Annotated in this window: 53 protein-coding genes, 1 other RNA gene and 1 riboswitch (2 of these 55 only partly in view); of the genes, 22 read left to right on the top strand and 32 right to left on the bottom strand. The window is 64.9% G+C overall.

All coding sequences use genetic code 11. The features are described 5' to 3' along the window. Nucleotides 1-186, bottom strand: the beginning of a protein-coding gene (locus tag ASC83_RS13930) for a putative Ig domain-containing protein (protein WP_235509378.1). The gene continues 2058 nt to the left of window position 1, outside the view; the window shows 186 of its 2244 coding nt (coding positions 1-186); it begins with the start codon at nt 184-186; its stop codon lies beyond the left edge, outside the window. Between the two features lie 248 nt (nt 187-434). After that, nucleotides 435-524: riboswitch (cyclic di-GMP riboswitch) on the bottom strand. A gap of 179 nt (nt 525-703) precedes the next feature. Here ASC83_RS13930 and asd point away from each other — a divergent pair. After that, entirely contained in the window at nt 704-1555 is an 852-nt protein-coding gene (gene asd / locus ASC83_RS13935; protein ID WP_056063574.1) for an archaetidylserine decarboxylase, read from the top strand. A gap of 45 nt (nt 1556-1600) precedes the next feature. Here the strand turns inward: asd and ASC83_RS13940 are convergent, their stop codons facing one another. The 24 genes from ASC83_RS13940 to ompA form a co-directional block, all read right to left on the bottom strand. After that, nucleotides 1601-1810 (bottom strand): hypothetical protein, encoded by a 210-nt coding sequence (locus ASC83_RS13940; RefSeq protein ID WP_056063577.1) that lies wholly within the window; start codon nt 1808-1810, stop codon nt 1601-1603. A 118-nt stretch (nt 1811-1928) separates the two neighbouring features. After that, on the bottom strand, nt 1929-2744 hold the full coding sequence (gene hutG, locus ASC83_RS13945) for an N-formylglutamate deformylase (protein WP_056063581.1): 816 nt from the start codon (nt 2742-2744) through the stop codon (nt 1929-1931). 34 nt (nt 2745-2778) lie between these two features. After that, a complete protein-coding gene (locus ASC83_RS13950) occupies nt 2779-4161 on the bottom strand; it encodes a formimidoylglutamate deiminase (protein WP_056063584.1) in 1383 nt (460 codons plus the stop codon). Next, a complete protein-coding gene (hutI, locus tag ASC83_RS13955) occupies nt 4158-5453 on the bottom strand; it encodes an imidazolonepropionase (protein WP_056063587.1) in 1296 nt (431 codons plus the stop codon). Before hutI ends, ASC83_RS13950 begins: the two co-directional genes overlap by 4 nt. Nucleotides 5454-5525: 72 nt before the next feature. Further along, nucleotides 5526-6155, bottom strand: coding sequence for a HutD family protein (locus tag ASC83_RS13960; protein ID WP_056063590.1), 630 nt, complete (start codon nt 6153-6155; stop codon nt 5526-5528). Then, nucleotides 6152-7045, bottom strand: a complete 894-nt coding sequence (locus tag ASC83_RS13965) for a phytanoyl-CoA dioxygenase family protein (RefSeq protein WP_056063593.1) — start codon at nt 7043-7045, stop codon at nt 6152-6154. The genes ASC83_RS13960 and ASC83_RS13965 overlap by 4 nt, the downstream gene beginning before the upstream one ends. Before the next feature lie 56 nt (nt 7046-7101). Next, the gene (locus ASC83_RS13970; protein ID WP_040328237.1) at nt 7102-7878 is read right to left on the bottom strand and encodes an amino acid ABC transporter ATP-binding protein; all 777 of its coding nucleotides are present in this window, start codon (nt 7876-7878) and stop codon (nt 7102-7104) included. A gap of 14 nt (nt 7879-7892) precedes the next feature. Then, complete coding sequence (locus ASC83_RS13975) at nt 7893-8561, bottom strand: amino acid ABC transporter permease (protein ID WP_010465675.1); 669 nt, start codon at nt 8559-8561, stop codon at nt 7893-7895. Between the two features lie 29 nt (nt 8562-8590). Continuing rightward, nucleotides 8591-9340 carry a transporter substrate-binding domain-containing protein gene (locus tag ASC83_RS13980; protein WP_056063596.1) on the bottom strand — a complete coding sequence of 250 codons (750 nt, stop codon included), beginning with the start codon at nt 9338-9340 and terminating at the stop codon, nt 8591-8593. 32 nt (nt 9341-9372) lie between these two features. Next, nucleotides 9373-10119, bottom strand: a complete 747-nt coding sequence (locus ASC83_RS13985) for an IclR family transcriptional regulator (RefSeq protein ID WP_235509379.1) — start codon at nt 10117-10119, stop codon at nt 9373-9375. A 105-nt stretch (nt 10120-10224) separates the two neighbouring features. Continuing rightward, nucleotides 10225-11949, bottom strand: a complete 1725-nt coding sequence (gene hutU / locus ASC83_RS13990; protein ID WP_056063602.1) for a urocanate hydratase — start codon at nt 11947-11949, stop codon at nt 10225-10227. Nucleotides 11950-11988: 39 nt separating this feature from the next. Then, the gene (gene hutH, locus ASC83_RS13995) at nt 11989-13527 is read right to left on the bottom strand and encodes a histidine ammonia-lyase (protein ID WP_056063605.1); all 1539 of its coding nucleotides are present in this window, start codon (nt 13525-13527) and stop codon (nt 11989-11991) included. Between the two features lie 200 nt (nt 13528-13727). Then, the gene (hutC, locus tag ASC83_RS14000) at nt 13728-14540 is read right to left on the bottom strand and encodes a histidine utilization repressor (RefSeq protein WP_056063609.1); all 813 of its coding nucleotides are present in this window, start codon (nt 14538-14540) and stop codon (nt 13728-13730) included. A 30-nt stretch (nt 14541-14570) separates the two neighbouring features. Continuing rightward, nucleotides 14571-15350 carry an ABC transporter ATP-binding protein gene (locus ASC83_RS14005; protein WP_056063613.1) on the bottom strand — a complete coding sequence of 260 codons (780 nt, stop codon included), beginning with the start codon at nt 15348-15350 and terminating at the stop codon, nt 14571-14573. Next, a complete protein-coding gene (locus ASC83_RS14010) occupies nt 15347-16207 on the bottom strand; it encodes an ABC transporter permease (RefSeq protein ID WP_056063616.1) in 861 nt (286 codons plus the stop codon). The genes ASC83_RS14005 and ASC83_RS14010 overlap by 4 nt, the downstream gene beginning before the upstream one ends. A 22-nt stretch (nt 16208-16229) precedes the next feature. Continuing rightward, nucleotides 16230-17195: an ABC transporter substrate-binding protein gene (locus tag ASC83_RS14015; RefSeq protein ID WP_056065066.1), complete on the bottom strand. Its 966-nt coding sequence runs from the start codon at nt 17193-17195 to the stop codon at nt 16230-16232. Between the two features lie 406 nt (nt 17196-17601). Then, nucleotides 17602-18984 (bottom strand): cell wall metabolism sensor histidine kinase WalK, encoded by a 1383-nt coding sequence (locus ASC83_RS14020; protein ID WP_056063619.1) that lies wholly within the window; start codon nt 18982-18984, stop codon nt 17602-17604. Next, on the bottom strand, nt 18981-19667 hold the full coding sequence (locus tag ASC83_RS14025; protein WP_056063622.1) for a response regulator transcription factor: 687 nt from the start codon (nt 19665-19667) through the stop codon (nt 18981-18983). The genes ASC83_RS14020 and ASC83_RS14025 overlap by 4 nt, the downstream gene beginning before the upstream one ends. A gap of 17 nt (nt 19668-19684) precedes the next feature. Beyond that, complete coding sequence (locus tag ASC83_RS14030) at nt 19685-20011, bottom strand: hypothetical protein (RefSeq protein WP_056065068.1); 327 nt, start codon at nt 20009-20011, stop codon at nt 19685-19687. Between the two features lie 17 nt (nt 20012-20028). Further along, entirely contained in the window at nt 20029-20496 is a 468-nt protein-coding gene (locus ASC83_RS14035) for a Spy/CpxP family protein refolding chaperone (protein ID WP_056063625.1), read from the bottom strand. 377 nt (nt 20497-20873) lie between these two features. Continuing rightward, nucleotides 20874-21260, bottom strand: a transfer-messenger RNA (tmRNA) gene (gene ssrA / locus ASC83_RS23600). A 13-nt stretch (nt 21261-21273) separates the two neighbouring features. After that, nucleotides 21274-21948 (bottom strand): HAD family hydrolase, encoded by a 675-nt coding sequence (locus tag ASC83_RS14040; protein WP_056063628.1) that lies wholly within the window; start codon nt 21946-21948, stop codon nt 21274-21276. A 1-nt stretch (nt 21949) separates the two neighbouring features. After that, nucleotides 21950-22660, bottom strand: a complete 711-nt coding sequence (ubiG, locus tag ASC83_RS14045; protein WP_056063631.1) for a bifunctional 2-polyprenyl-6-hydroxyphenol methylase/3-demethylubiquinol 3-O-methyltransferase UbiG — start codon at nt 22658-22660, stop codon at nt 21950-21952. 90 nt (nt 22661-22750) lie between these two features. Then, a complete protein-coding gene (gene ompA, locus ASC83_RS14050; RefSeq protein ID WP_015014428.1) occupies nt 22751-23395 on the bottom strand; it encodes an outer membrane protein OmpA in 645 nt (214 codons plus the stop codon). Between the two features lie 223 nt (nt 23396-23618). Here ompA and gyrA point away from each other — a divergent pair, with 223 nt between their 5' ends. The 16 genes from gyrA to mnhG all read left to right on the top strand — a co-directional run bounded on the left by gyrA (nt 23619) and on the right by mnhG (nt 42756). After that, nucleotides 23619-26282 (top strand): DNA gyrase subunit A, encoded by a 2664-nt coding sequence (gene gyrA / locus ASC83_RS14055; RefSeq protein WP_056063635.1) that lies wholly within the window; start codon nt 23619-23621, stop codon nt 26280-26282. A 95-nt stretch (nt 26283-26377) separates the two neighbouring features. After that, the gene (gene serC, locus ASC83_RS14060; protein ID WP_056063638.1) at nt 26378-27487 is read left to right on the top strand and encodes a 3-phosphoserine/phosphohydroxythreonine transaminase; all 1110 of its coding nucleotides are present in this window, start codon (nt 26378-26380) and stop codon (nt 27485-27487) included. 65 nt (nt 27488-27552) lie between these two features. Next, nucleotides 27553-28650, top strand: coding sequence for a prephenate dehydratase (gene pheA, locus ASC83_RS14065; protein ID WP_056063641.1), 1098 nt, complete (start codon nt 27553-27555; stop codon nt 28648-28650). A gap of 12 nt (nt 28651-28662) precedes the next feature. After that, a complete protein-coding gene (locus ASC83_RS14070) occupies nt 28663-29535 on the top strand; it encodes a prephenate dehydrogenase (RefSeq protein ID WP_015014432.1) in 873 nt (290 codons plus the stop codon). A 156-nt stretch (nt 29536-29691) separates the two neighbouring features. Then, the gene (locus tag ASC83_RS14075; RefSeq protein WP_056063644.1) at nt 29692-31722 is read left to right on the top strand and encodes a bifunctional 3-phosphoshikimate 1-carboxyvinyltransferase/cytidylate kinase; all 2031 of its coding nucleotides are present in this window, start codon (nt 29692-29694) and stop codon (nt 31720-31722) included. A 195-nt stretch (nt 31723-31917) separates the two neighbouring features. Further along, nucleotides 31918-33603 carry a 30S ribosomal protein S1 gene (gene rpsA, locus ASC83_RS14080; protein ID WP_056063647.1) on the top strand — a complete coding sequence of 562 codons (1686 nt, stop codon included), beginning with the start codon at nt 31918-31920 and terminating at the stop codon, nt 33601-33603. An 85-nt stretch (nt 33604-33688) separates the two neighbouring features. Further along, the gene (locus tag ASC83_RS14085; RefSeq protein WP_056065071.1) at nt 33689-34021 is read left to right on the top strand and encodes an integration host factor subunit beta; all 333 of its coding nucleotides are present in this window, start codon (nt 33689-33691) and stop codon (nt 34019-34021) included. A 132-nt stretch (nt 34022-34153) separates the two neighbouring features. Further along, complete coding sequence (locus ASC83_RS14090; RefSeq protein ID WP_056063651.1) at nt 34154-34483, top strand: lipopolysaccharide assembly LapA domain-containing protein; 330 nt, start codon at nt 34154-34156, stop codon at nt 34481-34483. Next, entirely contained in the window at nt 34473-35630 is a 1158-nt protein-coding gene (gene lapB / locus ASC83_RS14095; RefSeq protein WP_056063654.1) for a lipopolysaccharide assembly protein LapB, read from the top strand. The genes ASC83_RS14090 and lapB overlap by 11 nt, the downstream gene beginning before the upstream one ends. A 37-nt stretch (nt 35631-35667) precedes the next feature. Further along, the gene (locus tag ASC83_RS14100; protein ID WP_056063657.1) at nt 35668-36123 is read left to right on the top strand and encodes a helix-hairpin-helix domain-containing protein; all 456 of its coding nucleotides are present in this window, start codon (nt 35668-35670) and stop codon (nt 36121-36123) included. Between the two features lie 383 nt (nt 36124-36506). Beyond that, on the top strand, nt 36507-39452 hold the full coding sequence (locus ASC83_RS14105) for a monovalent cation/H+ antiporter subunit A (RefSeq protein ID WP_056063660.1): 2946 nt from the start codon (nt 36507-36509) through the stop codon (nt 39450-39452). Continuing rightward, nucleotides 39443-39808, top strand: a complete 366-nt coding sequence (locus tag ASC83_RS14110) for a Na+/H+ antiporter subunit C (RefSeq protein ID WP_015014440.1) — start codon at nt 39443-39445, stop codon at nt 39806-39808. Before ASC83_RS14105 ends, ASC83_RS14110 begins: the two co-directional genes overlap by 10 nt. Next, nucleotides 39805-41538 (top strand): monovalent cation/H+ antiporter subunit D, encoded by a 1734-nt coding sequence (locus ASC83_RS14115; protein WP_056063662.1) that lies wholly within the window; start codon nt 39805-39807, stop codon nt 41536-41538. The genes ASC83_RS14110 and ASC83_RS14115 overlap by 4 nt, the downstream gene beginning before the upstream one ends. A gap of 38 nt (nt 41539-41576) precedes the next feature. Further along, nucleotides 41577-42086, top strand: coding sequence for a Na+/H+ antiporter subunit E (locus ASC83_RS14120; RefSeq protein WP_056065072.1), 510 nt, complete (start codon nt 41577-41579; stop codon nt 42084-42086). Beyond that, the gene (locus ASC83_RS14125; protein WP_056063664.1) at nt 42083-42361 is read left to right on the top strand and encodes a K+/H+ antiporter subunit F; all 279 of its coding nucleotides are present in this window, start codon (nt 42083-42085) and stop codon (nt 42359-42361) included. The genes ASC83_RS14120 and ASC83_RS14125 overlap by 4 nt, the downstream gene beginning before the upstream one ends. Next, the gene (gene mnhG / locus ASC83_RS14130) at nt 42358-42756 is read left to right on the top strand and encodes a monovalent cation/H(+) antiporter subunit G (protein WP_056063667.1); all 399 of its coding nucleotides are present in this window, start codon (nt 42358-42360) and stop codon (nt 42754-42756) included. Before ASC83_RS14125 ends, mnhG begins: the two co-directional genes overlap by 4 nt. A 65-nt stretch (nt 42757-42821) precedes the next feature. Here mnhG and ASC83_RS14135 read toward each other — a convergent pair whose 3' ends face one another. Then, nucleotides 42822-46472, bottom strand: coding sequence for a hydantoinase B/oxoprolinase family protein (locus ASC83_RS14135; protein ID WP_056063670.1), 3651 nt, complete (start codon nt 46470-46472; stop codon nt 42822-42824). A gap of 92 nt (nt 46473-46564) precedes the next feature. Next, nucleotides 46565-47101, bottom strand: a complete 537-nt coding sequence (locus tag ASC83_RS14140) for a winged helix DNA-binding protein (RefSeq protein ID WP_056063673.1) — start codon at nt 47099-47101, stop codon at nt 46565-46567. A gap of 187 nt (nt 47102-47288) precedes the next feature. Between ASC83_RS14140 and ASC83_RS14145 the strand changes: the two genes are divergently transcribed. The 5 genes from ASC83_RS14145 (at nt 47289) to ASC83_RS14165 (ending at nt 51611) form a co-directional block, all read left to right on the top strand. Further along, nucleotides 47289-48272: a TRAP transporter substrate-binding protein gene (locus ASC83_RS14145; protein ID WP_056063676.1), complete on the top strand. Its 984-nt coding sequence runs from the start codon at nt 47289-47291 to the stop codon at nt 48270-48272. 18 nt (nt 48273-48290) lie between these two features. Then, nucleotides 48291-48800: a TRAP transporter small permease gene (locus tag ASC83_RS14150; protein ID WP_056063680.1), complete on the top strand. Its 510-nt coding sequence runs from the start codon at nt 48291-48293 to the stop codon at nt 48798-48800. 17 nt (nt 48801-48817) lie between these two features. Next, nucleotides 48818-50122, top strand: coding sequence for a TRAP transporter large permease (locus ASC83_RS14155; protein ID WP_056063683.1), 1305 nt, complete (start codon nt 48818-48820; stop codon nt 50120-50122). 122 nt (nt 50123-50244) lie between these two features. Beyond that, nucleotides 50245-50628 carry a fluoride efflux transporter CrcB gene (crcB, locus tag ASC83_RS14160; RefSeq protein ID WP_056063686.1) on the top strand — a complete coding sequence of 128 codons (384 nt, stop codon included), beginning with the start codon at nt 50245-50247 and terminating at the stop codon, nt 50626-50628. Nucleotides 50629-50747: 119 nt separating this feature from the next. Then, nucleotides 50748-51611, top strand: a complete 864-nt coding sequence (locus ASC83_RS14165) for a TIGR00730 family Rossman fold protein (protein ID WP_056063689.1) — start codon at nt 50748-50750, stop codon at nt 51609-51611. 57 nt (nt 51612-51668) lie between these two features. On the opposite strand, the gene ASC83_RS14170 is transcribed toward ASC83_RS14165, so the two are convergent. From ASC83_RS14170 to ASC83_RS14190, 5 genes are all read right to left on the bottom strand, one after another. Then, nucleotides 51669-52643, bottom strand: a complete 975-nt coding sequence (locus ASC83_RS14170) for a FecR domain-containing protein (protein ID WP_056063690.1) — start codon at nt 52641-52643, stop codon at nt 51669-51671. A gap of 47 nt (nt 52644-52690) precedes the next feature. Continuing rightward, nucleotides 52691-53920: a surface lipoprotein assembly modifier gene (locus ASC83_RS14175; RefSeq protein ID WP_235509380.1), complete on the bottom strand. Its 1230-nt coding sequence runs from the start codon at nt 53918-53920 to the stop codon at nt 52691-52693. Nucleotides 53921-54078: 158 nt separating this feature from the next. Further along, the gene (locus tag ASC83_RS14180) at nt 54079-55269 is read right to left on the bottom strand and encodes an MFS transporter (RefSeq protein WP_056063696.1); all 1191 of its coding nucleotides are present in this window, start codon (nt 55267-55269) and stop codon (nt 54079-54081) included. Then, on the bottom strand, nt 55266-56813 hold the full coding sequence (gene rmuC / locus ASC83_RS14185; RefSeq protein ID WP_056063699.1) for a DNA recombination protein RmuC: 1548 nt from the start codon (nt 56811-56813) through the stop codon (nt 55266-55268). Before rmuC ends, ASC83_RS14180 begins: the two co-directional genes overlap by 4 nt. A 75-nt stretch (nt 56814-56888) precedes the next feature. Then, on the bottom strand, nt 56889-57147 hold the end of the coding sequence (locus ASC83_RS14190; protein WP_056063702.1) for a D-glycerate dehydrogenase. 725 nt of this gene lie beyond the right edge of the window; the window shows 259 of its 984 coding nt (coding positions 726-984); its start codon lies beyond the right edge, outside the window — the gene reads right to left on this strand; the stop codon is at nt 56889-56891.

Genomic DNA, 57147 nt, shown 5'->3' on the forward strand with positions numbered 1-57147 from the left:
CATCTCCGGCACCGGCTGCGACTTGGGCGCACTCCGCGCGGACTGGTTGGCATCCTGCACGTCCATGTCGTCAGGAGCCTCCAGCACCACTGGCGCGATGTGGAACGTGGGCTGCGCCCCCAAGCTCTCCACCTCTGGCGGCAACATCTCGGCAGACGCTTCTAGCGTCGTGGTGGTGGAGGCCACGTCGCTAAGTCCTTCCGTGTCGGCAGATCCGCCGCACCCCAAGACAACCAACGGAACGACAGAGAGCAACGCCCAGCGAGCATACTGGGGCTTGCGAGTGAAAAGGTGACGGCGAGTCTGCGTTGGCATTCTGTTCTCCATGACATGCGGGAATCACACCGCACACACCGAAGAAAGCTGGGATGCAAACACCTGTGAGGATTGCCGACGCGCCCTGGAGCACCCCCCAAGCAAACACCCTGGAGAACCGTGGCAACCCCGCTGCCATGCCCATTCAAAAGGGGTTAGACCGGTGGCTTTGCGACCCCGACTTTCGTGCGGGTGTGCCTTGATGGAGCAAATGTAATTGTTTGAAACGGAAAAATCAATAAATTTGATAATAATTTCAAATTTATCACCTGACTACCAGGAGTGCCAGACTCCATCCACCGCATGCACACGCACCCTTGATAACCCGGGTCGCCAGCAGCCCCCCCGTCGTTAGAATCATTCGCTCTATCGACTCAGGAAGAACGTTTTGTCCGATCGCCTCGCCGTACTGCCCCAATACGCTCTTCCCAAACGCGCACTGACCACCCTGGCGGGCAAGTTCGCATCGGCCCGGCTGGGCGGCCTCACCACCTCGGTGATCCGCTGGTTTGTGGGCCGCTACAACGTCAACATGGCCGAGGCGGCCAACCCCGACATTGCCAGCTACACGTCGTTCAATGACTTCTTCACGCGGGCGCTCAAGCCCGGCGCCCGCCCGCTGGCCCAGGCCGATTTGATCTGCCCTGTGGACGGTGCGATCAGCCAGTTTGGCGCCATCGCCAAGGACCAGGTTTTCCAGGCCAAGGGGCACACCTACTCCACCACCGCCCTGGTGGGTGGCGATGCGGCCGCCGCAGCCCGTTTTGACAACGGCCACTTCGCCACGCTGTACCTGAGCCCGCGCGACTACCACCGCATCCACATGCCTTGCGCGGGCGAGCTCACGCGCATGGTGCATGTGCCGGGCGACCTGTTTTCGGTGAATCCCACCACGGCACGCGGCGTGCCCGGCCTGTTCGCCCGCAATGAGCGCGTGGTGTGCTTTTTTGAATCGGCCCAGGGCCCGTTCGTGCTGGTACTCGTGGGCGCCACCATCGTGGGCAGCATGGCCACCGTGTGGCATGGGCAGGTGAACCCGCCGCGCACCGGCACGCTGCGGCAGTGGGACTACGCCAAGGGCCAGGTGAGCCTGCAGCAAGGTGAGGAAATGGGCCGCTTCTTGCTCGGCTCCACTGTGGTGATGCTGTTCCCACAGGGGCCGCTGCAGTTCAACCCGCAGTGGTCGCCCACGCGCCCCATCCAGCTGGGCGAGTCGATGGCGCAGTGCACTGGCGGCTGACCTTCAGCCTATCAGCCCAGTAGCCCTTCAGCCGGGGCGCCGCGCTCACAAACGGTCTGGCGCGCGCGTGAGCCGGAAGGCGGTGGGTGCCAGGTGCAGCGCTTCAGGGTGAACGGGGGATTCGTGCCCCACCAGATACACCATGAGAGAGTTGCGGCGCACCACCACATGGCTCACGGTTTCGCGCTGGTGGTTCCATTGCACAAACGCGCCGGGCTTGAACAGGGGCATGTAGTAGTAAGCGGTGGGGTCCATGGGGCGCGGCTCCTCCCGCTACAACGGGCCCTTGCGTGAATGCGGGCCCTGACGGCGGTCCATGGTGGACCGACCAGTTCATACTAGCACCGATCCCTCCCGCCGCGGGGTGCCCATTTCAAACTGATTGCGTTGCCGCAAAGGCCAGCGTGGCCTGCAGCATGCGGCGCAGGTGCGGCTGCACGCCTGCCGCCACATCGGGCAGATAGTCAAACGGCAAGGCTTCTTGCATGTAGCTGCACTGCGTCATCTCCAGCTGCACCGCGTGGATGTTCTGCGCGGGCTGCCCATAGTGGCGCGTGATGTGGCCGCCCTTGAAGCGACCGTTGAGCACTGCGGTGTAGCCCTGGGCCTCTTTGGCGATGGACAGCAGCTCCTGCGCCAGCGCCGGATCGCAGCTTTCGCCGTTGGCCGTCCCCAGGTTCAGGTCGGGCAGCTTGCCTTCAAAGAAGCGCGGCAGCACCGAGCGGATGGAGTGTGCGTCCCACAGCACCGCCACACCATGCTGCGCGCGGATGCGGTCCAGCTCGGCACGTAGTTGCGCGTGGTACGGCGCCCAGACGGCATCGCGGCGCGCGGCCACCTCGGCATCATCGGGCACATCGCCCCGGGCATAGATGGGCGTGTCGTCAAACGTATCGACCGGGCACAGGCCGGTGACGCTTTGGCCAGGGTAGAGGCTGGTCCCATCGGGCGGGCGGTTCAGATCGACCACATAGCGCGAGTGCGTGGCCACGAGGATGGACGCGCCCAGGTCCTTGGCGAACGCATAGAGGCGCTCCATGTGCCAGTCGGTGTCGGGCACCTGGCGGGCCTCATCGGTGAAGCGCGCAGCCAGCGCTGGCGGCACGTAGGTGCCCGCATGGGGCATCGACACCAGCAGCGGCGCGGTGCCGGGGTAAAGGACAAAAGGAGGTGGAGAGGTATCTGTCATCACAAGCTCAGGGGTAGGAATTCAATCGGACGCGTCAATCGGGTGCAATGGTGGCCGAGCGCGCGGCCACGAACGCATGGGCCGCTGCGTCATGCAGCGTGTGTCGGCCGCTGGCGATGCGCCGCTGCCCCGCCACCCACACGCTGTCGATGGCCGAGGTGCGGTGGCTGCCAAACACGTGGGCCGACAGCATGCTGTGCGCAGGCAAATCGCGCAGCGCCACATGCTGCGCATCCAGCGCCACGAGGTCGGCCTGCTGGCCCACGGCGAGGCCACCAATGGCGCGGCCCGCGGCCTGCGCCCCGCCCTGAACGGCCTGCAAGGTCATGGCCGTGGCCACCTCGGGTTGCACAGCGGTGGCCAGCACATTGCGCTGGCGCAGCGACAGGCGCTGGCCGTATTCGAGCATCAGCAATTCCTCTGCCGCATTCACGCAGGCATGGCTGTCCGAGCCCACGCCCCAGCGCCCGCCGTGCTGCAGCCACAGCGGCATGTCGAAGATGCCATCGCCCAGGTTGGCCTCGGTGGTGGGACAGATGCCCGCCACGGCGCCCGTGCGCGCTGCGTCCTGGTACTCCTGCGGCGTCATGTGCGTGGCATGCACCAGGCACCAGCGCTCGTCCACAGGTGCGTGCTCCAGCAGCCACTGCACCGGGCGCTGGCCGCTCCAGGCCACGCAGTCGTCCACTTCCTGCGTCTGCTCGGCAATATGGATATGAATGGGCGCCTGCGCATTGAGTGCCGTGAGGCCCTGCACGGCAGTTGCCAGACTGTCGGGCGGCACTGCACGCAATGAATGCGGTGCCAGGCCCAAAACGGCCCCTTGCGCTTGTGCCGCGGGCGCAAGGCGCTCCAATAAGGAGAGCATGTTGTCCGTGCTGCGAATGAAGCGGGCCTGGTCCGCACGCGGTGGCTTGGCACCAAAACCACTCGTCTGGTACAGCACCGGCAACAGCGTGATGCCGATGCCCGCATTCTGCGCCGCACGCAGCAGAGCCAGCGAGAGCGTGGCGTCATCGGCATAGGGCGTGCCGTCCTGGTCGTGGTGCACGTAGTGGAACTCGCACACGCTGCTGTAGCCCGCCTCCAGCATCTCCACGTACAGCCAGGTCGCAATGGCCTCCAGCGACTCGGGTGTGATGCGTGCCGCAAAGCGGTACATCAGGTTGCGCCAGCTCCAGAAGCTGTCCTGGCTTTCGCCCCGGTATTCGGTCAGGCCCACAAACGCGCGCTGAAAGGCATGCGAGTGCAGGTTGGGCATGCCGGGCAGCACGGGGCCCGAGGCCACAGAGGTGCCGTTTGGCTGGGCGTTGGGCGTGACGGCAGTGATGCGCCCTGCCCCATCCCATGTGATCAGCACGTTGCGCGCCCAGCCCGTGGGCAGCAGTGCATCGGCGGCGAACAGTTGTTGCGTCATGGCATGACTCCGTGAATGCGCCCTTGCCGCACGATGGTGCAGGCAGGCTTTTGGCCCAGCCAGTAGGCCAGTTCGGCCGCCTCGCCCACCGGCCACAGCACAAAGTGGGCGGGCCTGCCGGATGCGATGAGGCCGTGGGTGTCTTGCAGGCCGAGCGCGCGTGCGGCGTGGGTGGTGATGCCCGTCAGCGCCTCGGGCACTGTCAGACGGAACAGCGTGCAGGCCATGTTGGCCATGAGCAGCAGGCTCAGCGCGGGCGAGGTACCCGGGTTGTGGTCGGTGGAGACAGCCATGGGCACACCCGCTGCGCGCAGTGCCGCGATGGGCGGCAGGTGCGTGTCGCGCAGCGTGTAGTAGGCGCCGGGCAGCAGCACGGCCACAGTGCCTGCAGCTTTCATCGCAGCGATGCCGTCGGCCGACAGGTGCTCGATGTGGTCACACGACAGCGCGCCGTAGCGCGCAGCGAGTGCCGAGCCGCCCATGTCGGACAGTTGCTCCGCATGCAGCTTGACGGGGATGCCGAGCTTGCGCGCGGCCTGGAAGACCTGCTCGGTCTCGGCCAGCGTGAAGGCGATGCGTTCGCAGAACACATCCACGGCATCCACCAGGCCTTCGGCGGCCAGGGCGGGCAGCATGTCGTTGCAGACGAGGTCGGTGTAGTCCTGGCTACCTCCAGGTTGGCCTGCATATTCGGGCGGCAGTGCATGCGCGCCGAGGAAGGTGGTGCGCACCGTGACGCCAAAGGCCTCGCCCAGGCGGCGGGCCACGCGCAGCTGCTTGCGTTCGTGCTCCAGCGCCAGTCCGTAGCCGGACTTGATCTCGATGGCACACACGCCCTCATCAAGCAGCGCCTGCAGGCGCGGCGCGGCCAGGGCAAAGAGCTCGTCTTCGCTGGCCTCGCGCGTGGCGCGCACCGACGACACGATGCCCCCGCCCGCCCTGGCCACCTCTTCATACGTGGCACCCGCCAGCCGCATCGCGAACTCGTTGGCGCGCTGCCCTCCGTACACCAGGTGGGTGTGGCAATCGACCAGGCCGGGGGTGGTGACGGCGCCCCTGCCGTCAATGCGAGGCAAGGCCGCAAAGGCTGCTGGCACCTGGGCCTGCGGGCCCACCCACTGGACGGCGCCGCCCTGCACCACCACACACGCCAGCGTGCCCTCAGGCACCGGCACATCCGTCGCCCACAACGCGGCCACGGGCCGCAGGTTGGTCCACACGCCATCGGCACTGGGTGCGGAAGATGCTGGCGGGACAACGCCCTGCTTGTTGCTACCTGCTGCTGTGTTCATGGATTGATTTGCTATTGTTTATATAGCTAATGGAGCATATTCCACTAGCGCTTGCAGCCCATTTGATTCAAATTATGGTGCAGGGCCCCTGCGCAAGGCCACCCAGGCCAGCACGGGTGCATCGTCGGCAGACCCACCGCTTTCGGCGCGGCGCACAGGGGTGATCGACGGCGCTGCTTCGCCCCCTTCGTTCACCCACCACAGGCCCTGCCCCGCTGCCAGCATCCGCACTTGGTGGGTATCGCAGTCCTCGCATCGCCAGGTGCCCTGCAGCACCATGCACAGACCCGCTGCAGCCCCCTCAGCGGGCGGCGGCGCATCGCGCAGCACCTTCAGGTTCCCGGTCCACGCACCCCGGCGCAGCATCAGGTTGAAGTCGGTAGAAACACCGCCCAGCATGCGGCAGTCCACCGGCTCTTCACCGGAGAACGCAAATGGCTCCCAGCGATGCGTCAGCGCATGCTGCCAATGTCCTTCTGCGCCTTGCAGATGTACGCCATCGCCATCCAGCAACATGATTTGCCGATCCACCCCCACAAACGCCGAGAAAGGCCCGGGGCTTGCAATGGTGGCAACGCTCACGCGCCATGCAAAGCTGTCCATGCCCGCGCCGGGCGGCCAGCACGCCAGCTCGCGTGTGCTGCCGCCGCCGTTCTTCCAGGGCACCGGGGGCGTGGAGGCCAGGTCCAGAAACTGCTTCACGCGCCTTCACCCAGCGGCACACCGTTCCTGTCCACCAGCAGCGGGAACAGCGGGTGGTCCATGGCGGCCCCAGCGGGCAGCTGGTCCGCCAGCCCCGGGAACTCGGGCGAGGTCGTCCACGGCCTAGGCGCGTGGCGCGTGTCGTCGCCCAAGAAGCGCACCGAGAACACGCGGCGCCGGTTGGGCCCCTCCACCCCGCCCGCCGCATGCAGCGTGAGCATGTGAAAACACACCACGTCGCCCGGCTCAATCTCCCAGCCCACGATGGGAAAAGCGTCGCGGTCGGCCTCGACGTTGGGCAGGTCCTGCAGGCTGCCTTCAGGGAACCACTTGGCCTGGTTGTCCATGAAGGTGCGCGGCATGAGCCAGGGGCCCTTGTGCGAACCAGCCACAAATTCGAGCGTGGCCGCACGCGACACCGGGTCCACCGGTATCCACATGCTGATGTTCTGCTGGCCATCAATGTTGTAGTAAGGCTGGTCCTGGTGCCAGGGCGTCTTCTGGCGCGTGCCAGGCTCCTTCACCAGCACATGGTCGTGGTACAGCCGCACAGTGCGTGACTGCATCAGGCGCTGCGCGGCCAGGGCCAGCGGCGTGTCGCGCACAAAGCGGCCAAACTGCGGGATGTCCTGCCAGTTGCAGAAGTCCTCGAAGAAGCGGCCCGGGTCATCCGGCCTGCTGGCCACCTTGGCACGCGGGCTGGGCGCGGCCAGGTTGGCGTCGATGCCGTCGCGCAGCAGCGCTACCTCTTCGGGCGTGAGCAGCTGCTTGATGCAGATGGCGCCGTCGCGGTCAAACCGCGCGATGTCGTCGGCGGTCAGGCGCTCCTGCAAGCGCTGTTGAAAGTGCTGTTGTGGGCTCAGGTCACTGGCAGGTGAAACCGGGTGCATACGAGCTGTCTCCTTGTAAGCTATTGACCGTTGTCGTCCATCACGCACACCCAGCCTCAGGCGCGCGTGAGCACCGCCTGCAGAAAGGAGCGCGTGCGCTCCTGCGTGGGGTTGGTGAAGATGGTGGCAGGCTGGCCGGACTCAATGATCCCGCCGCCGTCCATCACCACCACCACGTCGCCCACCTCGCGTGCAAAGTCCATTTCGTGCGTGACCACCATCATGGTCATGCCTTCGCTGGCCAGCAGCTTCATGACCTGCAGCACCTCGCCCACCAGCTCGGGGTCTAGCGCCGAGGTGGGCTCGTCGAACAGCATCACGCGCGGCTCCATGGCCAGCGCGCGGGCAATGGCCACCCGCTGCTTTTGCCCGCCCGACAGGCTGGCAGGCATGGCCAAAGCCTTGTGCGCCAGGCCCACCTTGGTCAGCAGGGCCTGTGCGCGCTCCTCGGCCTCCTTGCGCGAGAGGCCGCGCAGCTTGCGCGGACCCAGCGTGACGTTGTCGAGCACCGACAGGTGCGGAAACAGGTTGAACGACTGGAACACCATGCCCACCTCTTCGCGCAGGGCGTTCAGGTCATGGTCAGGCAGCATGCGGCCGTCCTGCACCAGTGTGCGGCCACAGATCTCGACCGTGCCGCCTTCGGGCTGCTCCAGTCCGTTGCAGCAGCGCAGAAAGGTGCTCTTGCCCGAGCCACTGGGCCCGATGACCACCACCACCTGCGACGGCAGCACGTCAAAGTCGATGCCGTTCAGCACCACGTGGCTGCCAAACGACTTGCGCAGTCCGCGAATGCGCACGATGGGCTCGGCGGATGGGCTTGCTCCGGTCATCACAGAATTTTTCTTCATTGCACCATCCCCCCGGCACGCAGGCGCAACTCCATGCGGCGCAGCACCAGCGAAGTGACACCCGTGAGGATGAAATACACCACCGCAATCGCCAGGTACACCTCCAGCGAGCGGTACGACACGCTGATGATCTTCTGCCCTTCGTGCATCAGGTCGTGGATGGTGAGCAGCGACACCAGCGCCGAGTTCTTGATCAGCGCGATGAACTCATTGCCCAGTGGCGGAATCATGCGCACGACGGCCTGTGGCAGCACCACGGTGCGCATGGCCAGGCCCGACGACATGCCGATGGAGCGCGCCGCCTCCATCTGCCCCTTGTCAATGGACTGGATGGCGCCGCGCACTACCTCGGACACATAGGCGCCCGAATAGATGCCCAGGCCGATCACGCCGCACACAAAAGCGGGCAGCAGGATGCCGAACTGAGGCAGGCCAAAGAACAGGATGAACAGCTGCACCAGCAGCGGCGTGCCGCGTATCGCGGCCACGTAGGCGGTGCACAGGGCGTAGACCACGCGGCGCTTAGGGTTCAGGCGGCCAATGCCCACCAGCAGGCCCATGACGCAGCCCAGCAGCAGCGAGGCAGCCGTGATTTCCACAGTGACCAGCGCACCCGCCAGCAACTGGGGCAACCCGGCCCAGACAGGAGAAAAATCGAGTTCCATGGCTCAGTTCGGCAACGTGTGGCTGCGGTTTACTTGGCAGCGCTGTTGCTGAACCACTTCTTGACAATGGCAGCATAGGTGCCATCGGCCTTGAGCTTGGTGATGGCACCGTTGACAGCCTTCGTCAGCTCGGGCGTGTCCTTGCGCAGGGCCATTCCGTACTCTTCGGTGGTGAGCTGCTCGTCGAGCACGCGCAGGCCCGGGCGGGTGCGCACATACTGGAACGCGGCGGGCTTGCCGGTCACGGCAGCATCAGCGCGGCCGATATCCACCAGGTTGAACATCTCCTGGTTCTTTTCGACCTCGACACGCTGCACCTTGGGGAATTTCTCGGTCAGGTACGCCACCGACTTGGTGCCCACCTGCACGCTGACTTTCTTGCCGTCCAGGTCGGCCAGCTTGTTGATGGCCTTGTTGTCTGCCTTCACCATCACCACCAGGCCGCCGGCGTAGTAGGAGTCAGTGAAGTCCACCACCTTCTTGCGCTCGTCGGTGATGTAGATGGCCGAGACCGCCATGTCAAAACGCTTGGAAATCAGGCCGGGAATCAGGCCCTTGAAGTCGATGTCCACCCACTCGACCTGCTTGCCCATGGTCTTGGCAATGGCCTCCACCAGCTCGACGTCGAAGCCCGTGCGTTTTCCGTTTTCGACAAACTCCATGGGCGGGAACGTGGCATCAGTGCCCACACGCAGGACGTTGTCCTGGGCCTGTGCACCCGTGGTGCAGAAGGCTGCGGCGGCCAGGCTGGCCAGAAGAAGGTTGCGGCGAAGGTTCATGGGGAAAGCTCCTGAGGAGGGGTGAGGGAAAATCAGGCAGAAGTGAGCTGGCGAGAGATGCGCGCTGCGGCGACGACGGCCATGCCGGTGAGTGCGGTCTCCTGCCCCTGGGCCCGCAAGATCGGGGCCATCAGGGTGATGGCCCCGGCGGCCTGCCGGGGAGAACCGAACACGGGCACGCTGACGCCCCAGACACCGGCATCCACTTCGCCGGAGCTGACGGCGTAACCCGCCTTGGCAATGCCCTCCAGCTCGGTCAGCGCCGCCTGGCGCTCAGCAGTGTCTGCGCCGTAGTGCAGGTCCAGAATGGCATTGCGCGTGGCCGGGGCCACATGGGCAAGCAGGCACTTGGCGGAGGCACCCGCGCGCAGCGGCACGCTGCGCCCTTTTTCAAACGAGCAGCGCAGGGCCTGCGTGCTGTCCACCATGTCCAGGCACACCACGCTGTCATTCACGGCCACCACCAGCCCCACGCTCTCGTGGGACTGCCGGGCCAGTGCCTGCATGTCCGGCCGCGCGTGGTGCACCAGGTGCGACGCCATGTCAAAGCCCAGCGCCAGTTGCAGGCTCAGCGGCCCGGGCGCGTAGTGCCCGCTGCTCTCCAGCACAAAGCCCCACAGCTTGAGCCGCGCCAGCTGCCGGTACAGCGTGCTGCGCGCCAGGCCCGTGGCCTCCACCAGCTCGGCAGCCGACATGGGCTGCCCGTGCTGCGCCAGCACCGCCAGCACGTGCAGAACACGGTCGGCGGCGGCAACGGAGGTGGGTCCACGGGTGGGCATGGACTCAGTATCAAAGGATTGCAGCGGCATTCAAACCCAACATTCCCAACGAATGGGAATGCAGTTCCCTTTTTTCACATTCCTGTCATTCCCTCCCTCGCCCCTTCACTTCACCATGGGCAGCTTCAGGCCCTGCTTCTTGGCCGTCTCCACCGCCAGTTCGTAGCCCGCGTCGGCATGGCGCATCACGCCGCTGCCGCAGTCGTTGACCAGCACATTGGCAAGGCGTTGGGCCGCTGCTTCAGTGCCGTCGGCCACAATGACCATACCCGAGTGCTGCGAGTAACCCATACCCACGCCCCCGCCGTGGTGCAGGCTGACCCAGGTGGCGCCGCCCGAGGTGTTGAGCAAGGCGTTGAGCAGCGGCCAGTCGCTCACGGCATCAGTGCCGTCCTTCATGCCTTCGGTCTCGCGGTTGGGGCTGGCCACGCTGCCAGTGTCCAGGTGGTCGCGGCCGATGACGATGGGCGCCTTCAGCTCACCGTTCTTCACCATCTCGTTGAAGGCCAGGCCCGCGATGTGGCGCTCGCCCAGGCCTAGCCAGCAGATGCGCGCGGGCAGACCCTGGAAGGCAATGCGCTCGCCCGCCATGTCGAGCCAGCGGTGCACGTGTTTGTTCTCGGGGAACAGTTCCTTGATCTTGGCGTCGGTCTTGCGGATGTCTTCCGGGTCACCCGACAGGGCCACCCAACGGAACGGGCCCTTGCCTTCGCAGAACAGCGGGCGGATATAGGCGGGCACAAAGCCGGGGAAGTCGAAGGCGTCCTTCACGCCTTCGTCAAACGCCACCTGGCGAATGTTGTTGCCGTAGTCCACCACCGGGATGCCCAAGTGCTGGAAGTCGAGCATGGCCTGCACATGCACGGCGCAGGACTTGGCAGCGGCCTTCTTCAGCACCTCGTGCTGTGTCACGTCCTGCTGCGCGGCGCGCCACTGGGCCACCGTCCAACCTGCGGGCAAGTAGCCGTTGACGAGGTCGTGGGCCGAGGTTTGGTCGGTGACCAAGTCGGGCTTGAGGCCACCGGCCTTGGCACGGCGCACAAGCTCGGGCAGGATTTCTGCGGCGTTGCCCAGCAGGGCAATCGACACGGCCTCTTTGGCAGCCGTGTGCTGCTGGATCAGCTCGAACGCATGGTCGATGTCGCGCGCCTGCTTGTCCACATAGCGCGTGCGCAGGCGGAAGTCGATGCTGCTTTGCTGGCATTCGATGTTGAGCGACACCGCGCCCGCAAAGGTAGCGGCCAGTGGCTGCGCGCCGCCCATGCCGCCCAGGCCAGCGGTCAAGATCCAGCGCCCTTCGAGCGAGCCGCCAAAGTGCTTGCGACCCGCCTCGGCAAAGGTTTCGTAAGTGCCTTGCACGATGCCTTGCGTGCCGATGTAGATCCAGCTGCCCGCCGTCATCTGGCCGTACATGAACAGGCCCTTCTGGTCCAGCTCGCTGAAGTGTTCCCAGTTGGCCCACTTGGGCACCAGGTTGGAGTTGGCCAGCAGCACGCGCGGCGCGTTGGCATGGGTCTTGAACACGCCCACGGGCTTGCCGGACTGAATGAGCAGGGTCTCGTCGTCATTCAGGTCCTTGAGCGAGGCGAGGATCTGGTCAAAACATTCCCAGTTGCGCGCGGCACGGCCAATGCCGCCGTACACCACCAGGTCCTGCGGGCGCTCGGCCACCTCGGGGTCGAGGTTGTTCTGGATCATGCGGTAGGCGGCCTCGGTGAGCCAGCTCTTGCAGGTGAGCTGGCTGCCGCGCGGCGCGCGGATCACGCGGCTGGCGTCGTGGCGGGGGTCGGCGTTGGAGGCGGCGGCGATGATGGCGTCGTTGGCGTTCATGGTGTGCTCCTGTGAATCAAGGGGTATGCGTAGAGAAAATCAGGCGAAGCTGGGCAGGCATTGCGTGAGCGCTGCAGGCCAGGTGGACTGCTGGGCCCATGCGCGCATGGCTTCGATGTCGGGGGCGAGGTAACGGTCCTGCTCCAGGTAGGCCACGCGCTCGCGGATGGCGGCGAATTGCGCTTCGATCAGCGGAGAGGATTTCAGGGTGCGGTCGAATTCCATGCCCTGCGCAGCGGCCATGGCCTCGATGCCGACCATCACCGCCGCATTGCGCACCATGTCGCCCAGGCGCCGCGCGCCGTAGGTGGCCATGGAGACATGGTCCTCCTGGTTAGCCGATGTCGGCAGGCTGGTCACGCTGCTGGGGTTGGCCAGGCACTGGTTCTCGGCCGCCAATGCGGCGGCGGTGACCTGGGCGATCATGAAGCCCGAGTTCACGCCGCTGTCGAGGATCAGGAAGGCGGGCAGACCCGAGAGGCCCGGGTCCAGCAGCAGCGACAGGCGGCGTTCAGAAATCGCACCGATCTCGGCCACGGCCAGCGCAATGATGTCGGCCACAAAAGCCACGGGCTCGGCGTGGAAGTTACCGCCGGAAATCACGTCCCCGTTGTCGAACACCAGGGGGTTGTCGGAAGCCGCATTGGCCTCAATGGTCAGCACGCGCGCGGCGTGGTGCAGGTTGTCAAGGCACGCACCCATCACCTGCGGCACGCAGCGGATGGAGTACGGGTCTTGCACGCGGCCGCAGTTCGGGTGCGAAGGGTCGATGGCGCTGCCGTCGAGCAGCGCACGCACGGCGGCCGCCACGGCGATCTGCCCGGCCTGGCCACGCGCTTCGTGGATGCGAGCATCAAAGGGTTTGACAGAGCCCTTGATGGCTTCGAGCGACAGGCAGCCCGCAACCAGCGCGGCGGCAAAGACGCTCTCGGCGCCAAACAGCCCGGCCAGTGCAAGTGCGGTGGACACCTGCGTGCCGTTGAGCAGCGCGAGCCCTTCCTTGGGGCCCAGCACAAACGGCTGCAAACCGATGGAGCGCATGGCCTCTGCCCCCGGCACCACCTTGCCGTCCACCTTGGCCTGGCCTTCACCAATCAGCAAACAAGCCATGTGCGCCAGCGGCGCCAGGTCGCCCGACGCGCCCACCGAGCCTTTGGCCGGAATCACCGGCAGCACGTTGGCGTTGGCCAAGGCCAGCAACGCATCCACCAGCTCGGGGCGCACGCCCGAGTGGCCGCGCGCCAGGCTCACGGCCTTGGTCGCGAGGATGAGGCGCACCACGTCGTCGGGCAGCGCATCGCCCGTGCCCACGCTGTGCGACAGCACCAGATTGCGCTGCAGCTCGGCCAGGCGCTCGTGCGCAATCTTGGTGCTGGCGAGCTTGCCAAAGCCGGTGTTGATGCCATAGACGACCTGGTCTTCATCGACGATGCGCTGCACCGTGGCCAGGGACTTCTGCAAACCCGCGCGGGCCGACGCATCGAGCACCAGTTGCACAGGGCCCGCGTGGATGCGGCGCAGCTCGGCCAGCGTGACGCGGCCGGGGTGCAGGGTGAGGGATGAAGCGTTGTGTGTCATGGTATTGATCCTGTATATACAAGTAGGTACAAGCAAAAAATAACAGCGTTAATTCGTTCTTCAAATCCTGTTGGCCAATACCGCTACGGGTGAAACTGCCAGGGCACCCGCGAGAGACGCCGAGCAAGGGCCGCCCCGCAGCGAGGGTGTCGTCCCCCTTGAGGGGGAAGGCGCGAAGCGACTCAGGGGGTGCTTCATATTCAACCGGCGACGGGATTGCCGTCGGCGCGGAAGCGGCTGCCCAGGCGGTAACGGGTGGCGGGGTGCAGGCAGCGCACCACGGTAATGGGCACGCCGCGCGACCAGGTGCGGCGGGTGAGCAGCAGGCAGGGCTCCTGCGGAGACATCTCCAGCAGCGTGGCCTGCTCCGCGGTGGGCATGACGGCATCGACCACATGCTCGATCTGGTCGAAGGGCACGTTGCGCACCAGGTATTCGGAGGGCTGCAGTTGCGTGAAGTCCTGGGCGGCGAACTGAGGCACCTGGCGCGGGTTCACATGGCGGTCTTCCAGTTGCACAGGCAGGCCGTCTTCGCGATGGATGCACAGCGAGTGGAACACCGACTCGCCCGTGCGCAGGTCCAGCGCGGCGGCCACCTCCAGCGTGGCGGACGTGCGTTCCACCGTGAGCACGTCACAGCGGTAGTCGTGCCCGCGCTGGCGGATTTCGCTGGCCAAATTGGCAATCTGCAACAACGTGGACTGTGGCTTGTCCTCGGCCACAAAACTGCCCACGCCCGCCACACGCACGATGCGGCCCTGCTCCACCAGCTCGCGCAGCGCGCGGTTCACCGTCATGCGCGAGATGCCGAACTGGGTGACCAGCTCGTTCTCGGATGGCAGGCGGTCGCCCGCACGCCAGATGCCTTCCTGGATCTTGCGCGAGATGTGGTCCTTGACCTGCTCGTACAGCGCCATGGCTTGCGCGGGTGCAGCCACGGCGACCACCGCCTTGGCGGGCGTGGCGCTGCGCGGGGCAGTGGCTGCAGTGCGGCGGGAAGGACGGGCGCTCATGTGTGGATGCGGGGCTGGTGCAGGTTCAGATCAGTGCAGGTCCGCCGCCATGGATTCAGCGCGGATCTCTTCGGTGAGGCGCGCCTTGAGGTCCATGAACTCGGGGCTGGTCTTGATCGTGTAGTGGCGCGGGTGCGGCAGGTCCACCGCCAGCTCGGTCTTGATGCGGCCGGGCCGGGCGCTGAACACGGCGACGCGGTTGGCCATGAAGATGGCTTCGTCGATGTCATGGGTGACGAAGAGCACCGTCTTGCGCTCGGCCTCCCAGATGCCCAGCAGCAGCTCTTGCATCAGCACGCGGGTCTGGTTGTCGAGCGCGCCGAAGGGCTCGTCCATCAGCAAAATCTTGGGGTCGTTGGCCAGCGCGCGCGCAATGGCGGTTCGCTGCTGCATGCCGCCCGACAGCTGCTTGGGAAAGTGCTGCTCGAAGCCGCGCAGGCCGACCTTGGCGATGAAGTACGCGGCGCGTTCCTTTTGCTGTGCCTCGGGCATACCGCGTTCGCGCAGGCCAAAGCGGATGTTCTGCTCGATGGTGAGCCAGGGGAACAGCGTGTAGCTCTGGAACACCATGCCGCGGTCGGCGCCGGGGCCTTCGACGGGCACCCCATCCAGCAGCACGCGGCCGCTGGTGGCGTGGTCCAGCCCCGCCACGATGCGCAGCAGCGTGGACTTGCCGCAGCCCGAGGGGCCCAGGATGGTCACGAAGTCGTTGTCCTTCACCTCGAAATCGACCGGCTGCAGCGCCTGCGTGCGCTGGCCTTTGGCAGTCTCGAAGACACGCGAGACGGCTTGGATGGATACGCTGCTCATCGCACAAAACTCCAGGCAAACAGACGGTGGTTGAGCGCCTTGAAGGCGAAGTCGGACACCAGCCCGATGAGGCCGATGATGATGATGCCGAAGATGATCTGACCGGTGTTGAGCAGCGACTGGCTGTCGGTGATCATGTGACCGATGCCGCTGGACGAGCCGATCAGCTCGGCCACGATCACATAGGTCCACGCCCAGCCCAATACCAGGCGCAGGGTCTCGGCGATCTCGGGCGCCGCGCCAGGGATGAGCACGCGCGTGACGATACCCTTGTGGCCCGCGCCCAGGGTGTAAGCAGCTTCCACCAGGTCGCGCCGCGCACCACCCACGGTGACGGCCACCATCAGCGTGATCTGGAAGACCGAACCGATGAAGATGACCAGGATCTTCTGCGCCTCGCCAATCCCAGCCCACAGGATCAACAGCGGGATGAAGGCCGACGCAGGCAGGTAGCGGCAAAACGAGACGAAGGGCTCAAAGAACGCCTCGATGCCCTTGTACGCGCCCATCGCAATGCCCAACGGCACGGCAATGATGGCGGCCAGGATGAAGCCGCCGACCACACGCCAGATGGTCATGCCGATGTCTTTGATGAAGCCGTACTCGGTGAACAGCAGCCAGCCTTCCTTCACCATGGTGACGGGGCTGGCCAGGAAGGTGGGCGACACGAAGCCGCCCAATGTGAAGAACGCCCACACCGCCACGAACAGGGCGAAAAAGGCCAGCCCGAGCATCCAGCGGGCGCTGCTGCTCACAGGCTCTAGCGGGGCCAGCGAGCGCCGGCGCGCGGGGGCATGTGGTCCGGCTTTTTGCTCGGGTTTTGGCTCGGTAACAGACAGGGGTTGCACGGCGGACATGGAGCGCTCTTCTTCCGTCTATTTACTTGATGAAGCTCGCGTCGAAGGTAACGGCCAGGTCTTCAGGCGCCTTGCGGATGATGCCGGCCTCCAGCAGGATGGCCGTGGCGTCCTTCATGAACGCGGTCAGCTCGCCCGCAAAGAACTTCTGGTTGGCGGCCTTGTCCTGCCAGCGCAGGAAGGACGACGACTTGGCGAACTGCTCGCCCGTCTGCTTGACCGCAGCGCCCATGATCTCGTTGGACTTGGTCGGGTCGGCCTTGATCATGTCCAGCGCCTGGAAGTAGGAGTTGGCCAGTGCCTGTGCGGCCTTGCCGTTGGCCTTGAGCCAGGCGGGGTCGCAGCCCACGGTGTCCATCACCATCGGGTAGTCGAGCGTGGTGGCCAGAATCTTGCCGGCCGCAGGGTTGTCGCGCACGGTGGACAGGTAGGGCTCGTACGTCATGGCGGCGTCGTTCTGGCCCGCCACGAAGGCCTGCGCGGCCGCCTGGGGCGACAGCGTGGTGGTCTTCACGTCCTTGAGGCTCATGCCGTTCTTGCTCAGCATCCAGGCCAGGCCAAAGTACGGAGCGGTGCCGGGCGCATCCACGCCGATGGTCTTGCCCTTGAGGTCGGCAAAGCCCTTGATGTCGCCGCGCACCGCAATGCCGTCGGCGCCGTAGGACTTGTCCATCTGGAAGATCTGCACGATGGGCACGCCGTTGGCGTTCCAGGCGACATGTGTTTCGACCGTGGTGGCGGCGCACTGGATGGACTTGGAGGCCAGGGCCAGGTGGCGGTCCTTCTGCGGAATCATCTTGATCTCCACATCCAGGCCGTTCTTCTTGAAGATGCCAGCCTTGTCGGCCAGCGTGAGCGGTGCAAAACCTGTCCAGCCGGACATGCCCAGCACAATCTTGGTGTCCTGCGCCTGGGCCGGTGCGGCCAGGGCCATCATGCATGCTGCTGCCGCTGCCAGCGACGTCCATTTCACAACCGATCGAGTCATCATCTGCTCCTGTTTGAAGAAAGTACCTTGGCCCTGCCCACCGGAACGCACCTGCGTACCGGAAGCCATGATGACAGTTTCAGCATACCTGTATATACAGGGTAAACACTGAAAAATCCGGCTCATGCGAGGGGGTGCCGATCTTCAGCAAGAACGGGGCCAGGGAGGATGGTGTGTTCTCTGGTGGTCCAAGGCACCAGAAACAACTCCTGATTTGATAGCTATCGGGGCAATAAACACGAGCGCCACAGCGCAAAAAAGCTATCAATTTTCGTCGATAAGCCGGACATGGCCGCTGGCAGGTCCACTTCCCCATTGCACCAGGCCTGTGCGCTGGCCTAGCCGCATCGGTGCGACGCCACCTGCCAGCGCAAAGGCCAACCTGTCTATGCCGCCGGCTCGCGACCTATTCCACCACCGGCAAACGCACGGTGACCGACAGGCCGGGCTCTGCATTGCGCATGTGCAATTGCCCGTCGTGCGCCTGCGCCACCAGCCGGCACAGGTACAAACCCAGTCCGACGCCACCGGTGGCACGCTGGCGTGCGGTGTCCGGGCGGTAGAACGCCTGGGCCAGGTGTGGCAGGTGCTCGGGGGGCACACCGCGCCCATGGTCACGCACCTCCAATTCCAGCACCCTCCCCTCATCCGCCAGCCGCAAATGCAGCTCAGGGGGAAAGGCACCCGACTCACTGTGGCGCAGGCTGTTGTCCAGCAGGTTGCGCAGCAAAAGCCGCAGGCGGGACCGGTCCAGCCGCACCGAGGGCAAGTCCGGCGCCACGTGCAAGGCAATATCAGCGGCCCCGGCATGGCGGGAGCACAGGTCGGCCACCACTTCGCGCGCCAGTTCGGTGACATCAGTGGGCTCGCGGTGCAGCGCCGCATGGCGGCCCGCCAGGCGCTCGCTTTCCAGCAGGTCGGTGATGAGGCCCGCCATTTCACCCAGGTCGCGCATCAGCGCCAGGCGCTGCGGTTGCACATCGGCCGTTTCGGGCAGCAGCTCCGTGTTCAGGCGGGCCCGCGTGAGTGGGCTGCGCAGCTCATGGCTCATCGCCAACAACAGTGCACGCTTGGCCTCCAGCATCTGGTGGATGTCATCCCCCATGGTGTTGATGGTCTCGGCCAGCTGGCCCAGCTCGTCCGGCCGGTGGGCATGCCGCACCGGTATGGGCTGGGCAAAGTTGCCGTTGCCAAAGCGCTGCGCGCCCTGGCGGATGTCGTCCAGCGGACGCAACAGATGCCGCACATATACATAGGCCAGCGCCGTGAGCAGCAGCAGCACGGTCAGCGTGCCCCACGCAATGCGCGGGCGCTTGTCCCAGGACAGCGCGTTCAGGCCGAACTCGATATGGTGCCCATCTGCCGTCGTGCGGCGCAGCAGGCTGTGCCCGTTCTCGTCCCCGGTCCAGCGATCTTCCTGGCGGAACTTGTCGCTCACCCAGTCGGGGTTCTGCTGGTCGGGGTGCGATGCCCAGTGGATCTGCGGCCCGTCGATGCGCAAAGTCAGTGGCAGGCGATTGGCAATCGCCTGCGAGCGCTCAATGCTCGGCGGGCTGCCAATCTCGGCGGCAAGGCGGTCCACATAGTCCATCAGCAGCGGCCGCGCAGCCTCGCGCCAGCCTACGGACACGGCCTTTTGCACCCCGCCCATGAACGTGACCGCCACAGTCACGGCCAGTGCCATGAACACCAGCACCAGCCGAATGCGCAGCGAATGCCCTACCGCGTGGCGCGCCCGGCGGTGCCAGGGGCAGTTCGGGTCGTGAATGGGAGAACAAATCTGCTTCATGGGGCAGCGCGGCGCAAAGCCAGGGAGTAGCCCACGTTGCGCAATGTCTTGATGCAGTCCAGCGGCTCCAGCTTCTTGCGCAACCGGCTCACTACGATGTCCACCGCGCGGGTGTACAGCTCGGCCTCATGACCACGCAGCTGGTTCAGGATGTCGTCGCGGCTGAAGACCTTGCCGGGCTCGCGCGCCAGCAGGTGCAACAGGTCGAACTCCGTGCCGGTCAGCTCCACAACCACACCATGGCGCTGCACACTGCGGCGCGCTGCGTCGATGGACAGGCCCTCGAACTCCAGCGCGCCCACGGCAACGCCTTGCCCCGGCGCCCTGCGCCGGCGCAACACCGTCTGCAGGCGCGCCACCAGTTCACGTGGCTCAAAGGGCTTGGGCAGATAGTCGTCAGCCCCCAGCTCCAGCCCCACCACCCGGTCCATCACCTCGCCGCGCGCGGTCAGCATCACGATGGGCAGGTCGCCCTGCTTGCGGATGGTGCGGCACAGCTCAAACCCGTCCATCTCGGGCAGCATCACGTCGAGGATGGCAGCGTCAAACCCGCCGGCCGTCAGCTGTGCCAAGCCGTCGCTGGGCCGAAGTGCATGAACGAGTTCCAGTTCAAAACGCTGGAAGTAAGTGGCCAGGGGAGCGCCCAACTGCGCGTCGTCGTCAATCAACAATATGCGGTGCATGAGCAATTCTCACACCGTCAGGCGCGCTCCCCAAGGGCGGTATCGACAGAAGCGCCAGCCGCACACAATGCGCGGTGTCGCACGATGAGTCGCCGCAAACGGCCCTGCGCACCGGCATGGAGCGCATCAAAATGGTCGGCAGCCGCCAGCAGGGCAGGCAGCGTGTGGGCCGCCACCGAGGGCTGGCGAGCGACCAGGCCCATCGCATGCTCGCGGTCAAAGCGCGGCCCCCAGACCAGCGACATCAGCTCATCGTGAGGCTCCGGCATGCCCGACAGCAGCGCGGGCCCGTGCACACGAACGCCCTGGGCGAGGCGGTGGATAGGTTCCAGCGTGGGTGACATGCAATGCTCCCCGCCCATCACCCGCGGGCCATCCAGCCCTTGCGACGCTGCATCAGCTCGCGCACTTTTTGCTGCTGGTCAGGGTTCAGGCTGTCATAGAAGTCGGCCATCGCATTGACCACCGCGGGACTGTGGGCCTGCACCGCACGCGTCTTGTCTTCGAGCAGGGACTGCGCCCGCACCCGATCAAACTTGTCGCCCGCCACAATGGCCTGCACCTCGGCTCGGGGGTCTGCCGTCTTGCCGACGAACGCTGCGCGCTGGGCTTCCAGTTGATCGGCCAAGGCATTGAGCTTGGTCTTTTGTGCCTCGTTCAGATCCAGCTTGCTGCTAACCCGGTCCACCATCTTGCCGCGCACTTCCGCCATCTTTTCCGCAGTCATCGGGCCGCGCTGGTGGTGCCCGCTGGAGCAGGCCGTCAGCCCACCCACCGCGATGGACGCACCAAAAATGCCCATCAGCGTTTTCTTGATCCAGGGTTTCATGATGCTGTCCTTTCAAAGACGGTATGGAACATGACCCTGATGGTGCGCGCAGCGGCTTGGAACGTGGTCTCGAGCCAGTTTCGGTTTATTTCATTTTGTTTCTTAAGCGGTGTTGGCGAAGCACGTTAACAGGTGTTTGACTGCGCGAACGGCAGCGTGTTAGCCGATTTTTTCAGGGGTTTACAACGCGAAGCCGGGGATATACAGCCACCGCGGATTGCCGTTGAGGGACATGGTTCAAAGACGTCACGCCTCAGAGCCAGAAGGTGCATCGAATCGTTCGGTAAGGGCGAACGGAAGCAACTATCCTTGCGCAGCAGGACAAAATCAGTGGGAAAAGAAAAACCCCCAACCGTTACCGGTTGGGGGTTTATGTTTGGTGGAGCTGGCGGGAATTGAACCCGCGTCCGCAAGCCTTCGTCAGGCAGATCTACATGTTTAGCGGTCTGATTTGGATCTCGCTACCCATGTCGCGCAGTCGCACGCTACATGGGCCGCCAGCACCCTATTTTCTCGCCTCCACCCAAGGTACCCGGATGGAAGCCAGCCCATGTAATTATCCTTGCAGCCGGGAGGCACTGATTGCTCAGAACCCCCTTGCCCAGCCCATCGGCCAACTGTTGCAAGGCTCACTGGCAATTAAGCAGCGAGTGCGAAACGTTCGTCGTTTGCAGTTAGTTTGTTAAATCGAGATTTACGAGCGTGACTCAAGCTCGACATGCACCACACTGATCCCGAACCCACGTCGAAACCAGGACAGCCCCTAGACTTCTTATTTTAGGCGTTCGCGAGCAATTGCAAGAGCTCACCGGGAGATTTAATTGCGGCGTGGGCGCCCCACTCTGCAGGGTCGGTCTTGGCGCCCAAATAGCCGTAGATGGCGGCCACTGTACCCATGCCTGCCGCCAGACCTGCCACGATGTCACGCTCGTCATCACCCACGTAAATGCACTGCTCCGGCGGCACACGCAACCGCGCAGCCGCTTCCAGCAGGGGCGCGGGATGGGGCTTGGCGTGTGGCGTGGTGTCGCCACTGACCACTGCCGATGCGGTGGCAAACAGCGGAATGGCCTGGGTCAGGGGTTCGGTAAAGCGGGCAGCCTTGTTGGTGACCACACCCCACGCCATGTTACGTTCGAGAATCTGGTGAACCAATTCCGGCACACCTTCAAAAATGGTGGTCTGCTCGGTCATGCGAGTTTCATAGTTCACGAAAAACTCTTCGCGCATGATGGCAAAGTCTGGGTGATCTGGCTCCATGCCAAAGGCTTCTGCCAGCATGCCACGGGCCCCTGCTCCCGCCATGGGGCGATATCGGGCCGGGGGCAGCGAAGGCAGACCTCGGTCGGTGCGCATTTTGTCTGCGGCCGCCCCCAAGTCTGGTGCGCTGTCGATCAGAGTCCCATCCAAATCAAAAAGGACTGCGCGAATGCCATGAAAAACGGTAGCCATATCAGCCCAGGCGACGCGCGGCAAACAAGTAATTGACGCTGGTGTTGGCGCTGAGCCAATAGCGACGCGTGAGGGGGTTGTATTCCAGGCCCTTGGTGTGCAGAACATCCAAGCCCGCACTGCGGCAATGCCCTGCAAGCTCGCTGGGGCGGATCATCTTGGCGTATTCGTGGGTGCCGCGCGGCAGCATGTTAAGCACGTACTCCGCACCCACGATGGCCAACATGAAGGCTTTGGCATTGCGATTGATGGTGGAGAAGAACACCCAGCCGCCGGGTTTGACCAAGGTGGCGCAAGCGCGGACCACCGAGGCGGGATCCGGAACATGCTCGAGCATCTCCATGCAGGTCACCACATCAAAACCAGCGGGCTGTTCAGCGGCCATGGCTTCGGCGCTGATTTCACGGTATTGCACGTTTTGGGTGCCCGCTTCCAGAGCGTGCAGTTGCGCCACGCGCAGCGCTTTAGTTGCCAGATCGATACCCAGCACTTCCGCACCCTTGCGCGCCATGGAGTCGGCCAGAATGCCCCCGCCACAGCCCACATCCAGCACACGCTTGCCGGTCAAGGCACTCAGCCCATGAATCCAGTCAAGCCGCAGCGGGTTGATCTGATGCAATGGACGAAATTCACTGTCAGGGTCCCACCAACGATGGGCCAATTCTGAAAACTTGGCCAGTTCGGCCGGATCTGCATTGACGGTTTCGATCATGTCGCTGATTGTCCATGAAGGGAGAGCACGAAAAGCCCTGGACGCAAAAAAGCCCCGCGAGCGGGGCTTTTTTGTGAAGCAATCCGAAGATTACTGAGCGGCGCGGGTGCCAACCACTTCGATTTCCACGCGACGGTTCTTCGCACGGCCTTCGGCGGTCTTGTTGTCAGCCACGGGTTGCTTTTCGCCCTTGCCTTCGGTGTACACGCGGTTCTTTTCGATGCCCTTGGACACCAAGTAAGCCTTCACGGCTTCAGAACGACGCACCGACAGCTTCTGGTTGTAAGCATCAGAGCCGACGGAGTCAGTGTGACCCACAGCAATGATCACTTCCAGATTGATGCCCTTGACCTTGGAAACCAGGTCGTCCAGCTTGGCCTTGCCTTCTGGCTTGAGCACCGACTTGTCGAAGTCGAAGAAGGCGTCAGCAGCGTAGGTCACCTTGGTGGCGACTGCAGGAGCTGGTGCGGGAGCAGGTGCAGGGGCGGCAGCGGGTGCTGGAGCAGCAGCAGGAGCTGGTGCAGCGGCAGGAGCGGGAGCAGCGATTGCGCCGTCGCAGCCAGGAGCTGCCGTAGCAGGCGTCCAGTTGGCATCGCGCCAGCAGTATTCGTTGGTACCGTTCTTCCAGACCAGTTGGCCAGAAGCATCGCGCCAGTTGTCAACGGTTTGTGCGCCAGCGGCGGTTGCGAGCGCTGCAGAGGCAAACAACATCGCCACTTTGTTCAGTTTCTTCATGGTTCTCCTCTTGGGGAAAAAGCCGCAGCCGCGCTGCGAATCAGGACGCCTGGGGTGACCACCACCCTAAGCGTTCAAACGATTGTGCCATACGTAACAGGGCAAAAGCTGCGCGCGCTGGTCGGGCCCCGTAGGACAAAACCTGAATTGCTTCGATATGTTGCGCCGTCGCTACACGGTCTTACGCCTAAAATGGCTCTCCTTTGCCGCCCCCGCCGTCCCAATGACCCAGTTTGCCAAAGAAACCCTGCCGATCAGCCTCGAAGAAGAGATGCGGCGCAGTTACCTCGATTACGCGATGAGCGTGATTGTGGGTCGTGCACTGCCCGACGCGCGTGACGGCTTGAAGCCTGTGCACCGCCGCGTTCTTTTCGCCATGCATGAGCTCAATAACGACTGGAACCGGCCATATAAAAAGTCGGCTCGTATCGTGGGCGACGTGATCGGTAAATACCACCCGCACGGGGACTCTGCGGTGTACGACACCATTGTGCGTATGGCGCAGGACTTCTCGTTGCGCCACATGCTGGTGGATGGACAAGGTAATTTCGGATCCGTGGACGGCGACAACGCTGCGGCCATGCGATACACCGAAATCCGCCTGGCCAAAATCGCCCATGAAATGCTGGGAGATATTGACAAGGAAACGGTCGATTTCGGCCCCAACTACGACGGCAGCGAGAAAGAACCGTTGGTATTGCCCAGCAAGCTGCCCAACTTGCTGGTGAATGGATCGGCAGGTATTGCGGTGGGTATGGCCACCAACATTCCGCCACATAACCTCAACGAAGTGGTCGATGCGTGCCTGCACATGCTGCGCAATCCCGAGACGACCATCGATGAGTTGATGGAAATCATCCCGGCCCCAGACTTCCCCACCGCCGGCATCATCTACGGCATCAACGGCGTGAAGGATGGCTACCGCACCGGACGCGGCAAGGTGGTGATGCGTGCCAAGTGCCACTTTGAGGACATCGACCGTGGCCAGCGCCAAGCGATCATCGTGGACGAGCTGCCCTACCAGGTCAACAAGAAGACGCTGCAGGAGCGTATGGCCGAGCTGGTGCACGAAAAGAAGATCGAAGGCATCAGCCACATCCAGGACGAGTCGGACAAATCCGGCATGCGCCTGGTGATCGAACTCAAGCGCGGTGAAGTGCCCGAGGTGGTGCTCAACAACCTGTACAAGCAGACGCAGCTGCAGGACACGTTCGGCATGAACATGGTGGCGCTGATTGACGGCCAGCCCCGCCTGTGCAACCTGAAGGATCTGATCAGCGTCTTCCTGCAGCACCGCCGCGAAGTGGTGACTCGCCGCACGGTGTTCGAGCTGCGCAAGGCACGCGACCGTGGCCATGTGCTGGAAGGCTTGGCCGTGGCCTTGGCCAACATCGACGACTTCATCGCCATCATTCGCAACGCGCCCACGCCCCCTGTGGCCAAGGCGGAGCTGATGGCCCGCCCCTGGGACAGCAAGCTGGTGCGCGAGATGCTCACGCGCACGCGTGCTGACGGTGGTGTGATCAACGCCGACGACTATCGTCCCGACGGCCTGGAAAAGGAATTCGGCATGGGCCAGGACGGCCTGTACCGGTTGTCGGAAACGCAGGCCCAGGAAATCCTGCAGATGCGACTGCAGCGCCTGACAGGCCTGGAGCAGGACAAGATCGTCGCCGAGTACAAGGAAGTCATGGCGGTCATCGAAGACCTGCTGGACATCCTGGCCAAGCCCGAGCGCGTTTCGGTCATCATCGGCGACGAACTCACCTCCATCAAGCAGGAGTTCGGCCAGCACAAGCTGGGCGCACGTCGCTCCATCGTTGAATACAGCGCACAGGATCTCTCAACTGAGGACCTGATCACCCCCACCGACATGGTGGTGACGCTGTCCCACACCGGCTACATCAAGAGCCAGCCCCTGTCCGAATACCGTGCCCAAAAGCGCGGCGGACGCGGCAAGCAAGCGACCGCGACAAAGGAAGACGACTGGATCGACCAGCTCTTCATCGCAAACACACACGACTACATCCTGTGCTTCTCCAACCGTGGCCGCCTGTATTGGCTCAAGGTGTGGGAAGTGCCGGCAGGCTCGCGCGGCTCGCGTGGACGCCCTATCGTCAACATGTTCCCGCTGCAGGACGGCGAAAAGATCAACGTGGTACTGCCGCTCACCGGCGACATGCGCAGCTTCCCTGCGGACCGCTACGTGTTCATGGCCACCAGCATGGGCACCGTGAAGAAGACGGCACTGGACGAGTTCAGCAACCCGCGCAAGGGCGGCATCATCGCCGTGAACCTGGATGACGGTGACTACCTGATCGGCGCGGCCCTCACCGATGGCAAGCACGACGTGATGTTGTTCAGCGACGGTGGCAAGGCCGTGCGCTTCGACGAAAACGATGTGCGCCCACTGGGCCGTGCGGCGCGTGGCGTGCGCGGCATGATGCTGGAAGACGGACAGAGCGTGATCGCCATGCTGGTCGCCGAAGACGAAACGCAGAGTGTGTTGACCGCCACCGAAAACGGCTACGGCAAGCGCACCAGCATCACCGAATACACCCGCCATGGCCGTGGTACCAAGGGCATGATCGCCATCCAGCAGAGCGAGCGCAACGGCAAGGTCGTTGCCGCCACGCTGGTGCACGCGGACGACGAGATCATGCTGATCACCGACAAGGGCGTGCTGGTGCGCACCCGCGTGAGCGAGATCCGCGAACTGGGCCGTGCCACGCAGGGCGTGACGTTGATCGCACTGGACGAAGGCTCCAAGCTCAGTGGCTTGCAGCGCATTGTTGAGAACGACGCCAATGTGACGGATGCAGAAGCTGATGGGGATGCAAGCCCGGACGGTGGCACTTCCTCCGCACCTGAAGCCCCCGACGCCTGACCACCGCAGGGCGTGAAGACGCCCCGCTAACGCTATCAAAAGCGAAGCATCAGGCGCTTATCGAATAAGCGCCTGATGCATTTTTAGCCCCTAACATGACACGCCCTTACAACTTCTCCGCAGGCCCCGCCGCCATCCCCTCCGAAGTCCTGCAACAAGCCGCTGCCGAGATGCTGGACTGGCACGGCAGCGGCATGGGCGTGATGGAAATGAGCCACCGCGGCAAGGAGTTTCTGTCCATCTACGAAAAGGCGGAAGCCGACCTGCGCCAGCTGCTGGCCGTGCCGTCGCATTTCAAGATCCTCTTCATGCAAGGTGGTGGCTTGGCCGAAAACGCCATCGTTCCGCTCAACCTGTCGCGTGCCGGCGTGGTCGATTTTGTGGTGACCGGCAGCTGGAGCCAGAAGTCGCAAAAGGAAGCGCGCAAATATGCGTCCGAAGTCAACATCGTCGCCACGGGCGAAGAGACGGGCTATACCACCGTGCCGGACCCAGCTTCGTGGACGGTGAGTCGGGGCGCGAGCTACCTGCACCTGTGCAGCAACGAAACCATCCACGGTACCGAGTTCCACCAGCTGCCCGACCTCACGGCGCTGGGCAGCGATGCGCCGCTGGTGATCGATTTCTCCTCGCACGTGGCCTCGCGGCCCGTGGACTGGAGCCGTGTGGGCTTGGCTTTTGGCGGAGCGCAAAAGAACCTGGGGCCCGCAGGCCTCACGCTGGTGATCGTGCGCGACGACCTGCTGGGCCATGCACTGCCCGCCTGCCCCAGCGCCTTCGACTACAAAATCGTGGCCGACAACCAGTCGATGTACAACACGCCGCCCACCTGGGGCATCTACGTCGCCGGACTGACCTTCCAGTGGCTCAAGCGCCAGACCGAAGGCAGCCTGACCGGCGTGGCCGCCATGGAGCAGCGCAACATTGCCAAGGCCACGCTGCTTTACAACGCTATCGACCAATCGCAGCTGTACGTCAACAAGGTGGCGGCCAACTGCCGCTCGCGCATGAACGTCCCGTTCTTCCTGCGTGACGAAAGCCGTAACGACGCCTTTCTGGCCGGTGCCAAGGAGCGCGGGCTGCTGCAGCTCAAGGGCCACAAGTCCGTGGGAGGCATGCGCGCCAGCATCTACAACGCCATGCCATTGGCGGGCGTGCAGGCGCTGGTGGACTACATGCGAGAATTTGAGCAAAAGCACGCCTGAGCGCGCACCCGACACGACAGCAACAAAAAACGGCTCCCAGAGCACGCACCGCTACCCCACCGTCCATGAACAATCCGCAAGCCTCACCCGACCTCGCCAGCCTGCGCGTGCAGATCGACAGCATCGACCAGCAACTGCTCACGCTGCTGAACCAGAGGGCGCTGGTGGCCGAACAGGTGGGTGAGGTCAAGAAACGTGAGGGCACGCCCTTCTTCCGCCCCGACCGTGTGGCGCAGGTCATCGACAAGATCACCAACGCCAACCCGGGCCCGCTCAAGGGTGCGCACGTGGCGGCGATCTGGCGCGAGATCATGTCTGCCTGCCTGGCCCTCGAATCACCCCAGCGTGTGGCCGTGCTGGGCCCCGAGGGCACGTTCTGCGAGCAGGCCGCGATTGAATTCTTCGGCGGTGCCGCCGACCTGATGTACTGCGCCAACTTCGACGAGGTGTTCCACGCCACGGCGGCGGGCAGTGCCCAATATGGCGTGGTGGGCGTAGAGAACTCCACCGAGGGCGTGGTCACCCGCTCTCTGGACCTGTTCCTGCACACCCCTACGCATGTGGTGGGCGAGGTCAGCCTGCTGGTGCGCCACAACCTGCTGCGCACCAGCAACTCGCTCGATGGCATCGAGGTGGTGCTGGCCCATCCGCAAGCACTCGCACAGTGCCAGGCGTGGTTGTCCAAGCACCTGCCGCATGCCGAGCGCCGCCCGGTGTCCAGCAATGCCGAAGGCGCGCGACTGGCCACCACCAACCCGGCCTGGGCGGCCCTCTCCAGCGAGCGTGCGGCCACCCAGTTCGGCTTGCACATCGTCTCCCATGCCATCCAGGACGACGCCTACAACCGTACCCGCTTCGCCATCATCTGCCTGCCACACACGCTGCAGACGCCGCCTCCTTCGGGCAAGGATTGCACCAGCCTCGTGGTGTCGGTGCCCAACCGCCCCGGCGCCGTGCACGACCTGCTGGTGCCGCTCAAGACGCACGGCGTGTCCATGACGCGCTTTGAGTCGCGCCCTGCCCGCACGGGCCAGTGGGAGTACTACTTCTACATCGATCTCGACGGCCACCCCGCCCAGCCCCACGTGGCACGGGCGCTGGAAGAACTGCGCAGCCTGTGTGCGTTCTACAAGGTCCTGGGCACCTACCCCGTGTCATCCTGAGGAGCAGCCGCCATGTTTGAACAATTGGGACTGATCGGCTGTGGGCTCATGGGAGGCTCATTCGCCCTGGCCATGAAGAAGGCCGGGTTGGTCAAACGCGTGGTGGGCTACAGCAAGTCGCCCTCCACCACCGACCGCGCCCGCCAGCTGGGCGTGATCGACGTCGAGGCGCCTTCCGCGCTACTGGCCGTGGCGGGCGCAGACATTGTGCTGGTGGCAGTCCCCGTGGCAGCCACCGAGGCCACCCTCAAGGCCATCAAGCACCTTGTCACCCCCCAGATGCTCATCATGGATGTGGGATCGACCAAGTCCGATGTGGTGCAGGCCGCACAGCGTTCGCTGCGGGACCAGGTGGGCTCCTTTGTGCCCGCACACCCCATCACGGGGCGCGAAGTGTCGGGCGTGGAACACGCCGAAGCCGACCTGTACAGCGGGCGCCAGGTGATCCTGACGCCCACCGAGCGCACCCTGACGGCCCAGTTGCAGGACGCCGAAAAGATCTGGACTGCGCTGGGCTGCCGCGTGACCAGCATGTCGCCGGAGTCGCACGACGCGGCCTTTGCCGCCGTCAGCCACCTGCCCCATTTGCTCGCGTTTGCAATGATGAACAGCATCACGGGCCAGACGCACGGTGACGACTTTCTGTCCCTCGCAGGCCCCGGATTCCGCGACTTCACCCGCATTGCCGCCAGCGACCCCAAGGTGTGGCGCGACATCCTGCTGTCCAACCGGGACGAGCTGATTGCCCAGTCCAAGCTGTTCCAGCAGGCCCTGCGCAACATCGAGCAGGCCATGGAAAAAGGCAATGCCCAGGCGCTTGAAGACATGCTGACCTTGGCCAGCGAAACCCGTGCGCATTGGCGCATGGGCGCGAAGCGGAAATGACCCCCTGAGTCGCCTTCGGCGCCTTCCCCCAAGGGGGACGCACCCGGTGGCCTGGCGAAGCCAGCTCCACGGGTGCACTGGTGTTGGGGCGCGCCAGTTCTGCAGGCTGCCGGCCGCACGAACGCTCTTTGAGCCGCAATTGGACACAACACAACGATGTACAGCACCGCATTCCTTGATCTTCCCCCTTTGCAAGCCGCTGCGGGTGAAGTCCACCTGCCAGGCTCCAAGAGCATCTCCAACCGGGTGCTGCTACTGGCCGCGCTGAGCAACGGCACCACCACCGTGCACGACCTGCTGGCGTCCGACGATACGCGTGTGATGCTGGACGCCCTGCGCCAGATCGGGTGCACAGTGGATGAAGCGGGCAGCACCGTGCGCATCACGGGCCTGGGTGGCCGCCTGCCCCAGTCTCCCGCCAAGCTGTTCCTGGGCAATGCGGGTACCGCCATGCGCCCACTCACGGCGGCGCTGGCGCTGCTGGGCGGCGAGTTCGAGCTGTCTGGCGTGCCACGCATGCACGAGCGCCCGATTGGCGACCTGATTGATGCCCTGCGCCAGCTAGGCTGCCAGATCGACTACCTGGGCAACGACGGCTACCCACCACTCAGGATCGCCCACGGCCAGGGCGTGCCTGCGCTGGCGCTGGCAGAGCCCATCCGCGTACGTGGCGACGTGTCCAGCCAGTTCCTCACAGCCCTGCTCATGGCGCTGCCGCTGGCGGCTGGCACGCAGGCCATCGTGATCGAGGTGGTGGGCGAGCTGATCTCCAAGCCCTACATCGCCATCACGCTGCAACTGCTGGCGCGCTTTGGCATCGTGGTCGAGCACCAGAACTGGCAGCGTTTCACCATCCCTGCAGGCAGCCGCTATCAGTCGCCCGGCAGCATCCATGTGGAGGCAGACGCCTCATCCGCTAGCTATTTCATAGCACTTGGCGCAATTACATCTAGCGCTAGCGACCAAAAAGGCATCAAGATTCAGGGTGTGGGCCTGGATTCAATCCAGGGCGACATCCGCTTTGTCGAAGCGGCCCGGGCCATGGGCGCCGTGGTCACCGGCGGCCCCAACTGGCTGCAGATCGAACGCGGCGCCTGGCCACTCAAGGCCATTGAGCTGGACTGCAACCACATCCCCGACGCGGCCATGACGCTGGCCGTGATGGCCCTGTATGCCCAGGGCACGACCACGCTGACCAACATCGCCAGCTGGCGCGTGAAGGAAACCGACCGCATCGCCGCCATGGCCACCGAGCTGCGCAAGCTCGGCGCCACGGTGGAGGAAGGTGCGGACTACATCCGCGTGACGCCTCCCGCCGAGTCCGCTGACTGGAAAGCCGCCAGCATCCACACCTACGACGACCACCGCGTGGCCATGTGCTTCTCGCTGGCCGCCTTCAACCCGGCGCGTCTGCCGGTGCGCATCGAAGACCCCAAGTGCGTAGCCAAGACCTTCCCGGACTACTTCGAGGCACTGTTCTCGGTCGCCCAGGTCGAAACCTCTCACATCCCGGTGATCTGCATTGACGGCCCCACGGCCTCGGGCAAGGGCACGGTGGCGGCGGCGGTGGCGCAACGGCTGGGCTATCGCTTTTTGGATTCCGGCGCGATGTACCGCATCACCGCCCTCGCCGCGCTGCGGGCGGGTTTCGCCATCGATGCGGACCACGAAGCCCGTATCGCCACCCTGGCCCAAACTCTGCCGGTGCGGTTTGAGGGCGGCAAGGTGTGGCTGGGCAGCGACGACGTGACCGAGGCCATCCGCACCGAAGAAGCCGGTATGAACGCGTCCCGTGTGTCCGCTCTGCCTGCAGTGCGCACGGCGCTGGTGGACCTGCAACACAGCTTCCAGCGCCTGCCGGGGCTGGTGGCCGATGGCCGCGACATGGGCACCGTGATCTTCCCCGAGGCCCCCTTGAAGGTGTATCTCACTGCCAGCGCCGCCTGCCGCGCAGAACGCCGTTATAAGCAGTTGATTTCTAAAGGTTTTTCGGCTAGTATCGAAGACCTTCGCGCAGATTTGGAGGCGCGCGACGCCCGGGACAGTTCCCGTAGCGTTGCACCCTTGAAGCCCGCGCAAGACGCTCTGGTCCTGGACAACTCCGATTTGACGATTGAACAAGCCGTCGAACAGGTGTTGGCCTGGTGGCAGGAGCGCCAGCCCTTCGCAGCTTCTGCGCAGCGCTGACAATGTGGAGCCCTCGGGCTCCAGGCAGTGCCGAAAGGCCTTGCCACAGGCCCACGCAGCCCCCATCGCGCGTCAGCGCACAGGTTGTGTGGATCGATAACCTAACCCGCGGCTCTGCCGCAAAAAACCACCGCAAGCAGCTATAAAAACGGTAGCAATGGTGCTGCCGGAATCCTGTTTGTGGCAAGGAAACACATGTCCGAATCTTTTGCCGCCCTTTTTGAAGAATCCTTGCAGCGCACGGAAATGCGCCCAGGCGAAGTCATCACCGCTGAAGTCGTGCGCGTTGAGCACAACTTCGTGGTTGTGAACGCTGGCCTCAAGTCCGAAGCCTACGTGCCGCTGGAAGAGTTCAAGAACGACAAGGGCGAAGTCGAAGTCCAAGTGGGTGACTTCGTGTCGGTGGCCATTGGCTCCATCGAAAACGGCTACGGCGACACCATCCTGTCGCGCGACACCGCCAAGCGTCTGGCTTCCTGGATGAGCCTGGAAAAGGCCCTGGAATCCGGCGAATTCGTCACTGGCACGACCAGCGGCAAGGTCAAGGGCGGTCTGACCGTTCTGGTCAACGGCATCCGCGCATTCCTGCCCGGTTCGCTGATCGATACCCGTCCGATCAAGGATCTGACGCCGTACGAAAACAAGACCATGGAATTCAAGGTCATCAAGCTGGACCGCAAGCGCAACAACGTGGTGCTGAGCCGCCGCGCTGTGGTGGAAGCCTCCATGGGAGAAGAGCGCGCCAAGCTGATGGAAACCCTGAAGGAAGGCTCCATCGTTCAAGGCGTGGTCAAGAACATCACCGAATACGGTGCGTTCGTGGACCTGGGCGGCATCGACGGCCTGCTGCACATCACCGACATGGCATGGCGCCGCGTGCGTCACCCCTCCGAAGTGGTGACCGCTGGCCAGGAAATCACTGCCAAGATCCTGAAGTTCGACACCGAAAAGAACCGTGTCTCGCTGGGTCTGAAGCAAATGGGCGACGACCCATGGATGGGCGTGAACCGCCGCTACCCCCAAGGCACCCGCCTGTTCGGCAAGATCACGAACATTGCCGACTACGGCGCATTCGTGGAACTCGAACCCGGCATCGAAGGCCTGGTGCACGTGTCTGAAATGGACTGGACCAACAAGAACATCGCTCCCGCCAAGCTGGTTTCGCTGGGCGACGAAGTCGAAGTCATGGTTCTGGAAATCGACGAAGACAAGCGCCGCATCAGCCTGGGCATGAAGCAGTGCAAGGCCAACCCATGGCAAGAATTCGCACAGGACACGAAGCGCGGCGACCGCGTCAAGGGTCCGATCAAGTCGATCACCGACTTCGGCGTGTTCGTGGGCCTGGCTGCCGGCATCGACGGCCTGGTGCACCTGTCTGACCTGTCGTGGAACGAACCCGGCGAAGCCGCTGTTCGCAACTACAAGAAGGGCCAGGAAGTGGAAGCGATCGTGCTGGCCGTGGACGTGGACCGCGAACGCATCTCGCTGGGCATCAAGCAGCTCGACGGCGACCCATTCACGACCTTCGTGACCGTGAACGACAAGGGCCAGACGGTGACCGGCAAGGTCAAGACCGTGGACGCCCGTGGCGCTGAAATCGACCTCGGCGAAGACATCGTGGGCTACCTGCGCGCTTCGGAAATCTCCCGCGACCGCGTGGAAGATGCCCGCAACGTGCTCAAGGAAGGCGACGAAGTCACGGCCGTGGTGGTGAACGTGGATCGCAAGACCCGCAACATCCAGCTGTCGATCAAGCAAAAGGACATGGCTGACGAACAAGGCGCCATGGCCAACCTGAGCCAGCAATCGAGCCGCGAAAGCGCCGGCACGACCAGCCTGGGCGCCCTGCTGCGCGCCAAGCTGGACAACTCGGAAAAGTAAAGCGCTGACCCGTTAAACGGTCAGACAGCGGGCGCCTCGGCGCCCGCTCTTTTTTCAGCCAAGACTGCCTATGTCCCAAGATTCCATGACCCGCTCAGACCTCGTCGAAGAACTGGCCGCCCGTTTCGGCCAGCTCACCCACCGCGATGCCGAATACGCCGTCAAGACTATTCTGGACGCCGTGGGCGAGGCCCTGGTGCGCGGGCACCGCATCGAGATCCGGGGCTTTGGCAGCTTCTCGGTCAACCACCGCCCTCCCCGCATGGGCCGCAATCCACGCAGCGGCGAGGCCGTGGCCATTCCCGAAAAGCGTGTGCCCCATTTCAAGCCGGGCAAGGCCCTGCGCGAAGCCGTCGACAAACGCACGGCCGAAATGGAAGAAAAGGCACCGCCCGCAACGGGCACCCTGGGCAACTGATATCAAATTGATAGCAGCAAGCGCATGATTCACTAGCGCCTGCTGCCGTTTTGGCTTGTATTGACCTGAGAGAAGGCATCCACAGCCCCCCTGCGCCAAGCTCTTAGAATCGCCCCACCACTGGGGAGACCGATGAAATACCTCCTGTGGCTGCTCAAGGCAGCCATTTTTTTTACGCTCTTCGCCTTCGCGCTGAACAACCAGCAGGATGCGACCGTGCATTTCTTCTTTGGCACGCAATGGCGCGCGCCGCTGGTGCTGGTGGTGCTGACCGCATTTGCCGCAGGTCTGGTCGTTGGGGCCTTGGGCATGGTGCCGCGCTGGTGGCGCCACCGCAACGCTGCACGCCGCGCCCAGGCAGCAGTCGTGGTTGCACCAACGCCCGTAACGGCCCCCGCCGCCAGCGCCACCCCGGCAGCGCCCCCACCACCTCCTGACCTGCCTTCGATCCATGGAATATGACCTGAGCTGGATACTGTTGGGCCTGCCCCTGGCGTTTGTGCTGGGCTGGCTGGCGTCGCGTTTTGACCTGCGCCAGCTGCGCGCCGAAAACCGCCGCGCCCCAAAGGCGTACTTCAAGGGTCTGAACTTCCTGCTCAACGAGCAGCAGGACCAAGCCATCGACGCCTTCATCGAGGCCGTGCAGAACGACCCCGACACCTCCGAGCTGCACTTCGCCCTGGGCAACCTGTTTCGCCGCCGGGGCGAATACGACCGTGCCGTACGTGTGCACGAGCACCTGCTCTCGCGCGGCGATCTGAGCCGTACTGACCGCGAACGCGCCCAGCATGCGCTGGCGCTCGACTTCCTCAAGGCCGGGCTGCTCGACCGCGCCGAAGATGCGCTGCAGCGCCTGGAGGGCACCCCGTTCGAGGCCCAGGCGCGCCTGGCGCTGCTGGCCATCTACGAACGTTCCCGCGACTGGCCCCATGCCGCCACCATTGCCCGCAAGATGCACGACGCCGATCAGGGCGACTTCAGCACCCGGCAAGCCCACTACCTGTGCGAGCAGGCGCTGGCGCTGAGCGCGCAAGGCGACCTGCCGGGCGCTCAGGCCCTGCTGGACCAGGCAGTGGCCGCGGCTCCCGAGGCCGCGCGCGCGCGCATTGAACTGGCGCGCCTGCAACGCCTGATGGGTCAGCCGGCTGCCGTGCTGTCCACACTCAAGGCGCTGGGCGATCGCAACCCCGCAGCGCTGCCCCTGGCCGCCCCGCTGATGGTCGAGGCTGCCACCGCTACCGGCCGCACCCAGGAAGTACATGCCCTTTTGCAGGCGCACTATGCGCAAGCGCCTTCGCTGGACGTGCTGGAAAGCATCGTGGCCATGGAAGCCGCCGACGAGGCCACCCGCCCATCCGCCCGCCAGCGTTATGTGGAGCACCTGGACAAGGAGCGCTCCCTGGTCGCTGCTGCCAAATGGCTGGCCACCGAAAAGCTGGAACACGAAGAATTCCACCCCCAGGTTCAACGTGCCCTGGACCATGCCGTCAAGCCCCTGACCCGCTACCGCTGCGCGGCCTGTGGCTTCGAGGCGCGCCAGCATTTCTGGCAATGCCCCGGCTGCCAGACCTGGGACAGCTACCCCGCACGCCGGGTCGAAGAACTCTGACCCAAGCCTTCATCCCCAACGCTGTAAGACCCTTGCCATGCTGAAGAAACTGCTGACCCTGCTGGTTGCCACGCTGCTCGCCACCGCCACCTGGGCCGCCGTGGACGTGAACACCGCCACCGAGGCCGAACTGGATGGCATCAAGGGCATCGGGCCCGGCCTGTCGGGTCGCATCCTCCAGGAGCGCCAGAGTGCCCCCTTCAAGGACTGGGCCGACTTCATCGGCCGTGTGGGCGGCGTGGGCAACAAGAGTGCCGTCAACTTCTCCAAAGAGGGCCTGACCGTCAACGGCAAGAAGTACAGCGCAGCAGCCGCCGCCAAGGCAGAAGCCAAATCCGGCAAAAGGCACAGCAGCTCCCAGGCAGCAGACCGCAAGGCCCGTGGCAGCGCTGACAAGGAGGCCGCAACGGCAACCACGCCAGCCACACCACCCGCCACGGCGACTGCGGCACCGGCCGCGCCAGCACCGGCAACCGGCGCTAGCAAAAACTAAGCACGCTTCACAAGCAGCAAGCCCGCTCCAGCGGGCTTGCTTTTTTGCGGCAGGGCATGCGCGACAGCAAGGGGCGAGCAGGTTTTTTCGGCGCTGCCCCCAGGGCGTATCCCCCTTCAATTCCCCACGCGAAAGCCATCCAGGCCGTGCAGTGCCAGGCGCCCTGAGCGCCGTGTAGCTTGGCTACACAAGCGAAGGGCAACGACGCAATGTGCGGCTTGGCTGGCTTTCCCTTCGGGCTGGCTGCGCAATGCGGCGTCTGCTTTGTCGGGCGGCTTGCCAATAGCCACGCTACTGGCTGCGCCCCCTTCGCGCATCCATCTGCATTGCACCGCCAGCGCGTGGGGGAATTGAAGGGGGACACGCCCTAGAATCAATCGCGCATGCCCCTGATCACGCTCATCCTTCTCCCCTTCATCGGCAGCCTGCTGGCAGCGGTTCTGCCCTCCAACGCCCGCAATACCGAGTCCACCCTGGCAGGACTCATCGCCCTGTTCTGCACCGTGCAGGCGGCGCTCTACTTCCCGCAGATTGCAGACGGCGGCGTGATCCGGCAAGAGCTGGCCTGGCTGCCCGCGCTGGGCCTGAACCTCGTCATCCGCATGGACGGCTTTGCCTGGATGTTCTGCATGCTGGTGCTGGGCGTGGGCAGCCTGGTGGTGCTGTATGCGCGCTACTACATGTCTGCGGCCGACCCGGTGCCGCGCTTCTTCTCGTTTTTTCTGGCCTTCATGGGTGGGATGGCAGGCGTTGTTCTGTCGGGCAACATCATCCAGATTGCGTTTTTCTGGGAGCTGACCAGCCTGTTTTCGTTTCTGCTGATCGGCTACTGGCACCACCGCAAGGATGCGCGGCGCGGCGCGCGCATGGCGCTCACCGTCACCGGCACGGGCGGCCTGGCCATGCTGGCGGGCATGCTGGTGCTGGGGCACATCGTTGGCAGCTACGACCTCGATCATGTGCTCGCCGCCGGCCAGCTCATCCAGAACCACGCGCTGTACACCATCGCGCTCGTACTGATTCTGCTGGGCACGCTCACCAAAAGCGCGCAGTTCCCCTTCCACTTCTGGTTGCCCCACGCCATGGCCGCGCCCACGCCTGTGTCGGCCTACCTGCATTCAGCCACCATGGTCAAGGCGGGCGTGTTTCTGCTGGCGCGCCTGTGGCCCGCGCTGGCGGGCACCGAGCAGTGGTTCTGGCTGGTGGGCGGCGCGGGCCTCGCCACCTTGCTGGTGGGCGGCTACGCGGCCATGTTCCAGAACGACCTCAAGGGGCTGCTGGCGTACTCGACCATTTCGCACCTGGGCCTCATCACCCTGCTGCTGGGCCTGAACAGCCCGCTGGCCGCCGTGGCGGCCGTGTTCCACATCATGAACCACGCCACCTTCAAGGCCTCGCTGTTCATGGCCGTGGGCATCGTGGACCATGAAAGCGGCACGCGGGACATCCGGCGCCTGTCGGGCCTGCGCACCATGATGCCGATCACCGCCACCCTGGCCATGGTGGCCAGTGCAGCCATGGCGGGCGTGCCGCTGCTCAATGGCTTCCTGTCCAAGGAAATGTTCTTTGCCGAGACGGTGTACGTGAACACCACGCCATTGCTCGAATGGCTGCTGCCGGTGGCCGCCACGGTGGCCGGCATGTTCAGCGTGGCGTACTCGCTGCGCTTCACGGTGGATGTGTTCTTTGGCCCGCCCGCCACCGACCTGCCGCGCCCGCCCCATGAGCCGCCGCACTGGATGCGCGTTCCGGTCGAACTGCTGGTGCTGGCCTGCCTCGTGGTGGGCACGTTGCCCGCATGGTCGGTGGGGGCCTACCTGGCCGCTGCCGCACGGCCCGTGGTGGGAGGCGAGCTGCCCACGTACAGCCTGGCGGTCTGGCATGGGTTCAACACCCCCATTGTGATGAGCTTGGTGGCGTTGGGCGGGGGCATCGCGCTCTACGCACTGCTGCGCTGGCAGCGCGAAAAGGGTGCCATCGATGCGCCACCCGTCATGCGCCGCATCAGCGGCCAGCGGGCCTTCGAGGCCACGCTGGCCGTGCTCAGCCTGATGGGCCGCAATGGCCGCCACCTGCTGGGCACCGGTCGCCTGCAGTGGCAAATGCTGTGGCTGGTCTGCGCCGCGCTGGTGGCGGGCACCCTGCCCCTGTGGGCGCGGGGCCTGCCCATTGGCGACCGGGTGCAGCTGCCGCTGTCGCCCGCCTTTGCGCTGCTGTGGTTGCTGGGTGCCGTGTGCGCCGTGGCGGCAGCCTGGCAGGCCAAATACCACCGGCTGGCGGCACTGACGCTGCTGGGTGGCTCCGGGCTGTGCGTGTGCCTCACGTTCCTTTGGTTCTCGGCGCCCGACCTGGCGCTCACACAGATCGTGGTGGAGGTGGTGACCACCATCCTCATCCTGCTGGGCCTGCGCTGGCTGCCGCGGCGCGACGAGAGCCTGCGCGTGCCCACGCTGGCCGAAGAGCGCCGCACCCAGCTGCGCCGCTACCGCGACATGGCGCTGACGTTGGCAGCAGGGGGTGGCATGGCCCTGCTGTCGTTCGCGATGATGAGCCGCCCCTTCCCCGACAGCACCTCCACCTTCTTTCTGGAGCGTGCGCTTACAGAAGGGGGCGGCACCAACGTGGTCAACGTCATGCTGGTGGACTTCCGGGGCTTTGACACCTTTGGCGAGATCGTGGTGCTCGGCATCGTGGCCCTCACGGTCTATGCGCTGCTGCGGCGCTTCCGCCCTGCGCGCGAGGTGATGGACCTGCCGCCCCAGCAGCGCGCACTGCCCGCCGATGTGGACACCGACCTCGCCAACCCACGCCAGACTGCCGACACCGCCGTGGGCTACCTCATGGTGCCCGCCGTGCTGGTGCGGCTGATGCTGCCGTTTGCCACGCTGGTAGCGGTCTACCTCTTCATGCGCGGCCACAACGAGCCCGGCGGCGGCTTTGTGGCGGGGCTGGTGTTCTCGGTGGCCCTGCTGCTGCAGTACATCGTCTCGGGCACCTCGTGGGTCGAGGCGCATCTGCCGCTGTACCCGCGCCGCTGGATCGGCGTGGGCCTGCTCGCCGCACTGGCCACGGGCCTGGGCGCACTGGCCTGGGGCTATCCGTTTTTGACCAGCCACACGGCGCATTTTTCGCTGCCCGTGGTGGGTGAGATCCACGTGGCCAGCGCGCTGTTCTTCGACATCGGCGTGTTCACCCTGGTGGTGGGCTCCACCATGCTCATTCTCACCGGCATTGCCCACCAGTCGGTGCGCAGCCACCGCTACAACAACGCACGCGCGGCCGAAGAAGCCCAGGCCGCCGCCACACCGGGAGAAGGTCCATGGAACTGATACTGGCCCTGGCCATCGGCGTGCTCACCGGCTCCGGCGTGTGGCTGCTGCTGCGGCCCCGCACCTTCCAGGTCATCATGGGCCTGTCGCTGCTGTCGTACGCCGTCAACCTCTTCATTTTCAGCATGGGCCGCCTGGGCCTCGCGATTGACAAGGAGCCCGTGCTGCAGCCCGGGGTGCCGCAAGACCTGGCCCACTATGCCGACCCCATGCCTCAGGCACTCACGCTCACGGCCATCGTGATCGGCTTTGCCATGACCGCCCTCTTCCTCGTGGTGTTGCTGGCATCGCGCGGCATGGCAGGCACCGACCATGTGGACGGCACCAAGGGTAAAGACGTGCAGGAAATGCCATGACGGGAGGCACGAGCATCACCGCATCGATCACCGCGTGGCTGATGCCACACCTGATCCTCGCGCCCATTGCGCTGCCCCTGCTCACGGCCGGGCTCATGCTGCTGCTGCGCGAGGAACGCCAGCGCACCAAGGTCACGCTCAACATCACATCGACCCTGGTCGGCCTGGTGGTGGCTGTGTTGCTGCTGGTGCAGGCCAAGGAGCCCAGCGTGCAGACCAGCCTGGGCGTGTACCTGCCGGGCAACTGGCCGGCGCCGTTCGGCATCGTGCTGGTCATCGACCGCCTCTCGGCCATGATGCTGGTGCTGACCAGTACAGTGGCGCTCGCCACGGTGCTGTTCTCGGCCGCGCGCTGGCACCGAGCGGGTGTGCACTTTCACCCGCTGTTCCAGTTCCAGCTCATGGGGCTGGCAGGCGCGTTCCTCACGGCCGACCTGTTCAACCTGTTTGTGTTCTTCGAGATCATGCTGGCGGCGTCCTACGGGCTGCTGCTGCACGGCTCGGGCCGCCCGCGCGTGTCGGCGGGGCTGCACTACATCGCCATCAACCTCGCCGCCTCTTCGCTGTTCCTCATCGGGGTGTCGATGCTGTACGGCATCACCGGCACGCTCAACATGGCCGACCTGGCCCAGAGCATTGCGGGTGTGGCCGTGGCAGACCGGGGGCTGCTGCATGCGGCCGCTGCGATTCTGGCGGTCGCGTTCCTCATCAAGGCCGCCGTGTGGCCGCTCAACTTCTGGCTGGTGCCTGCCTACAGTGCGGCCACGGCGCCCGTGGGTGCGCTTTTCGCGCTCATGACCAAGGTGGGCGTGTACAGCGTGCTGCGGCTATGGACGCTGATGTTTGGCGCCGAGGCCGGTGAATCCGCACTGTTTGGCAGCCAATGGCTCATTGGCGGTGGCATGCTGACCATGGCCTTTGGTGCCATTGGCATGCTGGGCTCGCAGCGGCTGGGGCACCTGGCCGGGTTCAGCGCCGTGCTGTCGTCGGGCACGCTGCTGGCCGCCGTGGGCTTCGGGCAAAACCTGCTCACGGGCGGGCTGCTGTACTACCTGCTCAGCTCTACCCTGGCCGTGAGTGCGCTGTTCCTGCTCACCGACCTGATCGACCGCTGGCGCAACAACGGTGCCAACCTGGCTCCGTATGAGCAGACCGACGACGCACCCTTTCTGTCGGCCGACCTGGTGCCCACCGAGGGCATGAACCTGGACGACAAGGAACAGGCGCTGATCGGCCAGGTCATCCCCGCCGCAGCGGCCTTTCTGGGCCTGGCGTTCATGGCCTGCACGCTGGTCATTGCGGGCCTGCCGCCCTTGCCCGGTTTTGTGGGCAAGTTCGCCATGATCCATGCACTGCTCAACCCGCTGGGGCTGGGCGCGGCCCAGGGTATCCGCCTGGGCGCTGCGGGCTGGATGCTGGTGGCGCTGCTGGTGGGCTCGGGGCTGCTGGCGCTGCTGGCACTCACACGCGCGGGCATTCGCCATTTCTGGTCGGCCCAGGGCCGGGCTTCACCGCAGCTTTTGGTGCTGGAGGGGCTGCCCATTGCGCTGCTGCTGCTGGCTTGCGTGGCGCTGGTGTGGCAGGCTGGGGCGGTGATGCGCTACACCCAGGCCACGGCCGATGCCCTGCATGCGCCCAGCACTTACGTGCGTGCGGTGATGACCGCTGCGCCCGTCGCGGCTTCGCCTGCGGCGATGCCTGAAACCACGCCACCGGGGGACAAGCCATGACCCAACCTGCTCAACCTGCGGCGTCCAACGCCCCCGCCATGCCGCCACGCCCGGGTCTATTGCGGCGCCTGGTGCCTGCCCCGCTGCTCTCGCTGGCGCTCCTGGGCCTGTGGCTGCTGCTCAACCGCAGCCTGAGTGCAGGCCACCTGGTGCTGGGCTCTGTGCTGGCACTGGCCATCCCGCTGCTCACCGCCGGGCTGCGCCCGCTGCCGGTGCGCATCCGCAAGCCGGGCACCGTCCTGCGCCTGGCACTCACGGTGGTGGCAGACACCACCCGGTCCAACCTGGCGGTGGCACGCCTGCTGCTGGCGCCCGGCCGCAGGCGCCACCCTGCGGGCTTTGTGCACATCCCGCTGGACGTGCGGGACCCCAACGCATTGGCCGTGCTGGCGATGATCGTGTGCATCACACCCGGTACCGCGTGGGCCGAGATCTCTCTGGACCGCAGCATGCTGCTGCTGCACGTGCTGGAGTTGGACGACCCCGCCGCGGTGATCGCTGACGTGAAGCAGCGCTACGAGACGCCCTTGATGGAGATTTTTGAATGACCCCCGTGCTGGACTGGGCCCTGCCGGCCGCCCTGCTCATGCTCGCGCTGGCCATGGGCTGCGCGTTGATCCGACTGCTCAAGGGCCCTTCCGCGCAAGACCGCGTGTTGGCGCTGGACTGCATGTACTTGAGCGGCATGCTGGTGATGCTGGTGCTGGGCCTGCTCTACGGCAGCAAGAACTACTTTGAGGCCGCACTGCTGCTGGCGCTGTTCAGCTTTGTCGGCTCCATGGCCATGGCCAAGTTTTTGCTGCGCGGCGAGGTGATCGAATGACCGACGCTGCCACCACCGCTACGGCGGTTCTTCCGCTGTGGCTGGAAATCATCGTGGCCGTGCTGGTGCTGGCCGGTGCTGCGCTGGCCCTGCTGGGCTCCATCGGGCTGCTGCGGCTGCCCACGTTTTTTGAACGGGTACACGCGCCCTCCATCATTGCCACGCTGGGCTGCTGGCTGATCATGCACGGCACCGTGCTGTACTTCTCGGTGGCCCACCGCAGCCTGGCGCTGCATGCTTTGCTGATCGCCGCGTTCGTGGCGATCACGGTGCCGGTGATGTCGATCTTTCTCATGCGCGCGGCGCTGTTCCGCGCACGGCAGACCGGGCGCGACGTGCCGCCCAGCCTGAGCCAACCCAAGGTGGGTGTGAACACGGAAGTCAAAGACGCCTGATCAACCACTCCTGATTTGATAGCTGTAGGCGCATATAAAACATGCGCTTGTGGCATTTCTGGCTCTTACTTCGCCCCCGACACACCAAACCCGCCGCCGCCGGGGGTGTGAATCTCGAACACATCGCCCGGCAGCATCTCTGCCTGGCCGATGTGGTCCAGCAGCTCCACCCGGCCATCGCTGCGCACCACCTTGTTGATACCCACGGCACCCGGCTGACCACCCGCCATGCCAAACGCGCCATGGTGGCGGCCGTTCGACAAGATGCTGGCCGTCATGGGCTCCAGAAAGCGCACACGGCGCACGCCGCCGTCGCCACCTTTCCACTGCCCGGCGCCTCCCGAGCCCTTGCGGATCTCGTAGCCCTCCAGCCGCACCGGAAAGCGAAACTCCAGCACCTCGGGGTCCGTCAGGCGCGAGTTGGTCATGTGGCATTGCACGACGCTGGTGCCACCAAAACCGCCCACCAGCTGCCCGTTGGCATCCCACACACCGCCCGCGCCGCTACCGCCCGAGATGGTCTCGTAGTACTGGTAGCGCGTGCTGCCAAAGGTGAAGTTGTTCATGGTGCACTGCCCCGCCGCCATCAGGCCCAGTGCGCCGTACAGCGCGTTGGTGATGCAGGTAGAAGTCTCCACATTGCCCGCCACCACCGAGGCTGGCGGATTGGGGTTGAGCATGCTGCCCGGCGGGATGATGACGTTGAGCGGCTTGAGGCACCCCGCATTCAGCGGAATGTCGTCATCCACCAGCGTGCGGAACACATACAGCACCGCCGCCATGCACACCGCCGTGGGCGCGTTGAAGTTGTTGGTCTGCTGCGGGCTGGTGCCGGTGAAGTCGATGGTGGCGCTGCGGCTCGCTGCATCCACCTTCACGGCCACGCTGATCTGGGCGCCGTTGTCCAGAGGCAGCGTGAACGCACCATCCTTCAGCCGTGTGATAACACGGCGCACGGACTCTTCGGCGTTGTCCTGCACATGGCGCATATAGGCCTGCACCACGTCCAGCCCAAACTCGGCCACCATGCGGCGCAGCTCCTGCTGGCCTTTCTCGTTGGCGGCGATCTGCGCGCGCAGGTCGGCCATGTTCTGCTGGGGGTTGCGGCTCGGGTATTCGCCGCTTTCCAGCAGCGCAATCATCTCGGCCTCGCGCAGCACACCGCGTTCCACCAGCTTCACGTTATTGATCTGCACGCCCTCTTCTTCAATGCGCGTGGAGAACGGCGGCATGGAGCCCGGCGTGGTACCGCCCACATCGGCGTGGTGGCCCCGGCTGCCCACATAGAACGTGGGCTCGGCCTCGTTGGCGATGTAGACCGGCGTAATGACCGTGATGTCCGGCAGGTGCGTGCCACCGTGGTACGGGTCGTTGAGCACGAACACATCGCCGGGCTGCATGCGGCCCGCGTTCTCGCGGATCACGGTCTTGATGCTCTCGCCCATGCTGCCCAGGTGAACGGGCATGTGGGGCGCATTGGCAATCAGGTTGCCTGCGGTGTCAAATAGCGCGCAGCTGAAGTCCAGGCGCTCCTTGATGTTCACCGAGTACGCCGTATTCTGCAGCTGCAGCCCCATCTGCTCGGCAATGTTCATGAACAGGTTGTTGAACACCTCCAGCAGCACCGGGTCCACCGTGGTGCCCACGGCATGTTGCACGGCGCGCGCCACACGGCGGTTGAGCAGCAGGTGGTCCAGGTCGGTCAGCGCGGCCTCCCAGCCGGGCTCCACGATGGTGGTGGCATTCTTCTCGGCAATGATGGCCGGGCCGGGGATCACGTCGCCGGGGCGCAAATCCTCGCGCACCACCAGGGCGGCGTCGTGCCATGCAGGCACGCCATCGATGCCACCGGTGTACATGCGCACGGTGCTGCGGCGCGGCACCTCGCGCGCGGGCTGTAGCGTGTGGCGTGGCTCCACGGGCGCGTCGCCGGGCACCACGGCCTCGACCGACACAGCCTCCACCACCAGGCCCTTGCCCTGCATGAGGAACGCAAAACGCTGGCGGTAGGCGTTCTCGAACGCGGCGGTGATTTCGGCCATCGAACCCAACGGCACGATGAGCGCCGAGTCGCTGCCCTCATAGCGCACATGCACCCGGCGGTGCACCAGCGCAGTGCCCGCGCCCACCTGCTGGCGCTCCAGCTCGGTGCGTGCGGTGGTGGCCAGTTGCTCCAGCGTGGCCTCGATGCCGGGCAACGCCTCGGGCACGAGCTTGGTCTCTACGGCCTGCTCACGGATCACGTTCTGGTCCGCCAGGCCCATGCCGTAGGCGCTGAGCACGCCCGCCAGCGGATGCACAAACACGCGCGTCATGCCTAAAGCATCGGCCACCAAACACGCATGCTGGCCGCCCGCGCCGCCAAAACACTGCAGCGTGTAACGCGTCACGTCGTAGCCGCGCGCCACGCTGATCTTCTTGATCGCATTGGCCATCTGCTGCACAGCGATCTGAATGAAGCCATGGGCTACGTCTTCGGCCTTGCGACCGGTTTGGGCGGCGAGATCACCAAACTTCTGTGCCACCGCATCGCCATCCAGTGCCTCGTTGGCTGCGTGGCCAAACACCTTGGGGAAGTGCGCTGGCTGGATCTTGCCCACCATCACGTTCGCATCAGTCACGGCCAGCGGGCCGCCCCGGCGGTAGCTGGCGGGGCCAGGGTTGGCGCCCGCGCTTTCGGGGCCCACGCGGAAACGGGCGCCGTCAAAACCCAGGATGGAGCCACCACCGGCCGCCACGGTGTGGATGCTCATCATGGGCGCGCGCATGCGCACACCGGCCACCTGGGTTTCGAACTCGCGCTCGAACTCGCCTGCGTAGTGGCTCACGTCGGTGCTGGTACCACCCATGTCAAAACCGATGACCTTGTCGTGGCCCGCAAGGCCCGCGGTGCGCGCCATGCCGACGATGCCACCGGCGGGGCCAGAGAGGATCGCATCCTTGCCCTGGAATACCTGCGCGTCCGTGAGGCCGCCCGACGACTGCATGAAGAACAGCTTCACGCCTGGCATTTCGCTCGCCACCTGGTCCACATAGCGGCGCAGGATGGGCGACAGGTACGCATCCACCACCGTGGTGTCGCCCCGGCTCACCAGCTTCATCATGGGGCTGGTGGCATGCGATGCGCTAACCTGCGTAAAGCCGATTTCGCGCGCGATGCGGGCGGCGGCTTCTTCGTGCGTGGTGTAGCGGTAGCCGTGCATGAACACGATGGCCGCGCTGCGCAGGCCCGCGTCGTAGGCCGCCCACAGGCGTTCCTTCAGGTGGGCTTCATCCAGCGGCTCGATCACTTCGCCCTGAGCACCCATGCGCTCCTGCGCTTCGACGACGCGCTCATAGAGCAGCTCGGGCAGCACGATGTGGCGGTCAAACAAACGGGGGCGGTTCTGGTACGCAATGCGCAGCGCGTCCTTGAAGCCCTTGGTGGTGATGAGCAGCGTGGGCTCGCCCTTGCGCTCCAGGAGCGCGTTGGTGGCCACGGTAGTGCCCATCTTCACGCACTCCACCAGCGCGGGCGTCACCGGCTCGCCCGGCTGCAAGCCCAGCAGGTGGCGAATGCCGGCCACCGCCGCGTCCTTGTACTGCTCGGGGTTCTCGGACAGCAGCTTGTGCGTGACCAAGGTGCCGTCCGGGCGCTTTCCCACCACGTCGGTGAAGGTGCCGCCCCGGTCGATCCAGAACTGCCAGCGGGACAAAGGAGAAACTTGTTGGGACATGATGATGCTATCTAATCAATAGCTGCCAGCGCATTGAATACCTGCACTACAGCTGCATTTCATTCAAAAAACCAGAAACCAGGGGCAGGTTGTCACAGCGACGCTGCGGAGCGCGCTGCCTGGTCATACATGCCCGAGAGCACACGCAGCAAACGGGCCAGTTCGCCGATGTCGCGGTTCAGCGCGTCATCGGCATTCAAGGCATCGATGAGGCAGCTCTCGCGGATCTCGCGGTAGCGCTGCACATAGGCGCGGCCGGTGTCGGTGGCGGCGTAGGTGACTTCCTTGCCGTTCTTCTGCGAGGCGACCACGCCCAGGGTCTGCAGCTTTTTGAGCGAGTAGTTCACCAGGTGTGTGTCTTCCACGTTCATGATGAAGCAGATGTCGGCCAATCGCTTGTCGCGCGCACGGTGCGTGACGTGGTGCAGCACCACCACGTCGAGCGGCGTCAGGTCCTTGAGGCCCGCCGCCGCCATGCAGTGCACCACCCAGCGGTGGAACGCGTTGCCCGCCACGATGAGGCCGAACTCGAACTCGCTCATCTCTGCACTCTGCGCCGACACCAGATGCGCCGAAGACACGATGGGACCGGAGTCGGTTTTGGCCTTGGGCTTGGCGTCAGATTTCATGGCGGGTTCAGGCCTGCGGGTTCTGTCATTGGCACGGGATATGCATGGGGCATTGTAGGCAAGTCGATGGTAATTTGTTGGCAATTTGTCAGCGTTTAGGCAAAACACCTATCGCAATCGGATCGGCTTCCGATACAGTGATTTGTTACATCCAATCTTGTACATACAACCCTGCGGAGCAATATCCATGAAGCGTCGAATCTTCCCCGTGACCGCACTCGCCCTGACTCTGGCTGCGGGCCTGTCTGCCACCTCGGCATTCGCCCAGACCAAGTGGGACCTGGCCGCCGCCTACCCCGCCACCAACTTCCACACCGAAAACATGGTGCAGCTGGCCAGCGATGTGGACAAGGCCACGGGCGGCAAGCTCAAGATCACGGTGCATGCCAACGCCGCGCTGTTCAAGGCCCCTGAAATCAAGCGCGCTGTGCAAGGCGGCCAGGCGCAGATGGGCGAGATCCTGCTGGCCAACTTCCAGAACGAATGGCAGCTGTTTGGCGTGGATGGCCTGCCCTTCCTGGCCGATAGCTACGACGCCTCCAAGAAGCTCTACGCCGCGCAAAAGCCCTTCCTGGAAAAGAAGCTGGCTGAGCAGGGAATGATGCTGCTGTACGCCGTGGCCTGGCCTCCACAAGGCATCTACACCAAGAAGCCGCTGGCCTCTGCCGCCGACCTCAAGGGCATCAAGTGGCGCGCCTACAGCCCTGCCACCGCGCGCATTGCCGAGCTGGTCGGCGCCCAGCCCGTGACGGTGCAGGCCGCAGAGTTCTCGCAGGCGCTCGCCACGGGCGTGGTCGAATCGACGATGACCTCGGGCGCCACCGGTGTGGACAGCAAGCTGTACGAACACCTCAAGTTCTACTACGACACCCAGGCCTGGCTGCCCAAGAACGCCGTACTGGTGAACAAGAAGGCGTTTGACGCCCTAGACAAGCCCAGCCAGGAAGCGCTGCTGAAGGCTGGTGCCGACGCCGAAGCACGCGGCTGGGCCAACAGTGCCAAAGTCAACACCGATACCGTCGCCAAGCTCAAGGCCAATGGCATGGATGTGGTGGCCCCACCGGCTGCCCTGAAGGCCGACATGGCCAAGGTAGGTGACACCATGCTCAAGGAATGGCTGGACAAGGCCGGCCCCGAAGGCAAGGCGCTCATCGACGCCTACCGCAAGTAAGCCCAGGCGCCCACGCACATGCGTCGTCTGCTGGACTTTCTGTACGACAGCGCCGCCGCCTTGGCGGCGCTTTTCATGGTCGGCTTGTTGGGGATGGTGCTGCTGTCCATCGCCAGCCGCCAGTTCCACTTCCACGTGCCGGGCACGGATGCCTATGCGGGCTATCTGATGGCCGCATCGGGCTTCTTGGCGCTCGCCCACACCTTGAAGCGCGGCGAGCACATCCGCGTCACGCTGCTGCTCAACTTTCTGAAGGGCGGCGCCAAGAAGACGTTCGAGATCTGGGCTTTGGCCATTGCCACCCTGCTGGCCGTGCTGTTCGCGGTGTACAGCTGCAAGCTGGCCTGGCAGTCGCACGAGTTCCACGACATCTCCACCAGCAGCGACGCCACGCCTCTGTGGATTCCGCAGATCGCCATGGCCTTGGGCACGGTGATTCTGGCGATCGCGTTCCTGGACGAGCTGGTGCTGGAGATGATGGGCAAGCGTGTGGATGCCTCCTCTGGCGAAGCATTGCGCAATGAATAAACCCGGCACGACCTACCATGAGTGACCTCGCCATAACCGGCCTGCTCGTACTGTCGCTGTTCCTGATCCTGGGCAGCGGCGTATGGATCGGGCTCACCCTCTCCGGCGTCGCCTGGATCGCCATGCAGCTGTTCTCCGCCCGCCCGGCGGGCGATGCGATGGCCGTGACCATCTGGGGCAGCGCCTCCAGCTGGACCCTCACCGCCCTGCCCCTGTTCATCTGGATGGGCGAAATCCTGTTCCGCACCCGTTTGTCGCAAGACATGTTCAAGGGCCTGGCCCCGTGGGTCCAGGCGCTGCCGGGCCGGTTGCTCCATACCAACGTGGTGGGCTGCACCATCTTTGCCGCCGTGTCGGGGTCCAGCGCCGCCACCTGCGCAACCATCGGCAAAATGACGCTGCCCGAGCTGACGCGCCGCGGCTACCCCGAGCACATGGTGGTGGGCACGCTGGCCGGTGCCAGCACGCTGGGCCTGTTGATCCCGCCGTCCATCATCATGATCGTGTACGGCGTGTCGGCCGAGGTGTCGATCTCGCAGCTGTTCATTGCGGGTGTGCTGCCGGGCATCCTGCTGGCGGCGCTGTTCTCGGGCTACATCATGCTGTGGGCATTGCGCCACCCCGAACAGGTGCCCGCCGCCGATGCGCGCATGAGCTTCATGCAAAAGCTGTCCGAATCCCGCAGCCTGATCCCCGTGGTGCTGCTGATCGCGGCGGTACTGGGCTCCATCTACACCGGCTTTGCCACCGCCACCGAGGCAGCGGCCGTGGGCGTGGTGGGCTCACTGGTGTTGTCGGCCGTGCAGGGCTCCATGACCTGGGGCACGTTCAAGGACTCGCTGATGGGCGCAACGCGCCTGTACTGCATGATCGCGCTGATCCTGGCTGGCGCCGCTTTTCTCACGCTGGCCATGGGCTACATCGGCTTGCCGCGCCACCTCGCGGAATGGATCGCGTCGCTGGGCTTGAACCAGGCGCAGCTCATCGTGGCGCTGGCGGTTTTCTACATCATCCTGGGCTGCTTTCTCGACGGTATCTCGATGGTGGTGCTGACCATGGGCGTGCTCATGCCCACGGTGCAGGCGGCCGGCATCGACACCATCTGGTTCGGCATCTTCATCGTGCTGGTGGTGGAGATGGCGCAGATCACGCCGCCCGTGGGCTTCAACCTGTTTGTGCTGCAGGGCATGACAGGGCGCCAGCTGCCCTGGATCGCCAAGGTGGCCATGCCCATGTTCTTCCTGATGTGTGGCGCTGTGGCGTTGATCTATGTCTTCCCCGGCATCGTGACCTGGCTGCCGCAGCAGATGTCGGCACGCTGAACGCACCTGCCGCCAGCAGGCACAGCCAAGCGGGGCGCCCCCACCGGGGACGCCCCGCTTGGCGTTTCGAGGGATGGAGAGGAGCCAGTCCGACGCTCCAGAAATCCGGCGACAATGGCCTGATGTTGAACGTTCTTGCCATCTGCATCGGCGCCTGTGTGGGCGCACTGGCGCGCTGGCGCCTGGGTCTGTGGCTCAGCCCCGGGGGCCTCATTCCCTGGGGCACACTCGCCGCCAATCTGGTGGGTGGCTATCTCATTGGGGTGTGCGTCGCTGTGTTCCACGCCATGCCGCAACTCGACCCTGTGTGGCGACTGGCACTGGTCACAGGATTCCTGGGCGCACTCACCACGTTCTCCAGCTTCTCTGCCGAAGTCGTTGAGATGCTGATGGTGCAGCGCTACGCCATGGCACTGGGCACCACTGCACTGCACCTGCTGGGCTCGCTGGGCCTGACGGTGCTTGGCATGCAAACTGCTTCGTATTTCATAGCATCTCGCGCTTGATGTTCCTGCACTAGCACGTCATTTCTTCATTCATTCACGCCACACTGCATGGGCCCCCACCCGCTGCTGCCGGTGCCGCCCCTCTCTTCTCAGTTCACCTACCGATACGCGAGCCCCTCATGGAATCCAACACCCAACTCAACGAACGCCGCCTGGCCGATGCCTGGGCCGAGCTGCACAACCACGCCCACAACGGCAACCCCCTGCAGGCCGATGCCAACCGCATGGCCTTTGCCGACCCCGAATTCATGTTCCGCCGCGAAACCCGGGGCATCCGCTTTCAGCTCGAAATGCTCAAGCCCGACCTGGGCCAGGCCGAACAAGGCATTGAAAGCACCGTGGTGGTGTACGGCAGCGCGCGCTTCGTCGCACCCGACGAAGCCGCAGCACAGCTGGCCGAGGCCGAAGCCAGTGGCGACGCCGAACGCGTGCGCCGCTCGCGCCTGGCTGTGCGCAACGCGGGCTATTACGACCTGGCGCGCCAGTTCGCCAAGCTGGTGGCCGACTACAGCGAACGCCAGCGCCCTGCCGACCGCATCTACATCTGCACCGGCGGCGGCCCAGGCATCATGGAGGCCGCCAACCGGGGCGCCCACGATGCGGGTGCACTGAACGTGGGCCTGAACATTGCCCTGCCCCACGAGCAAAGCGGCAACCGCTTCATCTCGCCTTCGCTGTCCTTCAAGTTCCACTACTTCGCGCTGCGCAAGATGCATTTCATGATGCGTGCCAAGGCGCTGGTGGCCTTTCCTGGCGGCTTTGGCACGCTAGACGAGCTGTTTGAAGTGCTGACCCTGGTTCAGACCAAAAAGGCCAAGCCTGTACCCATCGTGCTGTTCGGCACCGACTACTGGAAGCGCCTCATCAACTTCGACGTACTGGTGGAAGAAGGCACCATCTCTGCGCAGGACCTCAACCTGTTTCACTACACCGATGACCCTCAGGAGGCCTGGGACCTGATCCGGGCGTTTTACAAGCTCTGAAAGTTAACCCTCCACCGACGCACGCGCGTGTCGGTGGAGTGTTGAGGCCTCTTTCTGCTACCTGATGACAGGCGGTGGCGGCGGAGGTGGCGGGCGCAGGATGATCGGCAGGACCGGGATGAACACGATAGGCGGCCGCACTGTCGGCGGCGGTGGCGCCGTCGTGGCAGGCGGCGGTGCCGTTGTCACCGGCGGTGCCGCAGGCCGCGTGGGTGGCGGTGGCGGTGGCGTAGTCGGTGTCGGGGCGGGCGGCGCTGGAGTACCCGGCTGTGGTGTACCCGTGGGAGGTGGTGGGGGCACGGGCGCTGGGGGCGGCGCGGTCTCTGGCGGCGGTGGAACGGGCACAGGTACCGGCGCCGGAACGATGTAGACAAAGGCGCGGCGCCCCTGCACATCCAGCTGGTCGCCCGCCAGTAAGGGTGTCTGAACCTGGGGCACCGGCAACAACGCACGGGTATGGGTATAGACAGGCAAGTCCTGGTCTGAGACCACCAGCACGGCCTCGCCCGCCGTCACACCCACACAGCCCGCCTGGGTGCAGACCTCGATCTCGTCCTGCTCCCCTGACACGAACACCTGGCCGTTGGCATCGATGGCCAGTAAGAAAGCGGAACCCCGGATGCCCACCACCGCCGTCGGTGTGACCACCTTGTAGTTGGCGGGATTGCGTTTGCCGATGAGCCCCGTGAGGGCGCGCATCCCCCCCCGCAGCAGGTTCACCACAAAGTGGTCTTCGCCCGCTCCTGCACCGTCGGCATATCGGGTGACGGTGAATTGCGAGTCTGGGTACAAGGCCACCAGCCCCCCGTCGGAGAACCGTATCTGTGCCCTTCCTTCGGTGCCGGTGAGCACCACATCTCCACCATCGAGTTCGGCACCTTTTGACAGGCGGGACAAGGTTTCGCCCCGCCGTAGCTGCACGTCTCCCGCCGCGAACTGCACCAGCCCCGCAGCGGCCAGCCCGGTCAGGGGCCAGGCTGCCACCATGCCCATCAGCAGCGCCAGCCGCGCGTATTTTTGGTCTGACGTCATAGACAACTCCCAGGTGCGTCGGCACAGGACCAGCCATGTAACAGCATTCAGAACTCCCGGCGCACGGTGATGGAGAACACCCGGCGCTCATAGTCGGTGATGGGCAGTGTGGATGCGTTGCGCGTGAACGACCATTGCGGCGTGACCCGCCACCCAGGCGATGGAGTCCAGTTCAGCCCCAGAGCCACCTGGGCCTGCCGGTCGGTACGGGTGACCGCAAAAAACGGGTCCTGCCCGCCGTAGCGCCGGTGTTCCCAGTCCGCACTGGCAAACACCGACCACTGAGGCGCCAGGGGCCACTGCCCCCCCGCCCTCAGGCCCCACAGCCGGTGGCCCAGCGCGTCAGCACCACTGGCCTGCGCGCGCTCCTGACCACCGTACATGCCCCCATAGGCCGATGAGCCATTGCGAAACAGATGGGAATACGAGGTGCCCACCACGCTGCGGCGCACATTGCGCAGCGCCTGGTCGGGATAACGCACATCGAGCACCTGTACAAAACTGCCCCACTGGCGAAACCCGTCTATGCGGTAAATCCATTCACCCAGCACTCCGCCCATGGTGCGCAACCGCGTGCCGTCCAGCGCGTAGTAAGACCCTTGGCCAGACGCGATCAGCTCATGGCGCTCGGCCCGCCAAGCCAAGCCCAGGGTGCCATCCAGTGCCGTGTGGTCGAACCGGTCTGCGCTGCCCCCATAGTGCCGGGCAGCCCCCACAGCTGTGCCCACCACCGACCAGCGCGAATTGAGTACCGCCCGCCCCCGCAGCCCCGCTTGCGCCACCACATAGTTGCCCGAGGTCGCCAGGGCCTCGGGCAGCAGCGCCCACGCCGGCGTGCCAGGCACTGGAGACTGCAGTTCGCCCACCACGGGCGCTGCGTTGGCATTGGAGTCATGGCCGACGCCCAACTCCACGTAGCCCTTGAGCGAAGAGCGCCCTCCGGCATCCAGGCGATCGTAGGAATACAGAAACTGATCCAGCGTGTGCCCGGCATCCACCGGAATGAGTGCGGCCTGCACCGGCGCGGGCAAGGCCATCACGCCCCGGCGGTCGCCCACCGCCTGCAAGGATTGCCCGAGCGCTACCTGGGCCTCCGTGCTGCCGGGTTGAGCAGCCAGCCAGCGCTCTCGCGCCATGATGGCGCGCGTGTATTGCCCGGCGGCATGCGCCGCATCGCCCATGGCGGCATCAAACACCGGGTCGCCAGCGCGCTGGGCCTCCTGCGCATCCAGCAAGCGGAACGCCTGAAGTGCTTGGCCCTGCTGAACCAGCGCCAACGCTTGCTGTACAAGGTCATCAGCCCGCGCCACGCATGACAGACTGCCTCCCCAGGCCAGAACCGCGCACCATGGCAACACGCGCCGTGACCAAATTCGCAGGTACATGAACGCCCCCTCTCGAAACCCGCTGCCGGGTGGGGGCAATTTACACCTGTTTACCCTTTTTGGGGGGACTCTGCGGAGTGGTTTTCGCCCATCCGCCACGCCGTCCGTGCACCGGCCCCCACGGCGCAGCCCACCACCCAGAACAGCCCTCCCACCCCAATCACGGCACCGGCGGAGCCGAACAGCATGGGCATGAGCACGCTGGATGCGTTGATGGCCATGAGCCGCAGGCCCAGTGCTTCGCCATGGCGGGCCGGCGGCGTGATCTGGTGCAGCAGGCTCATCACCATGGGCTGCACCGAGCCCAGTGCAAACCCGAGCAGCACCGAACACGCGCCCATCGCCAGCGCGCTGTGCAGCAGCGGGTAGACGCCAAACAGCACAGCCGTAGCGACCATGGCGCCCGCCACCACCACCCGTTCGCGCAGGCGCTCTGCCACGATGGGCATGAGCACGCGGATGACGGCAGCGGCAATCGCAAACGCCCCCAGGATGGAGCCAATGACGGACGCTGACAGGCCCCGCTCGTGCCCCAGCAGCGGGACCACGAAGGTGTGCACGTCCCAGCACGAGGACAAGATCCAGTTGACCAGCAGCAAGCGGCGAAACGGAGGTTCGTTCATCAGGTCCCACGCGCGCTGCGGGGGGCCGCCCGCGGCGGCAATCACGGGCGGCAACTCGACCGTGTCTCGCACCCAGAACCAGGTGAGCAGGGGCAACACCGCCATCAGGGCGAAGGCGGCGCGATAGCCCTCGGTGCTGCCCGCAGCACTGCCCGCGTTGTCGATCATGAGCCCCGCGCAGAAAGGCCCGATGAAGTTGGACACCGCAGGCCCGATGGCCAGCCAGCTGAACACCTGCTTGAGCTGCGTGGCGTCGTGCGCAGCGCGCCCCACGTGGCGCTGCAGTGCAATGGTGGCGGCCCCGGTGGCGCCACCGGTCATCAACGCAGCCACACACAACACCGGAAAGACGGGGAACACCAGCGCCAGCGCAGCGCCTGCCGATGCAAGGGCCACCGCGTAGCCCACGGGGCGCTTCAAGCCGTGCCGGTCCGCATAGCGCCCTGCGGGCAAGGCCAGAAAAACCTGCGTGAGTGCGAACAATGCCAGCAACACCCCCACGGCTGCTGCACTGTGGCCCTCGCGCAGCGCCAGCAGTGGCGCCGCCAGTCGCATGCCCGCCATGCAGGCGTGCACGCAGATCTGCCCCGCAATCAGGCGCGCCAGGGCCCAGTTCACGGCAGGTCGTCCTCGGAATCCAAACCAGGCAATGCCGATGGACTGGCCCCTGCCAGCGGCACGGCCGTGTCGGGCGCAGGCAGGTCCTGCACATCCCGCAGCTTGCGCTGGATGGCGCGGGTGCGCACCCCCACCTCGTCAAACTTCTTGGCGGCGGCATCGATGGATTTTTTGGTGGCCTCGACCACATCGCCAAACTTGGCGAACTCTGTCTTGACCATGCCCAAGAGGCTCCACACCTCGGACGAGCGCTTTTCGATCGCCAGCGTCTTGAAGCCCATTTGCAGGCTGTTGAGCATGGCGGCCAGGTTGGCCGGGCCGGTGATCATCACGCGGCACTCGTTCTGCACGGATTCGACCAGGCCGGGGCGGCGCATCACCTCGGCAAACAGGCCCTCGGTGGGCAGGTAGAGCACGGCGAAGTCGGTGGTGTGTGGGGGCGACACATACTTGGCAAAGATCTTCTTGGCCTCCAGCTTGATCGACGTCTCGAACGCATTGCCTGCCGACAGAATGGCTGCCTTGTCGGCCGCGTCCTGCGCGTCCAGCAGGCGCTGGTACTGCTCCACTGGGTACTTGGAGTCGATGGGCAGCCACACCGGGTGCTCGTCGCTCTTGCCGGGCAGGCGGATCGCAAATTCCACCAGCTCATCGCTGCCCGGCACGGTCTTGACGTTGCGCGCGAACTGGTCGGGCGTGAGCACGTTATCGATGATGGCGCCCAGCTGCATTTCGCCCCAGGTGCCGCGCGACTTCACGTTGGTCATCACGCGCTTCAAGTCGCCCACGCTGCCCGCCAGGGTCTGCATTTCGCCCAGGCCCTTGTGCACTTGTTCGAGCCGGTCGCTCACCAGCTTGAACGACTCGCCCAGGCGCTGCTCCAGCGTGGCGTGCAGCTTTTCGTCCACCGTGCGGCGCATTTCTTCGAGCTTGGTGGCGTTGTCGGCCTGGATGGCGGCCAGGCGCTCGTTGAGGGCGGTGCGCAGCTGCTCGGCGTTGTGCTGGCTGCCCTGCACCAGCCCGGTGAGCTGCTGCGACACGGCGTCTTGCAGCACCGCAAACTGGTTCTTGATCTGAAAGCCGTTGGCTTCGAGCTGGTCCTTGAGCGCTTGCGACATCACTCCCAGCTGCGACTGGGTATCGCCCTTGAGCGAATCGAGCGTGAGGCGTGTGGCCGCATCCAGGGCCGTGAGGCGCTGCTCCAGACGCGCCTCGAATACGCCAAAGGCAGCCAACAGCTCGGCGCGGCCGTTGCGGGATTCGGCCACGGCCTGGGCCAGGCGTTCGTCCACGGCATGGCGCAGTGTCTCCAGCGTGGACTGCGTGGTCTGGGTAAAGCCACGCAGTTGCTGGCCCATGCCGTCCAGCGCGCCGTCATTCTTGGCCACCGCAATCTGCGTCGCCTGTGTGGTTTGCTCCAGCGACTGCAGGCGTGCCAGCCACTCGGGCGGCAGGTCCACACGGGGACGGCGCAGCAACAGCACCACCAGAAGGACCAGCGCCAGTGCCAGCACCGCCAAGAGAACAAGTGTGTCAGTGGCCAAGGTTTACTATATTTTTGATAGCTATCAGCGCATGATTGACTAGCGCATCCGGTCGATTGGAATCGAAACCCTGCATCAACGCAGGGTGGAGGGCTGATTCACAGGCGTGAGCGGCCCTCGCCCGTCAAAGAAGGCAATCAGGTTATCCGCCGCCAGGTTGGCCATGGCGCGCCGGGTAGGCACCGTGGCGCTGGCAATGTGCGGCGTAAGCACCACGTTGGGCACTGTCAGCAGGTCGGGGTGTACGCTGGGTTCACCCTCAAACACATCCAGCCCAGCCGCCGCAATGCGACGCTCGCGCAGGGCCACAGCCAGGGCCGCATCGTCCACGATG

Origin of the sequence: Acidovorax sp. Root402 (assembly GCF_001425125.1) — a bacterium.
Taxonomy (GTDB): domain Bacteria; phylum Pseudomonadota; class Gammaproteobacteria; order Burkholderiales; family Burkholderiaceae_C; genus Acidovorax; species Acidovorax delafieldii.

Bases quoted from the DNA above. Each gene is read 5' to 3' on its own strand.
- hutG (WP_056063581.1), bottom strand. From the start codon at position 2,744: ATGACAGATACCTCTCCACCTCCTTTTGTCCTTTACCCCGGCACCGCG.
- serC (WP_056063638.1), top strand. From the start codon at position 26,378: ATGACACGCCCTTACAACTTCTCCGCAGGCCCCGCCGCCATCCCCTCC.
- ASC83_RS14120 (WP_056065072.1), top strand. From the start codon at position 41,577: ATGCCGCCACGCCCGGGTCTATTGCGGCGCCTGGTGCCTGCCCCGCTG.
- crcB (WP_056063686.1), top strand. From the start codon at position 50,245: ATGTTGAACGTTCTTGCCATCTGCATCGGCGCCTGTGTGGGCGCACTG.
- ASC83_RS14085 (WP_056065071.1), top strand. From the start codon at position 33,689: ATGACCCGCTCAGACCTCGTCGAAGAACTGGCCGCCCGTTTCGGCCAG.
- ASC83_RS14140 (WP_056063673.1), bottom strand. From the start codon at position 47,101: ATGAAATCTGACGCCAAGCCCAAGGCCAAAACCGACTCCGGTCCCATC.
- rpsA (WP_056063647.1), top strand. From the start codon at position 31,918: ATGTCCGAATCTTTTGCCGCCCTTTTTGAAGAATCCTTGCAGCGCACG.
- ASC83_RS14040 (WP_056063628.1), bottom strand. From the start codon at position 21,948: ATGGCTACCGTTTTTCATGGCATTCGCGCAGTCCTTTTTGATTTGGAT.
- ASC83_RS14125 (WP_056063664.1), top strand. From the start codon at position 42,083: ATGACCCCCGTGCTGGACTGGGCCCTGCCGGCCGCCCTGCTCATGCTC.
- ASC83_RS14135 (WP_056063670.1), bottom strand. From the start codon at position 46,472: ATGTCCCAACAAGTTTCTCCTTTGTCCCGCTGGCAGTTCTGGATCGAC.
- ASC83_RS14165 (WP_056063689.1), top strand. From the start codon at position 50,748: ATGGAATCCAACACCCAACTCAACGAACGCCGCCTGGCCGATGCCTGG.
- ASC83_RS13970 (WP_040328237.1), bottom strand. From the start codon at position 7,878: ATGACCGGAGCAAGCCCATCCGCCGAGCCCATCGTGCGCATTCGCGGA.
- ASC83_RS14145 (WP_056063676.1), top strand. From the start codon at position 47,289: ATGAAGCGTCGAATCTTCCCCGTGACCGCACTCGCCCTGACTCTGGCT.
- ASC83_RS14035 (WP_056063625.1), bottom strand. From the start codon at position 20,496: ATGAAACCCTGGATCAAGAAAACGCTGATGGGCATTTTTGGTGCGTCC.
- hutU (WP_056063602.1), bottom strand. From the start codon at position 11,949: ATGAACGCCAACGACGCCATCATCGCCGCCGCCTCCAACGCCGACCCC.
- ASC83_RS14005 (WP_056063613.1), bottom strand. From the start codon at position 15,350: ATGAGCAGCGTATCCATCCAAGCCGTCTCGCGTGTCTTCGAGACTGCC.
- ubiG (WP_056063631.1), bottom strand. From the start codon at position 22,660: ATGATCGAAACCGTCAATGCAGATCCGGCCGAACTGGCCAAGTTTTCA.
- ASC83_RS13940 (WP_056063577.1), bottom strand. From the start codon at position 1,810: ATGGACCCCACCGCTTACTACTACATGCCCCTGTTCAAGCCCGGCGCG.
- ASC83_RS14020 (WP_056063619.1), bottom strand. From the start codon at position 18,984: ATGAAGCAGATTTGTTCTCCCATTCACGACCCGAACTGCCCCTGGCAC.
- ASC83_RS14010 (WP_056063616.1), bottom strand. From the start codon at position 16,207: ATGTCCGCCGTGCAACCCCTGTCTGTTACCGAGCCAAAACCCGAGCAA.
- ASC83_RS14070 (WP_015014432.1), top strand. From the start codon at position 28,663: ATGTTTGAACAATTGGGACTGATCGGCTGTGGGCTCATGGGAGGCTCA.
- ASC83_RS14075 (WP_056063644.1), top strand. From the start codon at position 29,692: ATGTACAGCACCGCATTCCTTGATCTTCCCCCTTTGCAAGCCGCTGCG.
- ASC83_RS14155 (WP_056063683.1), top strand. From the start codon at position 48,818: ATGAGTGACCTCGCCATAACCGGCCTGCTCGTACTGTCGCTGTTCCTG.
- gyrA (WP_056063635.1), top strand. From the start codon at position 23,619: ATGACCCAGTTTGCCAAAGAAACCCTGCCGATCAGCCTCGAAGAAGAG.
- ASC83_RS14025 (WP_056063622.1), bottom strand. From the start codon at position 19,667: ATGCACCGCATATTGTTGATTGACGACGACGCGCAGTTGGGCGCTCCC.
- ASC83_RS14115 (WP_056063662.1), top strand. From the start codon at position 39,805: ATGACGGGAGGCACGAGCATCACCGCATCGATCACCGCGTGGCTGATG.
- lapB (WP_056063654.1), top strand. From the start codon at position 34,473: ATGGAATATGACCTGAGCTGGATACTGTTGGGCCTGCCCCTGGCGTTT.
- ASC83_RS14030 (WP_056065068.1), bottom strand. From the start codon at position 20,011: ATGTCACCCACGCTGGAACCTATCCACCGCCTCGCCCAGGGCGTTCGT.
- ompA (WP_015014428.1), bottom strand. From the start codon at position 23,395: ATGAAGAAACTGAACAAAGTGGCGATGTTGTTTGCCTCTGCAGCGCTC.
- mnhG (WP_056063667.1), top strand. From the start codon at position 42,358: ATGACCGACGCTGCCACCACCGCTACGGCGGTTCTTCCGCTGTGGCTG.
- ASC83_RS13980 (WP_056063596.1), bottom strand. From the start codon at position 9,340: ATGAACCTTCGCCGCAACCTTCTTCTGGCCAGCCTGGCCGCCGCAGCC.
- ASC83_RS14100 (WP_056063657.1), top strand. From the start codon at position 35,668: ATGCTGAAGAAACTGCTGACCCTGCTGGTTGCCACGCTGCTCGCCACC.
- ASC83_RS13965 (WP_056063593.1), bottom strand. From the start codon at position 7,045: ATGCACCCGGTTTCACCTGCCAGTGACCTGAGCCCACAACAGCACTTT.
- ASC83_RS14015 (WP_056065066.1), bottom strand. From the start codon at position 17,195: ATGACTCGATCGGTTGTGAAATGGACGTCGCTGGCAGCGGCAGCAGCA.
- hutH (WP_056063605.1), bottom strand. From the start codon at position 13,527: ATGACACACAACGCTTCATCCCTCACCCTGCACCCCGGCCGCGTCACG.
- pheA (WP_056063641.1), top strand. From the start codon at position 27,553: ATGAACAATCCGCAAGCCTCACCCGACCTCGCCAGCCTGCGCGTGCAG.
- ASC83_RS14090 (WP_056063651.1), top strand. From the start codon at position 34,154: ATGAAATACCTCCTGTGGCTGCTCAAGGCAGCCATTTTTTTTACGCTC.
- ASC83_RS13985 (WP_235509379.1), bottom strand. From the start codon at position 10,119: ATGCCCACCCGTGGACCCACCTCCGTTGCCGCCGCCGACCGTGTTCTG.
- ASC83_RS14170 (WP_056063690.1), bottom strand. From the start codon at position 52,643: ATGACGTCAGACCAAAAATACGCGCGGCTGGCGCTGCTGATGGGCATG.
- ASC83_RS14110 (WP_015014440.1), top strand. From the start codon at position 39,443: ATGGAACTGATACTGGCCCTGGCCATCGGCGTGCTCACCGGCTCCGGC.
- ASC83_RS13950 (WP_056063584.1), bottom strand. From the start codon at position 4,161: ATGACGCAACAACTGTTCGCCGCCGATGCACTGCTGCCCACGGGCTGG.
- ASC83_RS13975 (WP_010465675.1), bottom strand. From the start codon at position 8,561: ATGGAACTCGATTTTTCTCCTGTCTGGGCCGGGTTGCCCCAGTTGCTG.
- ASC83_RS14105 (WP_056063660.1), top strand. From the start codon at position 36,507: ATGCCCCTGATCACGCTCATCCTTCTCCCCTTCATCGGCAGCCTGCTG.
- hutI (WP_056063587.1), bottom strand. From the start codon at position 5,453: ATGAACACAGCAGCAGGTAGCAACAAGCAGGGCGTTGTCCCGCCAGCA.
- hutC (WP_056063609.1), bottom strand. From the start codon at position 14,540: ATGAGCGCCCGTCCTTCCCGCCGCACTGCAGCCACTGCCCCGCGCAGC.
- ASC83_RS14150 (WP_056063680.1), top strand. From the start codon at position 48,291: ATGCGTCGTCTGCTGGACTTTCTGTACGACAGCGCCGCCGCCTTGGCG.